The sequence below is a fragment of the Pseudoduganella albidiflava genome, assembly GCF_004322755.1.
In the GTDB taxonomy this organism is placed as follows: domain Bacteria; phylum Pseudomonadota; class Gammaproteobacteria; order Burkholderiales; family Burkholderiaceae_D; genus Rugamonas; species Rugamonas albidiflava.
Genome location: NZ_CP036401.1, coordinates 515079 through 571474, shown reverse-complemented (window position 1 = coordinate 571474; position 56396 = coordinate 515079). Strand labels below are relative to the sequence as shown.

55 protein-coding genes (2 of these 55 cut by a window edge) are annotated in these 56396 nt (G+C 65.9%); 21 read left to right on the top strand and 34 right to left on the bottom strand.

Going from position 1 to position 56396, the window contains the following annotated elements; genetic code table 11:
• Nucleotides 1-688, bottom strand: partial view of a LysR family transcriptional regulator gene (locus tag EYF70_RS02475; RefSeq protein WP_131143982.1) — the 5' portion only. The gene continues 245 nt to the left of window position 1, outside the view; 688 of the gene's 933 nt are visible here — the first part of the coding sequence; it begins with the start codon at nt 686-688; its stop codon lies off the left edge, out of view.
• A 138-nt stretch (nt 689-826) separates the two neighbouring features.
• Between EYF70_RS02475 and EYF70_RS02470 the strand changes: the two genes are divergently transcribed.
• The 3 genes from EYF70_RS02470 to EYF70_RS02460 all read left to right on the top strand — a co-directional run bounded on the left by EYF70_RS02470 (nt 827) and on the right by EYF70_RS02460 (nt 2661).
• On the top strand, nt 827-1564 hold the full coding sequence (locus EYF70_RS02470) for an SDR family NAD(P)-dependent oxidoreductase (protein ID WP_131143981.1): 738 nt from the start codon (nt 827-829) through the stop codon (nt 1562-1564).
• Nucleotides 1565-1574: 10 nt separating this feature from the next.
• Nucleotides 1575-1778, top strand: a complete 204-nt coding sequence (locus tag EYF70_RS02465) for a 2-hydroxymuconate tautomerase family protein (RefSeq protein ID WP_131143980.1) — start codon at nt 1575-1577, stop codon at nt 1776-1778.
• Between the two features lie 310 nt (nt 1779-2088).
• Nucleotides 2089-2661, top strand: coding sequence for a PEP-CTERM sorting domain-containing protein (locus tag EYF70_RS02460; RefSeq protein ID WP_131143979.1), 573 nt, complete (start codon nt 2089-2091; stop codon nt 2659-2661).
• Between the two features lie 109 nt (nt 2662-2770).
• Here EYF70_RS02460 and EYF70_RS02455 read toward each other — a convergent pair whose 3' ends face one another.
• Entirely contained in the window at nt 2771-3316 is a 546-nt protein-coding gene (locus EYF70_RS02455; protein ID WP_131143978.1) for a DUF1697 domain-containing protein, read from the bottom strand.
• A 115-nt stretch (nt 3317-3431) separates the two neighbouring features.
• On the opposite strand from EYF70_RS02455, the gene EYF70_RS02450 reads away from it, so the two are divergent.
• Together EYF70_RS02450 and EYF70_RS02445 are read left to right on the top strand one after the other, a co-directional pair.
• Nucleotides 3432-3719, top strand: a complete 288-nt coding sequence (locus EYF70_RS02450; protein WP_229420672.1) for a hypothetical protein — start codon at nt 3432-3434, stop codon at nt 3717-3719.
• A complete protein-coding gene (locus tag EYF70_RS02445) occupies nt 3716-4558 on the top strand; it encodes an HDOD domain-containing protein (RefSeq protein WP_131143977.1) in 843 nt (280 codons plus the stop codon). The genes EYF70_RS02450 and EYF70_RS02445 overlap by 4 nt, the downstream gene beginning before the upstream one ends.
• Before the next feature lie 226 nt (nt 4559-4784).
• Here the strand turns inward: EYF70_RS02445 and EYF70_RS02440 are convergent, their stop codons facing one another.
• Nucleotides 4785-5147 (bottom strand): hypothetical protein, encoded by a 363-nt coding sequence (locus EYF70_RS02440; protein WP_130187622.1) that lies wholly within the window; start codon nt 5145-5147, stop codon nt 4785-4787.
• Between the two features lie 467 nt (nt 5148-5614).
• Here EYF70_RS02440 and miaB point away from each other — a divergent pair, with 467 nt between their 5' ends.
• The 3 genes from miaB to ybeY are packed head-to-tail and all read left to right on the top strand — an operon-like array spanning nt 5615 to nt 8486.
• Nucleotides 5615-6946 (top strand): tRNA (N6-isopentenyl adenosine(37)-C2)-methylthiotransferase MiaB, encoded by a 1332-nt coding sequence (miaB, locus tag EYF70_RS02435; protein ID WP_131143976.1) that lies wholly within the window; start codon nt 5615-5617, stop codon nt 6944-6946.
• Nucleotides 6947-6976: 30 nt separating this feature from the next.
• Complete coding sequence (locus tag EYF70_RS02430) at nt 6977-8032, top strand: PhoH family protein (RefSeq protein ID WP_131143975.1); 1056 nt, start codon at nt 6977-6979, stop codon at nt 8030-8032.
• Nucleotides 8016-8486: an rRNA maturation RNase YbeY gene (gene ybeY / locus EYF70_RS02425; RefSeq protein ID WP_131143974.1), complete on the top strand. Its 471-nt coding sequence runs from the start codon at nt 8016-8018 to the stop codon at nt 8484-8486. Before EYF70_RS02430 ends, ybeY begins: the two co-directional genes overlap by 17 nt.
• A gap of 236 nt (nt 8487-8722) precedes the next feature.
• Here the strand turns inward: ybeY and EYF70_RS02420 are convergent, their stop codons facing one another.
• Entirely contained in the window at nt 8723-9736 is a 1014-nt protein-coding gene (locus tag EYF70_RS02420; RefSeq protein WP_131143973.1) for a transporter, read from the bottom strand.
• Between the two features lie 145 nt (nt 9737-9881).
• Here EYF70_RS02420 and EYF70_RS02415 point away from each other — a divergent pair, with 145 nt between their 5' ends.
• The 7 genes from EYF70_RS02415 to EYF70_RS02385 all read left to right on the top strand — a co-directional run bounded on the left by EYF70_RS02415 (nt 9882) and on the right by EYF70_RS02385 (nt 17903).
• The gene (locus EYF70_RS02415; protein ID WP_371861749.1) at nt 9882-10820 is read left to right on the top strand and encodes a CorC family transporter; all 939 of its coding nucleotides are present in this window, start codon (nt 9882-9884) and stop codon (nt 10818-10820) included.
• On the top strand, nt 10820-12373 hold the full coding sequence (lnt, locus tag EYF70_RS02410) for an apolipoprotein N-acyltransferase (RefSeq protein WP_131143971.1): 1554 nt from the start codon (nt 10820-10822) through the stop codon (nt 12371-12373). The genes EYF70_RS02415 and lnt overlap by 1 nt, the downstream gene beginning before the upstream one ends.
• A 105-nt stretch (nt 12374-12478) precedes the next feature.
• A complete protein-coding gene (glyQ, locus tag EYF70_RS02405) occupies nt 12479-13378 on the top strand; it encodes a glycine--tRNA ligase subunit alpha (protein ID WP_131143970.1) in 900 nt (299 codons plus the stop codon).
• Nucleotides 13379-13388: 10 nt separating this feature from the next.
• Nucleotides 13389-15491: a glycine--tRNA ligase subunit beta gene (gene glyS / locus EYF70_RS02400; protein ID WP_131143969.1), complete on the top strand. Its 2103-nt coding sequence runs from the start codon at nt 13389-13391 to the stop codon at nt 15489-15491.
• A 10-nt stretch (nt 15492-15501) separates the two neighbouring features.
• Entirely contained in the window at nt 15502-16056 is a 555-nt protein-coding gene (gene gmhB / locus EYF70_RS02395; protein ID WP_131143968.1) for a D-glycero-beta-D-manno-heptose 1,7-bisphosphate 7-phosphatase, read from the top strand.
• A gap of 36 nt (nt 16057-16092) precedes the next feature.
• Nucleotides 16093-16833: a lysophospholipid acyltransferase family protein gene (locus EYF70_RS02390; protein ID WP_131143967.1), complete on the top strand. Its 741-nt coding sequence runs from the start codon at nt 16093-16095 to the stop codon at nt 16831-16833.
• 182 nt (nt 16834-17015) lie between these two features.
• On the top strand, nt 17016-17903 hold the full coding sequence (locus EYF70_RS02385; protein ID WP_229420670.1) for a M48 family metallopeptidase: 888 nt from the start codon (nt 17016-17018) through the stop codon (nt 17901-17903).
• Between the two features lie 13 nt (nt 17904-17916).
• Here EYF70_RS02385 and waaA read toward each other — a convergent pair whose 3' ends face one another.
• The 9 genes from waaA to rfbB form a co-directional block, all read right to left on the bottom strand.
• Nucleotides 17917-19200: a lipid IV(A) 3-deoxy-D-manno-octulosonic acid transferase gene (gene waaA, locus EYF70_RS02380; protein WP_131148852.1), complete on the bottom strand. Its 1284-nt coding sequence runs from the start codon at nt 19198-19200 to the stop codon at nt 17917-17919.
• Between the two features lie 13 nt (nt 19201-19213).
• Nucleotides 19214-20188, bottom strand: coding sequence for a lipopolysaccharide heptosyltransferase I (gene waaC, locus EYF70_RS02375; RefSeq protein ID WP_131143966.1), 975 nt, complete (start codon nt 20186-20188; stop codon nt 19214-19216).
• Nucleotides 20189-20204: 16 nt separating this feature from the next.
• The gene (locus EYF70_RS02370; RefSeq protein WP_131143965.1) at nt 20205-21587 is read right to left on the bottom strand and encodes a phosphomannomutase/phosphoglucomutase; all 1383 of its coding nucleotides are present in this window, start codon (nt 21585-21587) and stop codon (nt 20205-20207) included.
• A 338-nt stretch (nt 21588-21925) separates the two neighbouring features.
• Entirely contained in the window at nt 21926-22234 is a 309-nt protein-coding gene (locus EYF70_RS02365) for an H-NS histone family protein (protein WP_131143964.1), read from the bottom strand.
• 67 nt (nt 22235-22301) lie between these two features.
• The gene (locus tag EYF70_RS02360) at nt 22302-23399 is read right to left on the bottom strand and encodes a glycosyltransferase family 4 protein (RefSeq protein WP_131143963.1); all 1098 of its coding nucleotides are present in this window, start codon (nt 23397-23399) and stop codon (nt 22302-22304) included.
• Between the two features lie 238 nt (nt 23400-23637).
• A complete protein-coding gene (rfbD, locus tag EYF70_RS02355) occupies nt 23638-24495 on the bottom strand; it encodes a dTDP-4-dehydrorhamnose reductase (protein ID WP_131143962.1) in 858 nt (285 codons plus the stop codon).
• A 37-nt stretch (nt 24496-24532) separates the two neighbouring features.
• On the bottom strand, nt 24533-25078 hold the full coding sequence (gene rfbC / locus EYF70_RS02350; protein ID WP_131143961.1) for a dTDP-4-dehydrorhamnose 3,5-epimerase: 546 nt from the start codon (nt 25076-25078) through the stop codon (nt 24533-24535).
• Nucleotides 25075-26031, bottom strand: coding sequence for a glucose-1-phosphate thymidylyltransferase RfbA (gene rfbA, locus EYF70_RS02345; protein ID WP_131143960.1), 957 nt, complete (start codon nt 26029-26031; stop codon nt 25075-25077). The genes rfbC and rfbA overlap by 4 nt, the downstream gene beginning before the upstream one ends.
• On the bottom strand, nt 26028-27113 hold the full coding sequence (gene rfbB / locus EYF70_RS02340) for a dTDP-glucose 4,6-dehydratase (protein WP_131143959.1): 1086 nt from the start codon (nt 27111-27113) through the stop codon (nt 26028-26030). Before rfbB ends, rfbA begins: the two co-directional genes overlap by 4 nt.
• A 162-nt stretch (nt 27114-27275) precedes the next feature.
• Here rfbB and EYF70_RS02335 point away from each other — a divergent pair, with 162 nt between their 5' ends.
• Nucleotides 27276-28136 carry a symmetrical bis(5'-nucleosyl)-tetraphosphatase gene (locus tag EYF70_RS02335; RefSeq protein WP_131143958.1) on the top strand — a complete coding sequence of 287 codons (861 nt, stop codon included), beginning with the start codon at nt 27276-27278 and terminating at the stop codon, nt 28134-28136.
• A 48-nt stretch (nt 28137-28184) separates the two neighbouring features.
• On the opposite strand, the gene EYF70_RS02330 is transcribed toward EYF70_RS02335, so the two are convergent.
• The 6 genes from EYF70_RS02330 to EYF70_RS02305 are packed head-to-tail and all read right to left on the bottom strand — an operon-like array spanning nt 28185 to nt 32887.
• Entirely contained in the window at nt 28185-29006 is an 822-nt protein-coding gene (locus EYF70_RS02330; RefSeq protein ID WP_131143957.1) for a lysophospholipid acyltransferase family protein, read from the bottom strand.
• Between the two features lie 4 nt (nt 29007-29010).
• Entirely contained in the window at nt 29011-30303 is a 1293-nt protein-coding gene (locus EYF70_RS02325; protein ID WP_131143956.1) for a dihydroorotase, read from the bottom strand.
• An 8-nt stretch (nt 30304-30311) separates the two neighbouring features.
• Nucleotides 30312-31277, bottom strand: a complete 966-nt coding sequence (locus tag EYF70_RS02320) for an aspartate carbamoyltransferase catalytic subunit (protein WP_131143955.1) — start codon at nt 31275-31277, stop codon at nt 30312-30314.
• Nucleotides 31278-31286: 9 nt separating this feature from the next.
• Complete coding sequence (gene pyrR / locus EYF70_RS02315) at nt 31287-31808, bottom strand: bifunctional pyr operon transcriptional regulator/uracil phosphoribosyltransferase PyrR (RefSeq protein ID WP_131143954.1); 522 nt, start codon at nt 31806-31808, stop codon at nt 31287-31289.
• Between the two features lies 1 nt (nt 31809).
• A complete protein-coding gene (ruvX, locus tag EYF70_RS02310; protein ID WP_131143953.1) occupies nt 31810-32229 on the bottom strand; it encodes a Holliday junction resolvase RuvX in 420 nt (139 codons plus the stop codon).
• The gene (locus EYF70_RS02305) at nt 32222-32887 is read right to left on the bottom strand and encodes a YqgE/AlgH family protein (protein ID WP_131143952.1); all 666 of its coding nucleotides are present in this window, start codon (nt 32885-32887) and stop codon (nt 32222-32224) included. The genes ruvX and EYF70_RS02305 overlap by 8 nt, the downstream gene beginning before the upstream one ends.
• A 180-nt stretch (nt 32888-33067) precedes the next feature.
• Here EYF70_RS02305 and EYF70_RS02300 point away from each other — a divergent pair, with 180 nt between their 5' ends.
• Nucleotides 33068-34504 (top strand): cryptochrome/photolyase family protein, encoded by a 1437-nt coding sequence (locus EYF70_RS02300; protein WP_131143951.1) that lies wholly within the window; start codon nt 33068-33070, stop codon nt 34502-34504.
• A gap of 171 nt (nt 34505-34675) precedes the next feature.
• Entirely contained in the window at nt 34676-34879 is a 204-nt protein-coding gene (locus tag EYF70_RS02295) for a hypothetical protein (protein WP_131143950.1), read from the top strand.
• 68 nt (nt 34880-34947) lie between these two features.
• Here the strand turns inward: EYF70_RS02295 and EYF70_RS02290 are convergent, their stop codons facing one another.
• The 7 genes from EYF70_RS02290 to EYF70_RS02260 all read right to left on the bottom strand — a co-directional run bounded on the left by EYF70_RS02290 (nt 34948) and on the right by EYF70_RS02260 (nt 45542).
• Complete coding sequence (locus EYF70_RS02290) at nt 34948-35376, bottom strand: hypothetical protein (RefSeq protein ID WP_131143949.1); 429 nt, start codon at nt 35374-35376, stop codon at nt 34948-34950.
• Between the two features lie 210 nt (nt 35377-35586).
• Nucleotides 35587-41262, bottom strand: coding sequence for a hybrid sensor histidine kinase/response regulator (locus EYF70_RS02285; RefSeq protein WP_229420669.1), 5676 nt, complete (start codon nt 41260-41262; stop codon nt 35587-35589).
• Between the two features lie 15 nt (nt 41263-41277).
• A complete protein-coding gene (locus EYF70_RS02280) occupies nt 41278-43569 on the bottom strand; it encodes a methyl-accepting chemotaxis protein (RefSeq protein ID WP_131143948.1) in 2292 nt (763 codons plus the stop codon).
• Between the two features lie 20 nt (nt 43570-43589).
• The gene (locus EYF70_RS02275; protein WP_131143947.1) at nt 43590-44189 is read right to left on the bottom strand and encodes a chemotaxis protein CheW; all 600 of its coding nucleotides are present in this window, start codon (nt 44187-44189) and stop codon (nt 43590-43592) included.
• Nucleotides 44189-44554 carry a response regulator transcription factor gene (locus EYF70_RS02270; protein ID WP_131143946.1) on the bottom strand — a complete coding sequence of 122 codons (366 nt, stop codon included), beginning with the start codon at nt 44552-44554 and terminating at the stop codon, nt 44189-44191. Before EYF70_RS02270 ends, EYF70_RS02275 begins: the two co-directional genes overlap by 1 nt.
• 11 nt (nt 44555-44565) lie before the next feature.
• A complete protein-coding gene (locus EYF70_RS02265) occupies nt 44566-44964 on the bottom strand; it encodes a response regulator (RefSeq protein WP_131143945.1) in 399 nt (132 codons plus the stop codon).
• A 425-nt stretch (nt 44965-45389) separates the two neighbouring features.
• Nucleotides 45390-45542, bottom strand: a complete 153-nt coding sequence (locus EYF70_RS02260; RefSeq protein WP_131148850.1) for a rubredoxin — start codon at nt 45540-45542, stop codon at nt 45390-45392.
• A 143-nt stretch (nt 45543-45685) separates the two neighbouring features.
• Between EYF70_RS02260 and thiD the strand changes: the two genes are divergently transcribed.
• From thiD to EYF70_RS02245, 3 genes are all read left to right on the top strand, one after another.
• Nucleotides 45686-46534, top strand: coding sequence for a bifunctional hydroxymethylpyrimidine kinase/phosphomethylpyrimidine kinase (gene thiD, locus EYF70_RS02255; RefSeq protein WP_131143944.1), 849 nt, complete (start codon nt 45686-45688; stop codon nt 46532-46534).
• Nucleotides 46531-47817: a glutamate-1-semialdehyde 2,1-aminomutase gene (gene hemL / locus EYF70_RS02250; protein WP_131143943.1), complete on the top strand. Its 1287-nt coding sequence runs from the start codon at nt 46531-46533 to the stop codon at nt 47815-47817. The genes thiD and hemL overlap by 4 nt, the downstream gene beginning before the upstream one ends.
• Nucleotides 47818-48087: 270 nt before the next feature.
• A complete protein-coding gene (locus EYF70_RS02245; RefSeq protein WP_131143942.1) occupies nt 48088-48549 on the top strand; it encodes a heme-copper oxidase family protein in 462 nt (153 codons plus the stop codon).
• Nucleotides 48550-48714: 165 nt separating this feature from the next.
• Here the strand turns inward: EYF70_RS02245 and corA are convergent, their stop codons facing one another.
• The 8 genes from corA to mpl form a co-directional block, all read right to left on the bottom strand.
• A complete protein-coding gene (gene corA / locus EYF70_RS02240; protein ID WP_131143941.1) occupies nt 48715-49680 on the bottom strand; it encodes a magnesium/cobalt transporter CorA in 966 nt (321 codons plus the stop codon).
• 171 nt (nt 49681-49851) lie between these two features.
• Entirely contained in the window at nt 49852-50565 is a 714-nt protein-coding gene (gene mtgA / locus EYF70_RS02235) for a monofunctional biosynthetic peptidoglycan transglycosylase (protein ID WP_131143940.1), read from the bottom strand.
• Nucleotides 50566-50668: 103 nt separating this feature from the next.
• Nucleotides 50669-51529, bottom strand: a complete 861-nt coding sequence (gene aroE / locus EYF70_RS02230) for a shikimate dehydrogenase (protein WP_131148849.1) — start codon at nt 51527-51529, stop codon at nt 50669-50671.
• 76 nt (nt 51530-51605) lie between these two features.
• Nucleotides 51606-52487: a TonB family protein gene (locus tag EYF70_RS02225; RefSeq protein ID WP_131143939.1), complete on the bottom strand. Its 882-nt coding sequence runs from the start codon at nt 52485-52487 to the stop codon at nt 51606-51608.
• A 152-nt stretch (nt 52488-52639) separates the two neighbouring features.
• On the bottom strand, nt 52640-54721 hold the full coding sequence (locus EYF70_RS02220; RefSeq protein ID WP_131143938.1) for a ribonuclease catalytic domain-containing protein: 2082 nt from the start codon (nt 54719-54721) through the stop codon (nt 52640-52642).
• A gap of 3 nt (nt 54722-54724) precedes the next feature.
• The gene (locus EYF70_RS02215; RefSeq protein WP_131143937.1) at nt 54725-55327 is read right to left on the bottom strand and encodes a chorismate--pyruvate lyase family protein; all 603 of its coding nucleotides are present in this window, start codon (nt 55325-55327) and stop codon (nt 54725-54727) included.
• A complete protein-coding gene (locus tag EYF70_RS02210; protein WP_131148848.1) occupies nt 55324-55938 on the bottom strand; it encodes a YqiA/YcfP family alpha/beta fold hydrolase in 615 nt (204 codons plus the stop codon). The genes EYF70_RS02215 and EYF70_RS02210 overlap by 4 nt, the downstream gene beginning before the upstream one ends.
• A 5-nt stretch (nt 55939-55943) precedes the next feature.
• A protein-coding gene (mpl, locus tag EYF70_RS02205) for a UDP-N-acetylmuramate:L-alanyl-gamma-D-glutamyl-meso-diaminopimelate ligase (protein ID WP_131143936.1) crosses the window boundary here: on the bottom strand, nt 55944-56396 show its final stretch. Its footprint extends 939 nt past the window's final position; the window shows 453 of its 1392 coding nt (coding positions 940-1392); its start codon lies off the right edge, out of view; it ends in the stop codon at nt 55944-55946.

Below are 56396 nucleotides of genomic sequence, written 5' to 3'. Positions count from 1 at the left end.
GCACATCGTCCGAGCAGGTATATGGGCCGGTCGTGACCACTTCCCGCACCATGCCGCCGTCATGGAACAGCCACGGGATCTTCCTGCCCGTGCTGGGCAGCTCGAACTGCATGCACGGGTGGCGCGACAGGTCGCCCAGCGCCTGTGGCACGCCGGCGGCACGCAAGTAACCGGGGGACGCCACCAGCACCAGTTCCGCATCTTCCAGCTTGCGCGCCACCAGGTTCGAGTCGACAGGCTGGCGGCCACGGATTGCCAGGTCGTAGCCCTCTTCGGCGAAATCGATGTTGCGGTTGCTGATGTGGACTTCGATCTCGACGCCGGGATAGCGGGCGCGGAAAGCGGGCAGCACGGGCAGCAGCCGGTGATGCGCGTAGGGCGTTGGCGCGCTGATGCGCAGCTGGCCCGACGGTGCCGCCTGGTCGCCCGTGATCTCGCGCTCGGCGTCCACCAGCTGGGCCAGCGCCTGCCGGCACTGCTCGAAGTAGGCGCGGCCGCTGTCGGTCAGGCGGATGCGCCGCGTGGTGCGTACAAACAGCCGCACGCCAAGGCGATCTTCCAGCCGCGCCACCGAACGGCTGACCGCCGCCGGGGTCACGCCGGCCGCCTGCGCCGCCGGCGTAAAACCCTCGTATTCCGCTGCCAGCACGAACAACTCGATGCTGGCCAACTGGTTTTGCCGTTGCATGGATCCCCTCCATCCTTTTTGCTCAGTTACCCAATTGATTACATGATGTATCAAGTCATTTACCCGACAGCCGGTTTATCGACTGTTTGCGCAAAAGTATAGTGGACTCACCCAAACCACTCATGAAAAGGAAACACCATGGATACCAAGACCGTCATCGTGACCGGCGCTTCTTCCGGCCTGGGCTATGCGATCGCCGAGGCGTACCTGGCGCGCGGCCATAATGTCGTCGGCAATGCGCGCACGGCCGAGCGCCTGCAGGCGGCAGCCGCGAAGCTGGGCAATCCACGCAACTTCGTCGGCGTGCCAGGCGACATCGGCCTGCCAGCTACCGCGAAGGCCCTGTTCGCCCAGGCGATCGAACATTTCGGCAAGGCCGACATCCTCGTCAACAATGCCGGCATCTTCATCGCCAAGCGGATCGGCGATTACACCGACGAGGACCTCGACGCCATCATCGCCACCAACCTGAAGGGATTCTTCTATCCGGCCCGCGAGGCGGCACGGCACATGACGGCCAACGGCGGAGGCCATATCGTGACGATTACGGCCAGCCTGGGCACCGCGCCGACCGCGAAGGTGCCGGCATTGCTGCCGGTCCTGATCAAGGGCGGCCTGAACCAGGCAACGCGGGCGCTGGCACTGGAACTGGCTGGCGCGAACGTCAAGGTCAATGCGGTGGCGCCGGGCATCATCGATACCCCGCTGCATGCGGACGATGCAGCAACGCACGACTTCCTGAAAGGGCTGGCGCCGACCGGCACGCTGGGCACCGCGCAAGACGTGGCCGAGGCCGTGCTGTACCTGACGGGAACGCGCTTCACCACCGGCACGGTGCTGGCCGTGGACGGCGGCGCTACCGCCGGCAACTGGTAAGGAGACAGCCATGCCCTACATAAATATCCGCGTGACGGACGAAGGCGTGACGCCGCAGCAGAAGCTGGCGCTGATCGAAGGCGCGACCGACCTGCTCTCGCGCGTGCTGGACAAGGACCCGGCCACCACCTTCGTCATCATCGACGAAGTGCCGACCGACAATTGGGGAGTGGACCGCGACAGCGTGGCGAACCGGCGCCAACGCGGCAAGTAATGAGGTAAGAGCGGATGCGGTAAAAACGGGTCGATGCGCGCCGGCGGGGCCTGGACTACAGCATGAGCTCGTAATAATGCTGGCCATCCTCGGCACGGATGGCCAGCAGGACGCCAGCCAGCACGGCAACAAGGGGGTAGATGTGTCATGGCCTTGCTTATGAGCCGGAAGTACCGCCAGTCTACCGAAACTGGAAACGCCTGTTCATGGGGCAAGGCTGCAACACTAGCAATTCGCTATTAACTTTAATATAACTTTTCGTGCCCGCGTATTGCATACTGGATGCCCCAAACCAGTGTGCGGAGAAAACATGTTGAAAAGGGCTTTTGCCACGTTCATCCTGAGTACGTTCGGCGCCGCCGGCGTCTCGGCCGAAACGTTGACGTTCCAATATACGGGCTTCGAGAATGCCTGGAACGGAGAATTCCTCGCCGATTTCGTGCTGAAAGGCGTCGTGACTGGCTACGATGCCAATCACGATGGCGCCCTGACGAGAAAGGAAGTCCAGCATTTCCGCTTTGGCGATCTGGATCTGGATGGCGAATATTATGGCAGCATCGACATCGGCGCCCCACTCTGCGGCAACAACGGGGAAGGTGCAAGCTGGTGCCTGGAGAGTTTTTCCTACTCCGCGACCGGTGGATTGCAGTTCGAGGCGTACTGGGGCTACTCCGACGAAATGATTGGCTTTAGCACCGGCGTTACGGCTGGCAGCACTTACCAATATCTTGGGTATCTGCCAGGTGAGGAGTACTACCTGAACTGGACACCGGAAACACGGTTCGAACACAGCATGAGCCCCTTGCCAGTGCCGGAGCCAGCGACCTACGCCATGCTCGGCCTTGGCCTGGCCGTACTTGCCGCACGGCGCCGCGCCGGTTAAGCCTTCCGTGCCTCGCCGTTCCGGAAGGGCACGCGGTCTTGCTGAAACTTGCAGTGACGAGCGCTTGCCTGGCTCAGCCGTTGGGCAGGCTGTATTCGAGCTCGGACTGTCAGGTTTCCATTGCCAAAGAATGCAGTTTGGTAATAGTACTCCAGTTGCGGGTGGTCACGGCATCGCCCAGCAGGTTGCCCATCGCTGCGGCGGCACGGCTGGCCAGCACGCCATCCACGCACCAGATATAGGCGGCCCACTGGCCCAGGGCGAATGCTTCCGGCTGCCACTGCTGGTGCGCCAGCGCTTCCAGCTTGCCGCGGTCGGCCGGGTTGCTGAGCACGGCTACCATCAGCCGCGACGGATCGCGTGCCTGGTCCAGCAAGGGATTGGCCGCAACGATGTCGGCCAGCTGCTGTGCGTCGAGCACCGTCACGCGGGCCGGCACGCCGAGCTTCAGCACCAGTGTCTCTTCGATGCGCGCTGCGGACTTCGCCGCGTCGGCCGCCGGGCAGTCGAACACGGCATTGCCGCTGTTGAGCAGGGTGCGCACGCCGGTAAAGCCCAGGTCGCCCAGGACGGTTCGCAGGTCCGCCATCGCGATGCGCTTGGCCCGGCCGACATTGACGCCCCGCAGCAGGGCAACCTGTCGCTGTGTGCTCATGTATCCTCCAATGCCCGCAGTATGCGTCAGCCGCGGCGAAGCGGGCGCCCGGCTTGCAGCCCCGGCCTTACCGCTGCGGCATGGTGGTAAGATCGTCCGCAACGAGGAGGATGCGATGGAGAACCGCGATCTGCCGCTGGCGCAAGCGCGCGCCGGCATGGTGCTGTCGGGCGAACTGCGCGATGCGCGGGGGCAGGTTTTGCTGCCGGCGGGAGCGATGCTGACACCGGCGATGCTGGCCTCGTTTGCGCGCCACGGCATCGACACGGTGCCGGTGCGCGACCCGCACGGCGAGCGCATCGACTACCTGTTCCGCAAGCTCGACGCGGGCAGTGCCGATGTTCCTGCCGGCGCCGCGCTGCGCGCCTGCCTGCACGCTTACCGTTCCGGAGCGAAAGGATGAACCGCCTGGGGTATGACGATGTCGTGCAGAATCTCGACGACCTGCCCTCCCTGCCCGTCATCGTGATGGAACTGCTGAACAGCATCGATGCGGAAGAAGTCGATATCGCCGTGCTGGCAAAAAAGGTGGCGCAAGACCAGGCGCTGACGGCGAAGACGCTGCGCCTGGCCAATTCCCCGCTGTATGGCCTGCAGGTCAAGATCACCACGATCCAGCAGGCGATCACCTATCTCGGCTTCCAGACCGCGCGCAACCTGATCACCGCCGCCGCGCTGACCGGGTGCTTCGCGGAGAACCGCTGTGCCGGTTTTTCCCACCCGGCCTTCTGGCGGCACTCGATCGCCACCGCCGTTTGCGCCAAGGTGCTGGCCCGCCACTTGCGCTTCAACCAGGATTACGCTTTCACGGCCGGCCTGCTGCACGACGTGGGCCGGCTGGTGCTGGTCACCAGTTTCCCCGACCACTACGCCCGGGTGATCGCCTGGCGTAGCGCGCACGACGCGGCATGGCTGGACGCCGAGCGCACGGTGCTGGGCATCGACCATGTCGACGCCGGCCTGGCGCTGGCCGAGCACTGGCATTTTTCCGACACGATGCGCTGCGCCATCGGCCATCACCATGCGCCGGAACTGCCGGGTGCCGGCTTCCTGGCCACCATCATCCACGTGGCCGATGCGATGGCCCATGCGCTGGACCTCGCCGGCGTGGCGGACGAACTGGTGCCACCGGTGTCGGCCGTGGCATGGCAGGCCATCGGGCTGGATGAGAAAGCATGCCTGCAGGTGTTCGCGGAAACGGAAGCGCAGTTCGACGCGATGACCCGGGTGCTGGTGCCATAAATACGGCTGTCATAAATTTACGTGACAATACGAAACGGCGGGCGCGACAAGGCCTGCCGGAAATGGCGGGTGGCGCGGGAACGCAGGGACACGGAAGGCGCTGGTTTAGTGCGAAGAAAGACGCAAAAACAGGCGCAAAAATCAGCCGCAAAGATCAGCCGCAAAGATCAGGCCGGAAGCAGCAGGAGGAAGATTGGCCGGAGCGCAGCGCTCCGGCCGGCATGGCTCAATGCGTGTAATTGCCTTCCGGCTTTTGCTGAGCTTGCTGTGCGGCGGCGGCGGCCTGCTGTGCGGCCTTTTCTTCTGGCTTCGGACGGCCTTGCGCGTCGGACAGGCGATACTTGGTGCGGCGGTCGCCCATCAGGTCGCGCAGGTCGCGGATGCTCATGCCAGTGACTTCATGCATGCGGATCAGCAGCGAAGCACCCACCGGCAGGCGGTGGTGGCGGATCTTGCTGATCACGGGCGGCGCCACTTCCAGCAGGCGCGACAGGGCAGCATCGTTTTTCAGTTGCATCTTGCCCAGCAAAATATCGAGCAGGTGATTCGGGTTGTAGCTTTCTTGGGATGAGAGTGCGTGGTGTGCCATGATGGATCCTCGTCGATATAGTAGATTGAAGATGCTGCTCCGGACATTAGGAAAGACCGCAGATTTCTACCTTGGTTTCAAAAAACATTTCCACATCAGTACCGGAACGGGTACGCCAAAACTTCCAGGCGCAAGGGCCGGCGACCATCGGGTAGAAACTTGCACTTTCTGCAAAATTCTATGCCCAAACAAGCACGCTCCAGCCTAGCGATGCCAAGCGAAGATTTAATAAAAATCAATCATTCGCTAAGAAACTTGACAACATGGCTATTTCAACACACGGAAACAGTAGGCAGCGCACGATAGAACTTGTGGGAAATTGTTACGGGGCCTCAACCTGCCGGTGACAGAGTTGTCAGACCGATATTGATGAGCCCGAAAACCGCATGCCCACTGGCATGTAAAGTTTTTCCGTACTTCATCAACACGCGCAGTTCGCCAACAGGAATTACGGTAAACTGCCGGCCATGCAGAAAAAAGTATTCATCAAGACCTTCGGCTGCCAGATGAACGAGTACGACTCGGACAAGATGGCGGATCTTCTCGGCGCCACGGATGGCCTGGTGCGCACCGACACGCCGGAAGAAGCCGACGTCATCCTCCTCAACACTTGCTCGGTGCGCGAAAAGGCGCAGGAAAAGGTGTTTTCCGACTTGGGCGTGTTCCGCAAGCTGAAGGAAAAGAATCCTGGCCTGGTGATCGGCGTGGGTGGCTGCGTGGCATCGCAGGAAGGCGAAGCCATCGTCAAGCGCGCGCCGCAGGTGGATATCGTGTTCGGTCCGCAAACCCTGCACCGCTTGCCGAAGATGATCGAGCTGCGCCGCCACAGCGGCAAGCCGCAGGTGGACATCGCGTTCCCGGAAATCGAAAAGTTCGACCACCTGCCGCCGGCGCGCGTCGACGGTCCGTTCGCCTATGTGTCCATCATGGAAGGCTGCAGCAAGTACTGCAGCTATTGCGTGGTGCCCTACACGCGCGGCGAGGAAGTGTCGCGCCGTTTCGACGACGTGCTGACGGAAGTGGCCGGGCTGGCCGCGCAGGGTGTCAAGGAAGTGATGCTGCTGGGCCAGAACGTCAACGCCTTCCGCGGCCAGATGGCCGATGGCCAGCAGGCCGACTTCGCGCTGCTGATCGAATACGTGGCCGAAATCCCCGGCATCGAGCGGATCCGCTTCGTCACCAGCCATCCGAAGGAATTCACGCAGCGCCTGGTCGACTGCTATGCGCGGATCCCGCAGCTGGCCGATCACCTGTACCTGCCGGCCCAGCACGGCTCGGACAAGATCCTGGGCGCGATGAAGCGCGGCTATACGGCGCTGGAATACAAGTCGATCATCCGCAAGGTGAAGGCGGTGCGGCCGGACGTGACGATCGCCTCCGACTTCATCGTCGGGTTCCCCGGCGAGACGGAAGACGACTTCGAGGCGATGATGAAGCTGGTGCGCGACGTCGACTTCGACAATTCGTTCAGCTTCATCTTCAGCAAGCGCCCCGGCACCCCGGCCGCCAACCTGGCGGACGATACGCCGCACGAGGTAAAGCTGGCGCGGCTGCAGCGCCTGCAGGCATTAATCGACGACAACACGAAACGGCACAGCGCGGCCATGGTGGGCAAGACGATGCGCGTGCTGGTCGAGGGGCCTTCGAAGCAAGGCGGCAACGAACTGGCCGGCCGCGCCGGCAACGGCCGCACCGTCCTGTTCGATGGTGGCGACACGCCGACCGCCCTGCATGGCAAGATGGTCGATGTAATCATTACGGAAAGCCTGTCCTATTCCCTGCGCGGCGAGCGCACCTGATTCCGCCGCCCCTTCTGCCCTGACCACACATTGAAAACAAAGACTCCCGTACAACCGCACTATTTCGTTCCGGAACCGCTGGACAATACCCGGCTGGCCAACCTGTGCGGTCCCCTCGATGAAAACCTGCGCCAGATCTCGGCGGCGCTCGATGTAACGATCTTCCGGCGCGGCGAGAAATTCATCGTCAGCGGCACCAACGCCGAGCGCGCCGTGCAGATCCTGGAAAAATTCTATGCGGTGGCCGACAAGGCCGTGCCGATCGAGGAAGTGCAGCTGGGTCTCGTCGAACAGCGTACCAGCCAGGCCGCGCCGGATGGCGACGACGAAGAAGAGCCGCCGTTCTACGATCCGGAAATCGCCAGCCCCGCGCTGAAGACCCGCCGCAGCGACCTGCGCGGCCGCACGCCGCACCAGATCCGCTACCTGCGCAACATCCTCGAACACGACATCAGCTTCGGCGTCGGCCCGGCCGGCACCGGCAAGACCTACCTGGCCGTGGCCTGCGCCGTGGACGCGCTGGAACGCGATGCGGTGAAACGCATCATCCTGTGCCGCCCCGCCGTCGAGGCCGGCGAACGGCTGGGCTTCCTGCCGGGCGACATGGCGCAGAAGGTGGACCCGTACCTGCGCCCCCTGTACGACGCGCTGTACGACCTGCTGGGCTTCGACCGCACGCAAAAGATGTTCGAGAAGCAAGTGATCGAGATCGCCCCGCTGGCGTACATGCGCGGCCGCACGCTGAACCACGCCTTTGTGATCCTCGACGAGGCGCAGAACACCACCGTCGAGCAGATGAAGATGTTCCTCACGCGGATCGGCTTCGGCAGCAAGGCCGTGGTTACCGGCGATGTCACGCAGGTCGACTTGCAGAAGCACCAGAAGAGCGGCCTGGTCGATGCCATCCAGGTGCTGCGCGACGTGCGCGGCATCGCCTTCTCGCACTTCTCCAGCGAAGACGTGGTGCGCCATCCGCTGGTGGCGCGCATCGTCGACGCCTACGACAGCGCCCACCAGAGTACCGCCGACATCGCCCCATTGCTGAAACCCGTCAAGACCGCTGCCCGGAATGTCCGAAAAAAATAAGCTGACCCTGTCGGTGCAATACGCCGATCCCCGCCTGCAGGAAACCATCACCCGCCCGCTGCTGCGCAATTGGGTGAAGGCCGCGCTGTTCGCCCCGGCCGAGCTGACGATCCGCTTCGTCGACGCGGCCGAGGGCCAGCAGCTGAACCAGGCCTACCGCGGCAAGGACTACGCCACCAACGTGCTGACGTTCGCCTACAACGAAGGCGAGGACATCGCCGACGACGAACCGACCCGCGCCGACATCATCTTGTGCACCGACGTGCTCGAGCGCGAAGCCGCCGAACAGAAGAAAACCGTCGAGGAGCACACCGCCCACCTGATCGTGCACGGCGTGCTGCATGCGCAGGGCTACGACCACGAGGACGATGACGAGGCCGAGGAAATGGAAAGCCTGGAGACCGAGCTGCTGGAAGGGCTGGGCTACGCCGATCCCTACGCAGCCGAGAAGTAGCGCCCTCCTGCTGTCTCAAAAGCAGTGACAGGCACTAATGCAGCTCGTATAAGCCCACCCCAAGTGCAAATTCCGGGGTCAGACCCGCCGGGTCTGACCCCAGCCCTTCGCTGTTGGGGTGCATGCATGCGCTTTCAATGTCCCGCATGACGCTTAGATAACGCCGTCAGGGACAGGCGCATTTTAACTAGTAACACCCGTTGCAAAACAAATGGTGCCTGTCACCGGTTTTTTCGCTACTCCAGCTCGCGCCGCCGCCGCATCACCACCCAGGCGGCCACGCACGTGAACGCGGCCACGATCCCGGCAATGATCCAGAAGCCGGACGCATCGGTGGCCAGCGGCACGCCCCCCACGTTCATGCCCAGCAAGCCGGCGATGATGTTGATCGGCAATGCCAGCACGGTAACGATCGTCAGCGTGTACAGGCTGCGGTTATTGCCTTCGTTGACGAGCGCGGCGATCTCTTCCTGCAGCAGCTTGATGCGCTCCTGCAAGGTGGCGATGTCGTTCAGCGTGACGGCGAATTCCTCGCTGGCTTCGCGCAATTCCTGCCGGTCTTGCACGGTCACCCATAACGGCGGGCGCTGCAGCAGCCGGAACATGGCCGCCGGCTCCGGCGCCAGCAGCCGCTGCAGCCGCACCAGCACGCGCCGCAGCGCGCCCAGGTCGGCACGCTTGTACTTCAGCTGGCCGGACAGCAAATTGTCCTCGATGCTGTCGACCTTGCCGGTGGCCACGCGCACGATGCGGGTCAGCACGTCGGCCTGGTCGCGCAGCAGGTGGGTCAGCAGCACCACGGAAGAGGCGATCGGTTCGCCGCGCCGCACCGCCTGGCGCAGCCGCTCGACCGCCTGCAGGGGGCTGCGCCGCGCGCTGATCACGAGCTGCCGTTCCACGGACAGGTACAGGCTGGCGATGTCGGAAGGTTCGAAGGAAAAGTCGCGCAGCACATCGTTGACGACGGCCACCAGCGTGTCGTCGGCCTGTTCGATGCGCGTCGAGCGCGACCCCTGGTGCAGGCAATCGTAGAATTCCTCGGACAGGCGCACCTGCTCGCGCAGCCACTTTTCACTGGCCGTGTTGGCGAGGTTGAAGTGCAGCCAGAGGAATTCGCCCGGCTGCCCGGCATTCGCGCGCAGCCATTGCGCCGCTTCGGCCGCCTCGATCGGCACCGCCTGCGCCTCGCGCCCGAACAGGTATCCGCACACCAATCCATTCTGATCCGATCCGTATTCCAGCGCCTGCATGTTTCCTCCCGGCGCCAGCCTACCAGACGATTATGACCGCAGCATAGTGGCCAGTGCGTGGCTGATGACTTTTTGATAAAAAGCGCTCCGCCGGCCCGTTTGGTGTATCCTGTATCCCTTCGAAACAAATGGCTTTATGCCTGCTATGCAAGAGCACTCTAGTAGCGTCAGGAATGACGCGAACCCAAACCGTAGCCTCAAGGGCGACACGAACTACGCCCGTAACGGCAAGAGCGACGCGAAACCCCATCGCTCCCTTCTCGAGCGCCTTACCGCGCTGATCTCCCCGGAGCCGGAAAACCGCTCCGAGCTCCTCGAAGTCCTGCACGAAGCCCACGAACGCAACCTGATCGATGCCGATGCGCTGTCGATGATCGAAGGCGTTTTCCAGGTTTCCGACCTGTCCGCGCGCGACATCATGGTGCCGCGCTCGCAGATGGACGTGATCGACATCACCAAGCCCATCGACGAATGGATGCCGCTCGTGCTGGAAACGGCACACTCGCGCTTCCCGGCCATCGAGGGCGAGCGCGACAAGGTGGTCGGCATCCTGCTGGCGAAAGACCTGCTGCGCTATTACGCCGAAGAATCGTTCGACGTGCGCGACATGCTGCGCCCGGCCATCTTCATCCCCGAATCGAAGCGCCTGAACGTGCTGCTGCGCGACTTCCGCGCCAACCACAACCACATGGCGATCGTCGTCGACGAATACTCCGGCGTGGCCGGCCTGATCACGATCGAGGACGTGCTCGAGCAGATCGTCGGCGATATCGAGGATGAATACGATTTCGACGAAGAGGAAGACAACATCCTCTCCATCCGCGAAGGCCAGCTGGGTCCGCGCTGGCGCGTCAAGGCGCTCACCGAGATCGCCCAGTTCAACGAAGAACTCGATGCCGACCTGCCGGACGACGACGTCGATACCATCGGCGGCTTCGTCGCCAAGCATCTGGCCCGCATGCCGCACAAGGGCGACGTGTTCGACATCGGCAACCTGCGCTTCGAAGTGCTGCGCGCCGATGCACGCCAGATCCACGTGCTGACGGTCGAGAAACTGCCACCCGCCATCGACGAGCAGGATTGATGCGTTTTCGCCGCGCCGCACCCGACGCGCCAGCATCGCCTCCCCGCAGCACGCGCAGCCGCATGATCATCGCCGCCATCGCCGGCGGCGCGAGCGTCCTGTCGTTCGCGCCGGTCGGCTGGTGGCCGCTCCAGCTGCTCGCGCTGGCGACCCTGTTCTACCAGGTCTTGCGGGCCGAATCCGTGAAGGCCTCGGCCTTCATCGGCTGGGCATTCGGCTTCGGCTGGTGCCTGGCCGGCGTGCACTGGCTGACGATCACGCTGCCCCGTTTCGGCTTGCCGCCCGTGCTGGCCTGGATCGCCATCGTGCTGCTGTCCATCTACATGGGCGGGCACGCGGCCCTGGCGATGGGCGCCGCCGCCTGGCTGCGCAAGCGCTGGGCGCTGGCCCTGCCTGCGGCGAACCTGCTCGTGCTGCCCGCCTGCTGGGCCATTTCCGAATGGTCGCGCGGCTGGCTGTTCACCGGTTTTTCCTGGGCTTCCGCCGGCTATGCGCACAACGTGACGCCGCTGGCCGGCTATGCGCCGGTGCTCGGCGTATACGGCATCGGCTGGATTGCGGCCATGAGCGCCGGCGCCCTGCTGCTGTCGATGCACCCGGTCCGCAAAGCCGCGCTGTCGCTGCTCGCCGCGCTGTGGATGGGCGGTTTCGCGCTCCAGTACGTGCAGTGGACGCAACCTACCGGCAAGCCGCTGACGGCGCGCCTGATCCAGGGCAACGTGGCCCTGTCGGACAAGTTCAATCCGAACCATGTCGGCGACACGCTGCGCCACTACCGCGACACTGTCACGGCGGCGCCGGCCGACCTGATCGCGATCCCGGAAACCGGCATTCCCCTGTTCCCGCAACAGCTGCCGACCGGCTACCTGGACAGCTACGGCACCTTCGCCCGCAAGACCGGCAGCGCGATCGTGCTGGGCATGCCCATGGCCGACAGCCCGACGAGCTACTCGAACAGCGTGCTGGGGCTGGCGCCCGCGCTGGGCAAGCCATACCGCTACGACAAGCACCACCTGGTGCCGTTCGGCGAATTCATTCCGCCCGGCTTCCGCTGGTTCACGAACATGATGCAGATCCCGCTCGGCGACCAGGCGCGCGGCAAGGTGCTGCAGCCGGCCTTCCCGGTGAAGGACCAGCGCGTGCTGCCGAACATCTGCTACGAAAACCTGTTCGGCGAAGAAATCGCGGCCCAGCTCAATGAGGAAAGCGCGGGCTCGCACGCCACCGTGCTGCTGAACGTGTCGGAGCTGGCCTGGTACGGCAAATCGGTGGCGATCCCGCAGCACTTGCAGATCTCGCAGATGCGCACGCTGGAAACCGGCCGGCCGATGCTGGCGGCGACCAACACCGGCCCCACGGTCGCCATCGACCCGCACGGCGTGGTGCAGGCCAGCCTGCCCTACCACCAGGCCGGCATCCTGCAGGCCACCGTGCAGGGCATGACGGGCGACACGCCATACATCGTGCTGCAGAACCGCCTCATCCTCGCACTGGCCGCGGCCAGCCTGCTGGCCGCCTGGCTGCTCTCGCGCCGCAGGAAAGCCAGCGGCTGATCACTACTGGTCCGTTGCAAAAACCGCTAAAATGAGCCGTTTTAGCGAACCGCCACACCGCTACCCCTTATGCCTGCGCGCCCCGGCGCGCCACAAAAGAACACGATGCTGACATTCCAACAAATCATCCTGACCCTGCAAACCTACTGGGACAAGCAAGGCTGCGCCCTGCTCCAGCCATACGACATGGAAGTGGGCGCGGGTACTTTCCACACCGGCACCTTCCTGCGCGCCATCGGCCCGGAGCCATGGCGCGCCGCCTACGTGCAGCCGTCGCGCCGCCCGAAAGATGGCCGCTATGGCGAAAACCCGAACCGCCTGCAGCACTACTACCAGTACCAGGTGGTGCTGAAGCCGGCGCCGGAAAACATCCTCGACCTGTACCTAGGTTCGCTGGAAGCACTGGGCCTGGACCTGAAGCAAAACGACGTGCGCTTCGTCGAGGATGACTGGGAAAGCCCGACGCTGGGCGCCTGGGGCCTGGGCTGGGAAGTCTGGCTGAACGGCATGGAAGTCACGCAGTTCACGTATTTCCAGCAGGTCGGCGGCCTCGATTGCAAGCCGGTGCTGGGCGAGATCACCTATGGCATCGAACGCCTGGCGATGTACCTGCAGGGCGTGGAAAACGTCTACGACCTGGTATGGACGGAGTGGGAAGAGAACGGCCAGAAGAAGGTGCTGAAGTATGGCGACGTGTTCCACCAGAACGAAGTGGAACAGTCGACCTACAACTTCGAGCACGCCAACACCGAACTGCTGTTCGCCCAGTTCGCCAACCACGAATCGGAAGCCAAGCGCCTGATCGAGCTGCAGCTGACGCTGCCGGCCTACGAACAGATCATGAAGGCTTCGCACAGCTTCAACATGCTGGACGCGCGCGGCGCGATCTCGGTCACGGAGCGTGCCGCCTACATCGGCCGCGTGCGCACGCTGTCGCGCCTGGTCGCCCAAGCCTACTACGATTCCCGCGAACGCCTCGGCTTCCCGATGGCCGCGCAAGCATAAGAAAACCGTTATGACCCAGACTCTCCTGATCGAACTGCTGACCGAAGAACTGCCGCCCAAGGCCCTGTCGAAACTGGGCGCCGCCTTTGCTTCGGGCATCGTCAATGGCCTGAAGTCGCGCGACTTCCTCGAAGAAGACAGCGTCGCCACCGCGTATGCCACGCCGCGCCGCCTGGCCGTTTCCATCACCCGCGTGCGCGACGTGTCGCCGGACAAATCGATCCGCGAAAAGGTGCTGCCGGTGACGGTGGCCCTCGATAAAGAAGGCAAGCCGACCGCGCCGCTGGCCAAGAAGCTGGCCGCGCTGGGCTTCCCCGACCTGCAGGTCGGCGACCTGGAACGCGCCCAGGACGGCAAGGCCGAATCGTTTTTCTACACGTACACCGCGCCCGGTTCGCAACTGGTCACGGGCCTGCAGGCCGCGCTGGAAGACTCGGTGGCCAAGCTGCCGATCCCGAAGGTGATGAGCTACCAGCGCCCGGACGGCGCCACCGTGCAGTTCGTGCGCCCGGCGCACAGCGTGATCGCGCTGTTCGGCGACACCGTGCTGCCCCTGACGCTGCTGGGCCTGACCGCATCGAACGTCACGCAAGGCCACCGCTTCCTGACGGCGCCGGGCCAGCGCGCGGTCACCGTGCCGCACGCCGACGCGTACGCCGACACGCTGATCGACAAGGCCAGGGTGATCCCCTCGTTCGAAGCGCGTAAAGAGCAGATCCGCAAGGAACTGCTGGCCAAGGCCGGCGACGACCAGGTGCTGATGCCCGAGGCGCTGCTGGAAGAAGTGGCATCGCTGGTCGAATGGCCGGTGGTGTACGAATGCCGCTTCGAGGATGAATTCCTGGCCGTGCCGCAGGAATGCCTGATCCTGACGATGCAGACCAACCAGAAATACTTCGCGCTGACCGACAGCAACGGCAAGCTGCGCTCGCGCTTCCTGATCGTCTCGAACATCGCCACCGATACGCCGCAGGCGATCGTCGGCGGCAACGAGCGCGTGGTGCGCCCGCGCCTGTCCGACGCCAAGTTCTTCTTCGAGCAGGACAAGAAGAAGACGCTGGAATCGCGCCTGCCGCTGCTGAAGAACGTGGTATACCACAACAAGCTGGGCACGCAAGCCGAGCGCAGCGACCGCGTCACCGCCCTCGCCACCGCCATTGCGAAACGCCTCGGTGCCGACGCTGCGCTGGCCGAACGTGGCGCGCGCCTGTCGAAGGCCGACCTGCTGACCGACATGGTCGGCGAGTTCCCCGAGCTGCAAGGCATCATGGGCACCTACTACGCCCGGCATGACGGCGAGAACGAGGAAGTGGCGCTGGCCGCCTCCGAGCATTACCAGCCGCGCTTTGCCGGCGATGCGCTGCCCTCCACGCAGACCGGCACCGCCGTCGCGCTGGCGGACAAGCTTGAAACGCTGGTCGGCATCTGGGCCATCGGCCTGCAGCCGACCGGCGACAAGGACCCGTTCGCGCTGCGCCGCCATGCCCTGGGCGTGCTGCGCATGCTGATCGAGAAGCGCCTGCCGCTGGCGATCTCCGACATCCTGGCCGACGCGGTGGCGCAGTTTGCGTCCGTAGCGGGCTTCAAGGACCCGACGCCCGAGGTGACGGCGTTCTTCATGGACCGCCTGCGCGGTATCCTGCGCGAGCGCGGCTTCACGCCGAACGAGATCGAAGCCGTGGTGGCGCAGAACCCGGACCGCCTGGACGACATCGTGCAGCGCCTGGAAGCGGTGCAGGCCTTCGCCGCGCTGCCGGAAGCGGCCTCGCTGGCCGCCGCCAACAAGCGCATCACCAACATCCTCAAGAAGAACGAGGAAGCGCTGGCGCAGGCCGGCACGGTGAATCCGGCGCTGCTGCAGGACGTGGCCGAGAAGAACCTGGCAGCGGCCGTGACGCGCGTGCAGCCGGAAGTCGACGCGGCCTTCGCGGGCGGCGACTTCACCGGCACTTTGATGACGCTGGCCCAGCTGCGCGACGATGTCGATGCCTTCTTCAACGACGTGATGGTGATGGCCGACGATATCGCGCTGCGCAACAACCGCCTGGCGCTGCTGTCGTCGCTGCACGGCATGATGAACCGCGTGGCGGACATCTCCAAGCTGGCCGCTTGAGGAAGCACGGATGCCGCAGCCGAAACTGATCATCCTGGACCGGGATGGCGTGATCAACCACGATTCGCCGGACTTCATCAAGTCCCCGGACGAGTGGATCCCCATTCCCGGCTCCCTGGAAGCGATCGCCCGCCTGAACCAGGCGAATTACCGCGTGGTGATCGCGTCGAACCAGTCCGGCATCGCGCGGCAGCTGTTCGACATCACCACGCTCAATGCAATCCACGCGAAGATGCACCGGCTGGCGCTGCAGGTGGGTGCCGATATCGATGCCGTATTTTTCTGCCCCCACGCGGCCGCGGACAATTGCGATTGCCGCAAGCCGAAGCCGGGCATGTTCGCCGAGATCTCGAAGCGCTACCAGGTCAGCCTGAAGGGCGTGCCCACGGTGGGCGATTCGCTGCGCGACCTGCAGTCCGGCTTCATCAGCGGCTGCGTGCCGTTCCTGGTGCGCACCGGCAAAGGGGAAAAAACCGAGGCGACCGGCGGCCTGCCGCCCGGCACGCTGACGTTCCCGGACCTGGCGGCCACCGTGCAGCACATCCTGAAGACCCCCACGCCATAAAGGCTGGATCCTTCCTGAAACTATTGGAGTACCGCGTTGCGTAAAGCCGTCCTGTTCCTGCGTTCCCTCGTTTTCGCCGTGGTGATGGCCATCGCCACCGTGATCTGGTCGTTCGTCTGCATGCTGGCGGCGCCGCTGCCTTACAACAAGCGCTACTACGTCACGTCGCGCTGGAACGTGTTCGTCGTGTGGCTGGCGAAAGTCGTTTGCGGCATCCATTACGAGTTCAAGGGCCACGAGAATTTCCCGGACAGCCCGGCCATCGTGCTGTCGAAACACCAGTCGGCCTGGGAGACCATCTTCCTGCTGGCGAACCTGCCACGCCCGCTGGTCTTCGTGTTCAAGAAGGAGATCCTGTACATCCCGTTCTTCGGCTGGGGCATCGCGCTGCTGCGCATGATCCCGATCGACCGCAAGCAGGGCAAGAATGCGTTCCGGATGGTGGTTGCACATGGAAAGCGTCGCCTGAAAGACGGCCAATGGATTATCATGTTCCCGGAAGGCACGCGCATCCCGGTGGGCCAGGCGGGCAAGTACAAAAGCGGCGGCACGCGCCTCGCGATCGAGACCGGCGTACCGGTGATACCGATCGCGGTGAACTCCGGCGAGTGCTGGCCAAAGAATTCGTTTATCAAGTATCCCGGCAAGATCACGGTCTCGGTCGGCAAGCCGATTTCGTCGGAAGGGCAAACTCCCGACGGCATGATGGAACAGGTGGAACAGTGGATAGAATCAGAAATGCGCGTCATTTCGCCCCACGCCTACAGCGCTGGCTAGAAAGCCGTACCCAGGCCAGCGAGAAATCTGACAGCAGCGCAGACAACAGCGCAGACAACAGCGGCGGCAATGGCGGCGCGGGCGCCGCCATTGCCGATCCCGCCCAGGCCGACCTCCAGCTCGATCTATTTTCCGCCGCCGCAGCGGCACCGGCCCAGGTGCCATCACAAGCGCCAGCTCGGGTGCCAGCTGATGTTCTCGCCGACGCGCCGGCGCCGTTCCCTCCCTTGCCTGTCCTGCCCTTCCCCATCCCGGCTCCGGCCACCGTCAACCTGCTGCGCCCACCGGTGCCGCTGCGCCGGCCGGATCAGTCGCCCGTGCTCCCGCCGGCCGATGGCATGGAACGCCGCCAGGTGCTGGTGGGCAGCTTCATCCTCGAATACATGCTGCGGCGTTCCACGCGCCGCTCGATCGGCTTCATGGTCGATGACGACGGCCTGCGCGTGACGGCGCCGAAGCGCTGCACGCTGGCCGACATCGAGAATGCCATCCGCGCCAAGCAGAACTGGATCCTGTCGAAACTCGACGACCGGCGCCAGCGCCGCGCCGCGCGGCTGGAAAAGCCGCCGGTGGAATGGAAAGACGGTGCCAGGCTGCCCTACCTTGGCGGCGAGATCACGCTGCGCCTGCAGCACGCCATGCGCAACCGTACCGAGTTCGATCCGGACACCCGGGAACTGTCGCTGGGCCTGGTACAGGGCGCCACCGAGCTGCTGGTCAGGGAGCGCGTGAAGAACTGGTACAAGCAGCAGGCCGAAGGCCTGTTCGCCCAGCGCCTGGACCTGTATGCGCCGCGCGTGGGCGTGCAATACGCCTCGATGTCGGTCTCGTCGGCCGATGCCCGCTGGGGCTCCTGCACGGTGGGCCGCGTGATCCGGCTGAACTGGAAGCTGATGTTCTTTTCGCTGCCGCTGATCGACTACGTGGTGGCGCACGAGCTGGCGCATATCCATGAGATGAACCACAGCCCGCGTTTCTGGGCACACGTGGGCCGCGTCTATCCGCAATACGAGGAAGCCAAGCAGTTGCTGCGCCGCCGCTCCCAGGAGCTGCCGGTGCTGTTCCCGTAACGACCGGCTTCGCCTAGTCAGCCAGCGGCGGCAGCAGGTCGATGGTACGGGCCGTGGCGCCCCGGTGCCGGTTGGCGAACGCCAGGCCGGCCTGGCCCATGGCCTGGCGCGCGGCGTCGTCGCGCAGCAGCCGGGCCGCCTGCGCCATCAGGTCGGCGGCGTCGAGCACGCGCAGCGCGCCACCCGCGGCCACGGCATCCTCGGTCACCTGTGCGAAATTGAAGGTGTGCTGGCCGATCAGCACCGGCCTGGCCAGCGCCGCCGCCTCGATCAGGTTCTGCCCGCCCAGCGGCGCCAGGCTGCCGCCGATGAAGGCAACGTCGCACGTGGCGTAGTAGGCGAACATCTCCCCCATCGAATCGCCCAGCACCACACGGGTGGCGGCATCGACGCGCGCGCCCGGTTGCGCCAGCGCCGAACGCCGCTGCACGGCCAGCGAACGCTCGCGCACCATCGCCTCGACGGCATCGAAGCGTTGCGGATGGCGCGGCACCAGCAGCAGCAGCGTTCCTTCCGGCAGCGCGGCGGCCTGGAAGGCGTCGAGGATCGCTTCTTCCTCGCCTTCGCGCGTGCTGGCGCACAGCAGCACCGGGCGCCCGGTGCCGAACTGGTGTTTCAGTTGCGTGCCGGTGGCCAGCGCGGCCGGCGGCACCGCCACGTCGAACTTGATGCTGCCGGTGACGGCCACGTTGGCCACGCCCAGCGCGCGCACCCGCTGCGCATCGTCTTCCGTCTGCGCGGCCACCAGCGAGATGCCGCGCGCGGCGTCGCTCATCAGCCGGCCCAGCTTGCGCGCCTTGCGCAGCGAGCGCTCGGACAGGCGCGCATTGGCCAGCACCACCGGCACATTGCGCCGGTTGCAGCCATGGATCAGGTTGGGCCACACTTCCGTTTCCATCAGGATGCAGACGCGCGGCTCGAAATGCGCGATGAAACGCCGCACCAGGGCCGGCAGGTCATACGGCAGGTAGGATTGCACGACGCGCGCGCCGTGCTTGCCGAACAGGCTCTTGCCGGTGGCGCGGCCGGTCGGCGTCATATGCGTGAGAACGATGCGGCCGCGCGGGTAGCGCTTGAGCAGTGCTTCCACCAGCGGTTCCGCGGCGCGTGTCTCGCCCACCGATACCGCGTGCACCCAGATCGTCAGCGGCTCGTCGTTGGCGGCACGCCGGCCGTAGATGCCCAGGCGTTCATTCCAGAATTGCCGGTAGCCGGGTTCGCGGCGCCCGCGCCACCACAGGCGCGCGAGCACCAGCGGCAGCGCCAGCCGCCAGGCCAGGGAATACAGCAGCCGGATCAAGCCATCCCCTTCACAGCAGGCTCTTGGCGGCCGCCGCCACCTCGGCCACGGACGGCGCATTGCCCCGGTCGCCCAGATTGATGATCTTCGGCGACCAGTTGCCTTCGGTTTTCCAGCGCGGCGAATCGCAGTAGATCTCGACCACCGGCCGGCTGAACGCGGCAGCGATGTGGGTCAGGCCCGTATCGACGCCGATGGCCAGCGTGGCGCGGCGCGCCAGCATCACCGCGTCCGCCATCGGCAGCTTCGGCAGCACGCGCGCATTCGGGATGGCGGCGGCCAGCGCTTCCGCCTCGGCCTTTTCCTTGGGCGAACCCCATGGCAGCAGGATCGTCATCGGCGCCAGCTCGCGGCCCAGCGCGATCCAGTTGGCCGGGGCCCACTTCTTCGCATCGCGCGCGGTGCCATGGAAGTACACGGCATACGGTCCGGCGGGCATCCAGTCCGGCCGCGGCTCGTCGTCGGCCACCTCGGGCAGGCCGAAGTCCGCCGGCGTGTCGACGGCATAGCCCAGCGCGGCGCTGGCCACCAGGCGGCCGCGCGCCACGGCGTGCGTGCGCGGATCGAGCGGGATGCTTTTCGTGTGGAAGATGCGGGAGATGCCTTCGTAGCCGGAGCCCTCGCTGCCGTTGGCCAGGCCCACCTTCTGGCCGCCCTTCCGGACCCGGGCGGCGCCCATGATCACGCCGGTCTTCAGCAGGCCCTGCGTGTCGAACACGTAGTCGTATTCGACTTCCCGCACGCGGCGAAAGAATGCTCCGATCTCGCCGCGCACCGCCTTGTCGCGCAGGTTCTTGCGCCAGCGGCGCAGCGCGAACGGAATGACGTGGCGGACTTCGCTGTTCAGCCGGACCAGGCTCACATAGCCCTCTTCCACCACCCAGTCGATGTTAGCGTCCGGGAAGTGGCGGCGGATGTCCGCCACGATGGGCATGTTGTGCAGCACGTCCCCCAGCGAGGAGACGCGCACCAGCAGGATGTTCATCGATGGGAGAGGCGGCTCAGAACGGTAACTGCGCGTCCGGCTTGGCGGTCAGGATCACGTCGCGGAACTGGCCCTGGATGCGCGCCAGCGCTTGCGGGGTCTCCGCTTCGAAGCGCAGCACGATGACCGGCGTGGTGTTCGAGGAACGCGCCAGGCCGAAGCCATCGGCATACTCGACGCGCAAGCCGTCGATGTCGATGATGCGTTCGTTGCCGGGGAATTTCGCGTCCGCCCGCAGCTTGTCCATCAGCGCGAAGTTCTCGCCTTCCTTCAGGTGCAGGTGCAGTTCCGGCGTGCTGTCCGATTGCGGCAGCGCGTTCAGCAGCGCGGAAGGATCGGCTTCCTTCGTCAGGATTTCCAGCATGCGCGCGCCGGCATACAGGCCGTCGTCGAACCCGTACCAGCGTTCCTTGAAGAAGATGTGGCCGCTCATCTCGCCGCCCAGCGGGGCGCCGGTTTCCTTCAGCTTGGCCTTGACCAGCGAGTGGCCGGTCTTGTACATCAGCGGCTTGCCGCCGGCCTTCTCGATATACGGCGCCAGGTGGCGCGTGCACTTCACGTCATACAGGATTTGCTCGCCCGGCACGCGCGACAGCACATCGGCCGCGAACAGCATCATCTGCCGGTCCGGATAAATGATCTGGCCATCCTTGGTGACGAGCCCCAGCCGGTCGCCGTCGCCGTCGAAGGCCAGGCCGATCTCGGCATCGGTCTCGCGCAGGCAGCGGATCAGGTCCTGCAGGTTTTCCGGATGCGCCGGGTCCGGGTGGTGGTTCGGGAAATTGCCGTCCACCTCGCAGAACAGCTCGATCACTTCGCAGCCCATGCCGCGGTACAGGTCGCCCGCGAAGGCGCCGGCCACGCCGTTGCCGCAATCGACGGCGATCTTGATCGGCCGGGCCACTTTCACGTCGCCGATGATGCGTTCCAGGTAGGCGGCGCGGATGTCGTGCGTGCGGTAGCTGCCCGGCTGCGCGGCCGGCCGCAGTTCGCCGGAAGCGATGCGCTCGTGCAGGCCGGTGATCGCGTCGCCGTAGATCGCCTCGCCGGCCAGCACCATCTTGAAGCCGTTGTAGTCGGGCGGATTGTGGCTGCCGGTGACCATGATGCCGGACTTCGTGTCCAGCACGTTGGTACCGAAGTACACCATCGGCGTGGCAACGACACCCAGGTCGATGACATCCACGCCCGCCGCCTGCAAGCCCTCGGCCAGCGCGCCAGCCAGCGCCGGGCCGGACAGGCGCCCGTCGCGGCCGATCACGACCGCGCGCTCCCCCTTCGCCAGCGCGGCCGCGCCGAAGGCATGGCCGATCTGGCGGGCGATGCCCGCATCGAGGGTGTTATCGATGATGCCGCGGATATCGTAGGCTTTGAAGATGGATTTCGAGAGGGAGACCATGAATGTCGGAGCCCGGGCTGAGCGGGCAGCCGGCTTTATGAAATGAAAACAACCGGTATAGTAAGTGCGTTGGCAGCGTCAGGCAAGCCCGGCTTGCTGCCATGCACAACCTGAGTCCTATGCGCGGCAAGGTCGGTCAGTTCAGCCATTACCTTGCTTTTGACTCTGATGTGGTGCCTCGGGGCCTCGAGAAACCGTAATGAGCGACGTCAGACCTGGTTGAGGAACGGAGCTGTACTTCAGTACAGCGAGTACCGCAGACCAGCGGCTGGCGTTGCGCAATAGGTTTATCGAGGTCCCTTCAACAAGCGTTGCGGGATAGGCTTATCGAGGTCTAATCAGATTCGGAGATCATCGATGGATTTACCCGAATCCAGCCAGTCCTTTACCCATTTCGGCTGGCGGCCGCGGCCGGTCCATTGCTGGCCCGCGTCGCCCGGGTTGCGGAAACGCGCGGCAACGGTACCGCCTTTACCACGGGGATTGGCAGCGATCAGATCCTTCAGCGGCAAGCCGACGCGCTGGGCAATCGCAAAAATCTCATCCTTGGCCTTTTGCAGGTCGTGCGATTCGCGTTTTTTCAACTCGCGCTTGACCTGTTCCTGCAGATTGCGCAAATCGGAGGCTGACAAATTCGACAGATCCATCGTCTATTCCTTTGTGAAAAATGATCGGGAAACGTGTTTCTGTGCGAAATATACACCAAGTTTGTATTTACTGGTTCTTTTTGTGGCGAATCATCCAACGCGGCGCTTTAAATCGGACGATCCGGACATATAACCAGACATAACTGATAATGAACAGCAGGCAGAATAGCATCAGCACACCGGTATAGCGCCAGAATACGGTGGCGGGTATTACCGCCATCAGCGAAAACATCCACAGGTAAGGCGATGTCAGCGAATTGCGGCGCATCAGCGCCCGCGCATCCTTGTGGCCCACGGCCCATTGCACCACGCGGCGGAATATCAGGCTGTGCAGGTGAATACCGTCCGGCATGGCCGGTGATTTGCCGCGGATGAACATGCGGCGATACACGGAAAATAATGTTTCAAACGCCGGATAGATCAGCAGCAGCGCGGCGTACCAGGTCGACACTTGTGGATTGCGCATCACCAGCAGCAATGCCAGTTCGCCCAGCATGAAACCGATAAAATAGGCGCCGCCATCGCCGAGGAATATCAGGCCGACCGGATAGTTCCAGATCAGGAAGCCGGCGGTGGCGCCGGCCACCATCAGCGCCGCCACCAGCACGAACATATCGTTGACCTGCAGCGCCACATAGCCGAGCGACAGCAGCATGCATATCGTGACGACGCTGGCCAGGCCATTAAAACCGTCGATGATATTCACGGCATTCGCGATGCCGGCCACCGATAACACCGTCAGCGGCAGGGTCAGCCAGATATAGGGCAGCGGCCACACTGTATCGATCCAGTCGATACGGTCGATGCGGGCATCGAGCAGATAATAGCCGAGCAATGCGGCCACCATGGTCAGCAGCAATCGGCGCGCGGCCGAAACACGCCCCGTGTAATCCTCGACGATGCCGCCGACAAATGCGCAGGCACTGCACGCCATCAGCGACAGCATCCAGGTCGTCAATGCCGGCACGCGCCAGACGGAAATGCAGGCCGACAGCGCGACGGCCAGGAAGATCGACAGCCCGCCGATCCGCGCCACATTGTGCGAGTGTACCTTTTGCACGCCATGGAAATCGGCATCCAGCGCAGGACCGTGCAGCCGCGCCTCCTTGATGACCAATAAGGTCAGCAGGGCTGAAGCGACAAAGCTTACAAGGAAAGAAAACATGTATCGTAAATCGGTCGTGTTCCGGCAATGCCGCACTGCAGCAACGGGCGTTATCTGCATGCCAACCAGCGATTGTACCGGATTAATAAACGGAAACTCGAAAATCAGGTCCAGGCTGCGGCATTTGCCAGGGCGGCGAGAAAGGCGCGGATTTTACCGCCGCGCAATGCATTGCCCCAAATCAATTACCATTGGAAACATCTTGGCAAGGCAGCGCAGCGCGGCGGTGGCGACAGGTTCAGCCCAGGCACAGGCGCAGCGCTTCGCGCCACTCGGGCAATAGCACGAAGCGTTCTTGCAGGCGGCTGGTGTCGAGCGCGGAAAACTGCGGCCGGGGAGCCGGCAGCGGGTACTGGTCGGTGGTAATCGGCACCAGCCGGCACGCGATGCCGGCTTCTTCCAGAATGGCTTGCGTAAACCCGCACCAGGTGGTGCGGCCCTGGCTGGCGAGGTGGTACATCCCGCCGTTCGCGTCCCACCATGGCTGGCCGCCGGCGCGCGCCTGGGCCAGGATCAGCGCCGTGGTATCGGCGATGGTGCGGCTCCACGTAGGCGCGCCATGCTGGTCGTCGACGATGCGCAATTCCTCGCGCTCCTTCGCCAGGCGCAGCACCGTCAGCAGGAAGTTCTTGCCGCGCATGCCGTACACCCAGCTGGTGCGGAAGATCAGGTGCGGCACGCCCGACGCGGCGATGGCCCGTTCACCTTCCAGCTTGCTGGCGCCATATACGTTCAGCGGGCCGACCGGATCGTCTTCGCGCCGTGGCTGCGCTTCGTGGCCGGAAAATACGTAGTCGGTCGAGTAATGCACGAGCGCCGCGCCCAAGGCCTTCGCTTCGGCCGCCATCACAGCCGGCGCCTCGGCATTGATGCGGTAGGCCAGTTCCGTGTCGCTTTCAGCCTTGTCCACCGCCGTGTAAGCGGCCGGGTTGACGATCAGTTGCGGCCGCACGGCGCGGATCACGTCGCGTACCTGGTCCAGGTCGGCCAGGTCCATGCGGGTGCGGTCGACCGCGACCACTTCGCCCAGCCCCTGCAGGCTGCGTTCGAGCTCGTAGCCGACCTGGCCGGTACTCCCGGTGAGAAGTATTTTCATGGGCGGATTTTCATGCGAGGTTTTTCATGCGCTGACTTCATTCGAATACATCCGCTTCGGCCAGCGGCAAGCCTTTCTGGTCCTTCGCCGACAGCAGCGGCATGCCATCGACCGGCCACTCGATGCCGATGGCCGGATCGTTCCACAGCAGCGAGCGCTCGTGCGCCGGCGCATAGTAATCGGTGGTCTTGTAGAGGAACTCGGCGAACTCGCTGGTGACGGCGAAGCCATGCGCGAAGCCCGGCGGAATCCAGAACTGGCGCTTGTTCTCGGCCGACAATTCCAGACCATGCCAGCGGCCGAACGTGGGCGAACTCTTGCGCAGGTCGACCGCCACGTCGAACACGCTGCCGGCCGTCACGCGCACCAGCTTGCCCTGCGCCTGCTGGATCTGGTAGTGCAGGCCGCGCAGCACGCCGCGCGCCGAGCGCGAATGGTTATCCTGCACGAAAGGCAACTGCACGCCGGTCAGCTCGGCGAAGCGCTGGGCATTGAAACTCTCGTAGAAAAAGCCCCGCTCGTCACCGAACACGGCAGGCTCGATGACCAGCAGGCCTTCGATCGGAGTAGGTATCACTTTCATCGCGGGATCACCTTGTCCTGCAGGATCTGCAGCAGATATTGGCCGTAGCCGTTTTTCTTCAGCGGCTCGGCGAGGCGGCGCAGTTGGCCGGCATCGATATAGCCCTTGCGGTAGGCGATTTCTTCCGGACAGGCCACCTTCAGGCCCTGCCGCTTCTCGATCGTGGCGATGAACTGGGAAGCGTCGAGCAGCGAGTCGTGCGTGCCCGTGTCGAGCCACGCCATGCCGCGGCCCATCAGTTCCACGCGCAGGTGGCCCTGGTCCAGGTACGCCTTGTTCACGTCGGTGATCTCCAGCTCGCCGCGGGCCGATGGCTCGATCGCGGCGGCGATGTCGCACACCCGGTTGTCGTAGAAATACAGCCCGGTCACCGCGTAGTTCGACTTCGGCACCGCCGGCTTTTCCTCGATGCTGACGGCCTGCCGGTTGGCGTCGAACTCGACGACACCGTAGCGTTCCGGATCATGCACGTGGTAGGCGAACACGGTCGCCCCGTCCGGCTGGCTGGCGGCGCTGCGCAGCAGCGCGTCGAGATCGTTGCCGTAGTAGATGTTATCGCCCAGGATCAGCGCCGAGGGTGCATCGCCGACGAACTCGCGGCCGATGATGAAGGCCTGCGCCAGGCCGTCCGGCGACGGCTGCACCGCGTAGGACAGCTGCAGGCCCCACTGGCTGCCATCGCCCAGCAGGTCGCGAAAGCGCGGCGTATCCTGCGGCGTCGAAATGATCAGGATCTCGCGCATCCCGGCCAGCATCAGCGTGGTCAGTGGGTGGTAGATCATCGGCTTGTCGTAGATCGGCAGCAGCTGCTTCGACACGCTGGTGGTCACCGGGTACAGCCGGGTGCCGGAACCGCCGGCCAGGATGATGCCCTTGCGCTGCCTGATCGGATCGATCTGCCTGGAATCCGTCTCCCTGGGCGTATCGGCCTGCCTGCTGGTGTCGACGCTCATGGTGCGCTGCTCCCCTGCGTTTCGCGGTTGAAGTAATTGGTCTCGAGCCACTTGGCATAGGCGCCGGACTGCACGTCCGCCACCCAGTCCGGGTGGTCCAGGTACCACTGGACGGTCTTGCGGATCCCGGTCGCGAACGTCTCGGCGGGCTTCCAGCCCAGCTCCCGTTCCAGCTTGCGGGCATCGATCGCGTAGCGGCGGTCGTGGCCCGGGCGGTCCGCCACGTAGGCGATCTGCGCGCGGTAGCTGGTGCCGTCGGCCTTCGGCTTCAGGCTGTCGAGGATGTCGCACAGCGTGTGCACCACATCCAGGTTCGCCATCTCGTTCCAGCCGCCCACGTTGTACACTTCGCCCAGTTTGCCGTCGGCCAGCACGCGGCGGATCGCCGCGCAATGGTCGGACACGTACAGCCAGTCGCGGACCTGCTGGCCATCGCCATACACGGGCAGCGGCTTGCCGGCCTGCGCGTTGGCGATCATCAGGGGGATCAGCTTCTCGGGGAAGTGGTAAGGGCCGTAGTTGTTCGAGCAGTTCGTCGTCAGCGTCGGGAAGCCGTAGGTGTGGTGGTACGAACGCACCAGGTGGTCGGACGCCGCCTTCGACGCCGAGTACGGGCTGTTCGGCGCATAGGCGGTGGTTTCGGAAAACGGCGGATCCTGCGGGCCCAGCGTGCCGTACACCTCGTCGGTGGAAACGTGCAGGAAGCGGAAGGCGGTCTTCTCCGCTTCGGGCAGGCCGCTCCAGTAGGCGCGGGCCGCTTCCAGCAGCGCGAACGTGCCGTTGATGTTGGTCTGGATGAATTCCGCCGGTCCATGGATCGACCGGTCGACGTGGCTCTCGGCCGCGAAGTGCACGATGGCGCGCGGCTGGTGGTCGCGCAGCAGCGCCAGCACCTGCTCGCCGTCGCAGATGTCGCCGCGCACGAACACGTGGCGCGCATCATCTTTCAGGGATGCCAGGTTGCTCAGGTTGCCGGCATACGTCAGCTTGTCAAAGTTGAGCACCGGCTCGTCCGATTGCGCAAGCCAGTCCAGCACGAAGTTCGAGCCGATGAACCCGGCCCCGCCTGTGACGAAAATCATTTAGTATCCCTGTCGAGAAGATTATTTTTTGATAAGGCCGATTGTAATGGCAAAGGGCTCCGCTGCCTAAGAATTACAGCTACCCCATGACAGCTGCTCCATGACAGCTGCTCCATCACAGCAGCCCCATTACAGCGGTCCGGCAATGGAGTGCAAGGCAGTATGAGGACTTATGCGATCGGCGACCTGCAAGGGTGTCACGCCGAAACTGTTGCGCTGGTCGAGCGTATCCTGGAGCGCGAGCGCGGCAATGATCCGCCGGCGATCCTGTTCTGTGGTGACCTGATCAACCGCGGCCCCGATTCGCTGTCGACCCTGCGCTACGTGCAGGCGCTGGCGCAGGGCAGCGGCGGGCGCATCGATGCCGTGCTGGGCAACCATGACCTGCACCTGCTGGCCGTCGCCAACGGCATCCGGCCGGAATCCGGCTCCGACACGCTCGATACCATCCTCGCCGCGCCGGACCGCGAAGCGCTGCTGCACTGGCTGCGCGAACGCCCGCTGGCGCTGTTCACGAAGCATCACCTGCTGGTACACGGCGGCGTGCTGCCGCAATGGAGCGCGGCGCAAACGATCGCGCTGGCCGGCGAAGTGGCGGCGGCGCTGCGCAGCGCGGAGTGGACCGGCTTCCTGGCCGACATGTACGGCAACCAGCCGGACCGCTGGGACGACGACCTGCGCGGCACGGCGCGGCTGCGCTGCATCGTCAACGCGCTGACGCGCATGCGCTTCTGCAGCGCCGAAGGCGAGATGGATTTCAAGCTGAAGGAAAGCGCCACCGTCGATCCCGCCACCGGACTGATGCCGTGGTTCGAGGTGCCGGGCCGGCGCACGCGGGACGTGACCGTGGTATTCGGCCACTGGTCGGCGCTGGGCCTGCGCATCACGCCGGACTACATCGCGCTCGACAGCGGCTGCGTGTGGGGCGGCCAGCTGTCGGCCGTGTGCCTCGACGACCGGGAACTGCTGCAGGTGCCGTGTCCCGAATTCCAGCGTGCCAAGGCCAAGGCTCAAGACCGGTAGCCAGGCAGGGGCAGCCGCACGCCTGATAACCGGAGCCTGTCACGGTTATCAGGTCTGCCAATCGGAACCCGTCAGCGGTTTTTTTGCATCCTCGCCGGAGTCTTCGCCGGCATCGGGCGCGGGTTCCTCGCCTGGCGGGGCGGGAATCTTCAGCGCCTCGCGGATCGCCTGGTAGGAACGCTCGGCCAGGTCGCGCCGGCCCACGCCCTCGCTCTTCATCGAACGCAGGATCGTGACGCGGGCGTGGATGGCCTTGCCGGACAGGATCGCCAGCACGCTCTGCACGAAGGTCATGTCGCCGATGAATTCCACCGAGGGATGCGGCTGGCGCTCGTTGTCGATATAGCGGATCGCGTAGGGCTGCACGCGTGCCCCGGCATCGACCGCCGCCTCGAACAGGTTGGCATGGAACGGCAGCAGCGTGCCTTGCGGCGCCGTGGTCCCTTCCGGGAAGAAGGCCACCCGCTCGCCCCGTTTTAGCGCATTGACCAGCCCTTCGAAGGCGCGGCGCAGGTCGCGCCGGTTGCCGCGCGCGATGAACACGGTGCCGGCCTGCTCGACCAGCCAGCCGGCCAGCGGCCAGGCGCGGATCTCGGCCTTTGCCACGAAGCGGCAGGGATACAGGGCGTTGAGCACGAAGATGTCCAGCCACGACACGTGGTTGGCCACCACCAGTGCCTGGGCACGCGGTGGCGCGCTGCCCGCCGTGATCTGCACATGCACGTTGCAGATGCCCAGCAGGTGGCGCGACCAGCGGCGGATGTGGATCTCGCGCGCCTCGCGGTCGATCCACGGGAAGAACAGCGCGCAGATCGCCATCCCCGACAGCAGATGGAACACGAGCCGCGCGATGCGCAGGGCAAGGATCATCGACTCAGGCGGCTTTCCGTTCGTAGGCGACCTGGCCGGCCACGATCGTGGCCTTCACCTGGCCCGGCATTTCATAGCCGAGGAACGGCGTGTGCTTGCCCTGGCTGGCCAGCGCGGCGCCTTCGACCAGCCAGCGTTCGGCCGGATCGAACAGCACCACGTCGGCCGCGGCGCCCACGCGCAGGTGGCCCGCATCCAGCCCCGCCACGCGCGCCGGGTCGGACGTGACCCGCTGCAAGGCCTTGAACAGGTGGTTGTTGCCGCCCAGCGTTTCGCTCCACTTCAGGGCCAGCGACAGCAGCAGTTCCAGGCCGGTGGCGCCCGGCGACGCCTCGGCGAACGGCAGCAACTTTTCATCGTCGTCGACCGGCGTGTGGTCCGAGCAGATCGCGTCGATGGTGCCATCGGCCAGCGCCGCGCGGATCGCGTCGCGGTCGCGCTGCGAGCGCAGCGGCGGCGTCAGGCGGGCGTTCGGGTCGAAGAAGTTGATGTCGGCATCGGTCAGGTGCACGTGGTGCGCGCCCACGTCGCAGGTGACCGGCAAGCCTTCGGCCTTGGCCGCGCGCACCAGTTCGAGGCCGGCGGCGGACGACAGGCGGCACAGGTGCACCCTGGCGCCGGTGGAGCGCACCAGTTCGAAGATCGTGTGCAGCGCGATGGTTTCCGCCATCACCGGCACGCCGGACAGGCCCATGCGCGAAGCCAGCGGCCCGCTGTGCGCCACGCCACCCTTGCCGATGTAGGCATCCTGCGGGCGCAGCCATACCGTATAGCCGAACGTCTTCGCGTATTGCAGCGCGCGCAGCAGTACATTGGTATCCGTGACCGGCATCTCGGCCTGCGCGAAGCCGATGCAGCCCGCTTCGGTCAGTTCGGCCATTTCCGTCAGCGCCTCGCCTTTCAGGCCCATCGTCAGCGCGCCGAGCGGATGCACGTGGGCGCCGTTGCGGCCGCGCGCGCGGTGCTTCAGCATTTCCACCAGGCCCGGCTCATCGAGCACGGGGTCGGTATCGGGCGGGCACACCAGGCTCGTTACCCCGCCCTGCAGGGCCGCCTGCATTTCCGATTCCAGCGTGGCCTTGTATTCATAGCCCGGTTCGCGCAGGCGCGCCGCCAGGTCGACCAGGCCGGGCGCCACCACCAGGCCGCTCGCATCGAGCGTGCGCGCCGCCGTGAAGCCTGCCGGCGCCGCACCCAGCGCGGCTACCTTGCCATCGACGATGTACAGGTCCTGCACCGCGTCGACGCCGTTGGCCGGGTCGATCACGCGGCCGTTCTTGATATGAAGATTGCTCATCCTGATGCTTATCCTTGAGTCCCTGCGACAATGCTCATCACGGCCATCCGCACCGCGATCCCGAACGTGACCTGCGGCAGGATCACCGCCTGCGGGCCATCCGCCACCGCCGAGTCGATTTCCACGCCGCGGTTCATCGGGCCCGGGTGCATCACGATCGCTTCGGGCGCGGCCAGGGCCAGGCGCTCCGGCGTCAGGCCGTAGCTCTTGAAGTATTCCTGCGCCGACGGCAGCAGCGCACCACTCATCCGTTCATTCTGCAGGCGCAGCATGATGATCACGTCGACATCCTTCAGGCCTTCGTCCATGTTGGTGAAGGTGCGCACGCCCAGCTGTTCCAGGCCGCCCGGCAGCAGCGTGTGCGGGCCGATCGCGCGGATCTCCGGCACGCCCAGCGTGGTCAGCGCGTGGATGTCCGAACGGGCCACGCGGCTGTGCAGGATATCGCCGACGATCGCCACGCGCAGGTTGGTGAAGTCCTTCTTGTAGTGCCGGATGGTGTACATGTCCAGCAGGCCCTGCGTGGGATGCGCGTGGCGGCCATCGCCCGCGTTCACCACGTGCACGTGGTTCTGCTTCGTGTCCTGCAGGTGCTTGGCGATCAGGTACGGCGCGCCGGACTGCGAATGGCGCACCACGAACATGTCGGCATGCATCGCGGCCAGGTTGTCGATGGTATCGAGCAGCGATTCGCCCTTGCTGGCCGACGATGCCGAGATGTTCAGGTTGATCACGTCCGCCGACAGGCGTTTCGAGGCGATCTCGAACGTGGTGCGGGTGCGCGTGGAATTCTCGAAGAACAGGTTGAACACGCTCTTGCCGCGCAACAGCGGCACCTTCTTCACTTCGCGGTCGGACACGCTGACGAAGGAACTGGCGGTATCGAGGATCTGGTTGATGATGGCCTTCGGCAGGCCTTCGGTGGACAGCAGGTGCTGCAGTTCACCGTGTTTGTTCAGTTGCGGATTGAGCATTTTTTGTTGTCACGCATTGTCTTGTTCGATGGTCAGATGGAAGCGCCCGTCGTCCGCCTGCTTCAGGCGCAGCGCCTGGCCCGGTTCGACGCGGGTATGCGCCGCCACGAAATCGGCGGCCACCGGCAACTGGCGCCCGCCCCGGTCCACCAGCGCCGCCAGCAGGATGCGCGCCGGGCGGCCATAGTCGAACAGTTCGTTGATGGCGGCGCGCGTGGTGCGGCCCGTGTACAGCACGTCGTCGACCAGCAGGATGGTGGCGCCGGCCACCTCGAAACCGATGCTGGTCGGCTTCACTTCGGCCGGCAGGCCCTTCTTCGCGTAATCGTCGCGGTAGAAGGAAACGTCGAGCACGCCGCAGCGTTCGCTCATGCCGAGATCGCGGGCGAGGCGCTCGGCGATCCAGGCGCCGCCGGAATGGATGCCGACGATGGCCGGCTCGTGCGCACCGGCGAGGCCGGTCTTCACCTGGTCCAGCAGCGCGGCATACAGCGCCTCGGCATCCAGGGCGGTGGGGTCAGTAATGGACATATTAATAGGGAAGTTGGTCGAAATACTGTTGCAGGATGACGGCGGCGGCGCGGTCGTCGATGACCTCGCCGCGCTTCTGCGACAGCACCGCGGAAGAGTAGCGTTCGTCAACGAGCTCGACGGGAATGTCGAAGCGGCCATGCAACTGGTTGGCGAAGCGGCGGCAGCGCGCCGTCATCTCGTGCTCGGCGCCGTCCGGATGCAGCGGCAGCCCGACGATGAACCGGGTCGGGCCCCACTTGTCGATCAGGGCCTTGATTTCCGCGAAGCGGGATTGATTGTCGATGGACTTGATGACGGCCAGCGGGCTGGCCTGGCCGATCATGGTATTGCCCATCGCCACGCCGATACGCTTGATGCCGAAGTCGAAGCCAAACACGGTTTGCGGCACTGTTACGGGTGCATCTTCCACCTTATGCATGACCCGCTTCGGACGTGAGCATCAACGGATCGATGCCCAGCAGTTTCATGGCGGCCACGTAGCGTTCCTCGATCGGCACTTCGAACAGCACGGCGGGATCGGCGTTCACGGTCAGCCAGCCGTTGCGGCTGATCTCGTCTTCCAGCTGGCCCGGGCTCCAGCCCGAGTAGCCGATCGACACCAGCATGCGTTGCGGGCCGGCCCCCTTGGCGACGGCTTCCAGCACGTCGATCGACGTGGTGAACGCCACCTCGTCCGTGACCGTCAGCGACGACGAATAGCGCGCCCCGGGGGTATGCAGCACGAAACCGCGATCGTCCTGAACGGGGCCGCCGAACATGATCGGCTTGCTCGTCATGTTGCCGCCACCGCCCGTCACTTCCAGGTCGATGCGCTCGAACAGCACGTCCATCGTCATGTCGGTCGGCTTGTTGATGACCACGCCGAGCACGCCGTTCTCGTTGTGCTCGCAGACGTACACGACGGTGCCGCCGAACACGGGATCCTGCATCGACGGCATCGCGATCAGAAAATGGTTCGCCAGGTTCAGCGCGGGCGTCGCGGAAGTGTCCTTCGTTTCCATCTCGTGCAGCGGGGACCCGCTTTCCTGTAACAGCCCGGGCACAGGTAGCGGTTTGCTCACTTTGCTCTTCTTCATAAGCTGCTCTCTTTGCTGGACCGTGGTTTCGGTAATGTTGCTGAATTCTTTAATGACGAGCGGAAACTCGCCGCCACATCGACAGTTTACTATGAATTGCCGGATCGGCCATCCAAACCAGGGTGGCGCTCTGTAAACTGATGGTAAGCAATAATTTGCAACGCACTCTTGAGCCAAAACATGCCCCAAAGCAATTCCACCGCGCCCGGCGCCCTTGTGTGGTTCCGCCGCGACCTGCGCAGCTTCGATCACGCCGCCCTGCACCACGCCCTGCTGGCGGGTACACCCGTCTACTGTGCCTTCATTTTCGACAGCCCGATCCTGGAGGGCTTGCCACGCGATGACCGCCGCGTGGCGTTCATCCATGCGTCGCTGGGCGAACTCGCGGCCGAGCTGGAAGCGCTTGGCGGGCACCTGCTCGTGCGCCATGGCGATGCGCGCGCCGAGATCCCGGCACTGGCCGCCGAGCTCGGCGTGGCCACCGTGTACGCCAACGAGGATTACGATCCGGCCGCCATCGCCCGCGACGAAGCCGTGGCCGAAACGCTGGCGGTGGCTGGATGCGCCTTGAAACTATTCAAGGATCACGTGATCTTCGCCAGGAGCGAAGTGCTGTCGCAGGCCGGCAAGCCGCTCGGCGTGTTTACGCCCTACAAGAACGCCTGGAAAAAACGCCTGGAAGCGCAACCCGACGCGCTGGCCCCCTGGCCGGTCGATCCCCACGCGGCGGCGCTGGCGCCCGGCCGCTCGCAGTTGCCATCGCTGCAAGAGATCGGCTTCGATGGCGCCGACCTGGCCGCGGCCGGCATCACCCCCGGCATGAGGGGCGGTGCCGCGCTGTTCGACGCCTTCCTGCCGAGCCTCGGGGACTACGGCACCGGGCGCGACTATCCGGCGCGCGATGGCACGTCGCGCCTGTCGCTGCACCTGCGCTTCGGCACGGTGTCGATCCGCCACCTGGTGCGCACGGTGCTGCAGCTGTCGGCGCGCGGACAGGCCGGCGAAGGCGGCGCCACGTGGCTGTCCGAACTGGTGTGGCGCGACTTCTACCAGATGATCCTGTACCACCACCCGCATGTGGTGCACGCCTCGTTCAAGCCGGTGTACGACAAGGTCGACTGGGAAACCGGCCCGGCAGCCGAGGAACTGTTCGCCGCCTGGTGCGAAGGCCGCACCGGCTACCCGCTGGTCGACGCGGCGATGGCACAGCTCAACACCACCGGCTTCATGCACAACCGGCTGCGGATGGTGACGGCCAGCTTCCTGTGCAAGGACCTGGGCATCGACTGGCGGCGCGGCGAAGCCTATTTCGCGCTGAAACTGAACGACTACGAACTGGCTTCCAACAATGGCGGCTGGCAGTGGGCAGCCTCGAGCGGCTGCGATGCCCAGCCGTTCTTCCGCATCTTCAATCCCGTCACGCAGTCGGAGCGCTTCGACCAGGAAGGCGACTTCATCCGCCAGTTCGTGCCGCGGCTCGCCAGGCTGTCCGCCAAGGCGATCCATGCGCCGTGGCTGCATGGCGGCGTGGATGGCTATCCGGCACCGATCGTCGACCACGCCGAGGCGCGGCAGCGCACCTTGGAACGCTACGAGGTGGTGAAGGCGCGCGGCTGACCCGCCGGCACGAGAGCCGCTCATCGGCAGCGCCCGCCGGGCCCATGGATATATATGGAAACACGTCAACCAGCGAGCGGCTGCCGCCGTTGTAAGAGGATGACCGTCGGTCTTGATGCGCGGTTTCACCGGAGCACACCATGACCGAAGCACACATGACCGGAGCACCCCATGCTACGCCGTGATGCTGGACTTGCAGCGCTGGTCGACGCTGCGATCATCCTGAGGGAAGTCTTTCACCTCTCCTATGCGGAGGCGCTGTTATCCTCGGGCGATGTCCCGCGTGACGTCATCGAACGGGTCTTGAAAGGCAGCCCTTCGGAACGCCGGATCATGCACTGGCGGGACAGCCACGGTTCGGACCAGATATTCTGACGACCGCGCCGGCGCGCAACAGCACCGCCGAGCCGACGGGACGATCACGCGATCACTCCTTCTTTCAATCACTCGACCACGAGGGCTGGCGAAGGCCTTCTTTTCGCGGAGCCCAGCACGCGGGCCGTGATCCAGATCGGTATGCCGGCATTGCGCAGGTACTCAGCGGCGGCGTCCGTCCCGAGCATGGTCTTGAACACCAGTGCGACCTCGATCCGCTGTGAGGTGAGCAGGTCCCCGCGCTGGTCCGCCGCCAACGGGTCCTGCTCGGCGCCATGGATGGAGGCGCGGCGGGTCGCGTACCGGCGATCCTTCCGGCGCAACCGCCCTTCCTTGCCCTTCAAGATCCTGTCGATGACGGATCCCGGCACGTTTTCGCGGATCAGTATCCAGTACGCGCGATCGGAGCCGAGCACCTTGTTGATGTGGATGGCGGCTTCGACATAGGCGGCATGGACATAATTCTTGCGGCGGCAGTTTTTATATGCGTCATCCATGACCGGATGGCTTCCTTTCGCTTGCGGCTGCTCGGCAATATCACCAGGTCCCTTGAATACCCTCGATACGTCGTCGAAACACGCGATCCGGTCCGTTGGAGCGTCCGGATCAGCTGTGCGGCGCCGCTCCCCCCTGGCATGGATGCAAACGCTCCGAATAGCGTAGCACGTCACACGCAAAATTTCACGCAGTCCCTGCCACCTGGTCCCTCACCGCTCGCCCGATTCCCCCCGCGCCGGCAGCAGGCCGGCGATCGCGCCCAGCAGCACGGTCTGCTGGTACGGCTTGCCGAAATACGCGTTGACGCCCAGCTGCAGGGCCAGGTTACGGTGCTTGTCGGCGCTGCGCGAGGTGATCATGATGATCGGGATCTCATGCGTGGCGGGATCGGCGCGCACCTGGCGCGTCAGGTCGAAGCCATCCATGCGCGGCATTTCGATGTCGACCAGCATCAGGTCCGGCCGGTGCGCGGCGATCTGCTCGAGCGCGTCGACGCCATCCTTGGCCAGCAGCACGGTATAGCCTTCGCGCTCCAGCAGCCGTTGGGTGACCTTGCGCACGGTCAGCGAATCGTCGACCACCATGATGGTGCCGGCCGCCGCGTGCACGGCCGGGATCGGCGCCTGCAAGCCGGGGTGCTGGGCCAGGTGCTGGGCCAGCACGACGGGATTGAGGATCAGCACGATCTCGCCCGAGCCCAGCACGGTGGCGCCGGCAATGCCGGGAACGTGCGCCAGTTGCGGCCCGGTGTTCTTGACCACGACCTCGCGGTTGCCGAGCACTTCGTCGACCCGCAGGGCCAGGCGGTCGGTGCCGGCATGCAGCGCCAGTACGGGCACCGTGCGCTGGGCCAGCGGCTGTGCGCGCGCATCGCCCAGCAGCGCCGGCAGGTAGTGCAGCGCCAGCGGCTGGCCGGCCACGTCGACGCGGCCGGCGGCTTCGTCCAGTGCCGCGGCCTTCACCTGCAGCACCTGCTCCACCAGCGCCGCCGGCACGGCATACGTGCGGCCGCCGGCCGCGACCAGTACGATGTGCGTCACGGCCAGGGTCAGCGGCAGGTGGATCGTGAAACGGGTGCCCCTGCCTGGCTCGGTGTGGGTGTCGATGCGGCCGCCCAGGGCCTGTGCTTCGGAACGCACCACGTCCATGCCCACGCCGCGGCCGGCCAGTTCGGTCAGCGCGTCCGCGGTGGAAAAGCCCGGCTCGAAAATCAGGCTGGCCACCGCGGCGTCGGAAGTCTCCCCCTCGCCCAGCAAGCCGCGCTCGCGCGCCCGGGTGCGGATGCGTTCGAGGTCGAGGCCGGCGCCATCGTCGGAAAACTCCAGCACGATCTCGTTGCCCTGCTGGCTGGCCTGCACCACCACCTCGCCCGTTTCCGCCTTGCCGGCGGCGCCGCGCGCTTCGCGCGTTTCGATACCGTGCACGATCGCGTTGCGCAGCAGGTGTTCGAACGGCCCGGCCATCCGTTCCAGCACGCTGCGGTCCATCTCCACGGCACCGCCGCGGATATCGAGGTTGACGCGCTTGTCCAGTTCCTTGGCGCCCTGCCGCGCCACCCGGTACAGCCGCTCGGCGATACTGGCGAACGGTACCATCCGCACGCGCAGCAGGTCGCGCTGCAGTTCGCGCGTCATGCGCGCCTGCTGCGCCAGGTCGTCGCTGGCGCCGTTCACCGACTGCAGCAGCCCGGCATGGAACGAGGCCACGTCGTCGACGCTCTCGGCCATCATCCGCGTCAACTCCTGCAGGCGCGTATAACGGTCGAATTCGAGCGGGTCGAATTCGCGTTCGCTCGACACCGACAGGCGCGACGCGATGTGCGATTCGGCCTGCATCTCCACTTCGCGCAGTTGCTGACGCAGCTTGCCCAGGTTGTCCTCGAAGTCGCCCAGCGCGGTGCGCAGCGCACCCATTTCGTTTTCAAGGCGCGAGCGGGTGATCGCCACCTCGCCGGCCTGGTTGACCAGGCGGTCGAGGATATCGGCGCGCACGCGCACCAGCGGCGCCTGGGCCGCGCTTGCGGAAGTCTCGGCCGGCGTCGCAGCCGGCACGTCCGCCGCCGCCACGCTGGCCGTTTCCGGCGGATGCTGCAACTGCTCGAACAGCAGCAGCGCGTGGTCGTAATGGGCCAGCAATTCGTCGAACGCCGCCGGCGCCGGATGGCTCATGCCTTCGACATGGGTTTCCATCTCGTGCGCATGCTGCCCGAGGCGCATCGCGCCCGCCATCCGCGCGCTGCCCTTGAGGGTGTGCAGCACGCGCTGCAGCGTGGCCGGGTGGGCGGTATCGGCCGGCGCATGCTGCCAGGCGCGCAGCGCGGCCCCGACCTGGGGCAGCAGGTCCGCGCCTTCCTCGAGAAACACGGGCAGTAGGTCCGGATCGAGTTCGTCGGCCACGGCCGGGATATCCGGCCGCGCTTCGAGCAGCGCCAGCACCTGCACGTCCGGCTCGGCGGCATCCTGTTCCACTGGCTCCGCGGCCTGCCCGGCTGCTTCCGCCGGCTCCACGGCTTCCAGTGGTTCGGCCGGTTCGACGGCTTCCAGTGTTTCCACCGGCTCCACGGCTTCCACCGCTTCCATGTCTTCCGCCTCGGGCGCCGCGGCTTCCGCTACTGCTTCCACGGGCGGTTCCGGCGGCGCGACCGGTACCGGCTGCGGTACCGCCGCCTGCGTGAGCGGCGGCTCGGCGAAGGCGTCGTCGAACGCGGCATCGAACAGGTCGTCGATCGATTCATCCTGCGTGGCCAGCTTCGGCCGCAGCGGCAACGGCGCGCCGCGTTCCGGCACCGGCGGCGGATCGGCAAGCAGCGCGTGGTAGGTGTCGCTGAACAGCAGGTCGAGCCGGGCCACCAGTTCGTCCACCGGCGCCGGTGCCGCCAGCATGCCGTCCAGCCGTGCCGCGACGTCCGGCGCGGCGGCATGGGCACGGGCCAGCTCGTCGCGCAGGCGCTCCAGCGCGGCGATCAGTTCGGGCTGGTCGGGCGGCATGGTGCCGCCGGCAAAGCTGTCCAGCATGTCGCGCACGCGGCCGATGACCAGGTCGAACAGGTCGTGGTGGGCCGGATCGTGCAGCACCGCGGGCGCGGCCTGCAGCGTGGTCTCCAGCGCTACGGCCAGCTCGCGCAGCGCCTTGAAGCCCACCGTGCCGGACGTGCCGGCCAGCGTGTGGGCCAGGTGCAGCGCGTCCGGGTCCAGCTCGCCCTGGCGGCGCCACGTGCCGAAGTCGCGCGCCAGCGCCGCCGCCAGCGCGGTGGCTTCGGCCACGTAGATGTCGAACAGCGCCGCCGGCACGGCCAGGCGGCCAACGAAGCGCATGCCCTGGTCGGCCGGCACGGCTGCCTCGGTTGCCTCGGTTGCCTCGGCTACATTGTCGGGCGCGGCCGCCCCGGCTGCCGTCGCCGGCCCCGCTTCGGTCGCCGGCTCGGCCGCACTGTCAGCAACCGCAATTTCACCTGCCACGTCGTCACTGGCCACGTCGTCGCTGACTGCATCGACGCTGGCTGCATCGTCGCTGGCCACGGTGTCAGTGCGCACATCGTCACCGGCCACGGTGTCGCGGCTCACATGGTCACTGACCGCATCGTCATCGGCCGCCGTGTCGCCGGCGGCATTTTCATCGGTCACGTACGGCTCGGCCGGCGGCGGCTCGACGGCAGGTTCGCCGCGCCCGGCCGCCCGGTCCGGCGACATGAACGGCTGTCCCTCCAGCACCTGCGCGGCCGCCGCGACCAGCGGTGCCGCGCTGCGTGGAGAAATGCCCCGGGCCACCAGCTCGGCGACCCAGGCATTGAGTTCGGCCGCCGTCCATGCCAGCAGGCCGGCCAGCGCCGCATCGGCGGACTTGCCATCGGCCACCCACACGTTCAGCACCTTCTCCAACGCGCCCGCCGCGTCGGCGAACTGGTTCAGCCCCACCATGCGGCCGCTGCCCTTGAGCGTGTGGAAAGAGCGGCGCAGCGATGCCAGGCTTTCCGGCGTGCCGGCATCCGGCCCGGCCAGCACGCCATCCATATGCGCCAGCACCTCCTGCGCCTCGCCGATGAAGATCTCCAGCAGTTCTTCCTCGATGGCCGCGTCGCTCGCGCCGGACACCGCGGCAAGCGTGGCGGATGGCGCGGGCTCGGCCGGTGCCGGCACTTCCTCGTCGAGCACGGGGATCGATTCGGGTCCGGCGATCTTGCGCAGCGGCACCGCGCGGAACGTGCCCTGTGCGGCATCGAAGGAAAAACGCTCGCGTGCCCCGGCGGCATTCTGCGCCAGCATGTCGACGAAGAAGCCGAGCGCGCCCACGTTGTGTGCGATGCGATCAAGCTGCGCCGCCTCGCCGGGGCCCGGGCCGGCGGCAAGTCCGGCGACCTGCCCGCGCACCTGCGCCACGGCGGCCTGCGCGTCCGGCTGGTCGGTGATGGCCAGCGCGCCCTCCAGCTGGTGCAGCACGCCGTCCAGCGCGGCCAGTTGCGGCCGCGCCGCCGGATCGGCGGCAAATTCGTCCAGCCCGCGCTCCACGTCGCGCAGCGCCACCTTCATCTGCTGCGCCAGCGCCACCACCGTGTCATCCTGCCGCAGGCGCTGCGCCAGGCCCTGCTGCCACTGCGCCGGCTCCGGCGGTTGCTGCCCCGCCGCCAGCGCCGCCAGGCGCGTGCCGATGGTGGCCGCGCTGGCCGCGAAATCGTCCGGCAGGTGGCGGACCTGGTCCAGGCCGTGGCTGGCGAACAGCAGCGCCGTGGCCATTTCCAGGCCCAGCGCTTCGTTGCGCCCGACATCGGCCACTGCGGCCAGTTGCCGCATCAGGTTGGCCAGCGGCGTCACGCCCAGCTTGTCGGCGGCGGCCGCCACCAGCGCCGCCGCCTGGCTGAATTCGGACTGGGCGGCAGTGTCGCCCGCTTCCAGCCGCTGCCAGGCGGCGCGGGCGCCTTCCAGTCCTTCGCGCGCGCGGGCCAGCGCTTCCGGATCGATCCGGCAGTAACGCTCGGTCGCGTAATCGGGCGGCACCATGCCGTCGAGCGCGAAGCCGGTGCGCAGTGCGCGCCCCAGCGGCGCCAGGTGCTCCGGTTCCGCCGCGGCGAGGAAGAACAGCGCATCGCGCAATACCGTGTCGGGAGTTTCCGGCGCCCCTTGCGCCAGCCGGCGCATCTGCAGGTTGGCCGCGCCGAACAGCTGCTTGATGTAGACGCCGTACACGCCGCCGGGCACGTGGCCGGCCACCACCAGTTCCGCGAACGCCTGCAACGCCAGCCAGAACACGCGGCCGCGGCCGGCCTGCGCCGCGGCTACCTCGGCGATCACCGCGGCCAGGGGCTGCGCCTGAGCCGGATCGCCGGACTTCAGGTACGGCAGCAGGGCGCGCTCGAACCGTTGCCGCAACGCGGCGTAGTCCACCGGCCCGCCCGCGTCATCTCCGCCATCCGCCGCCGGCAGCGCGGGTTCGCGCGCCAGGTCGGGGAAGAACAGGTCGGCCGGGTGGATGCGCGGCGCGCCCAGCATTTCCTGCACCGCCGCGTAATACGGGAACAGGCGCACCGGCTGCAGCGGCCCGCCGTCCAGCAATTCTTCCAGGTACTCGACGAGCGCGCCATACAGCCGGCCGATCGCCTGCACATGGTCGGCGCTGCACTTCACGCTGCCATCCTTGAAGCGGTCCAGCGCTTCCTCGGCCAGCCGGGTGATCGCCGCCACGCCCTCCACGTCCACCATCTGCAGCGCGCCGTGCGCCTGGTGCAGGTGCGACTTGGCCAGCCGCAGCGCGGTGGCCTGGTCTTCCGGCTCCAGGCCGCCGGCCTCGAACAGCGCCGTGCGCGAGCGGCCCAGCGCCTCGCGGATCTCGCCCATCACCCACGACAGCGGGCCGGGATCGAAGGAGTTGGTCGGAAAATCGGTCTGGCTCATGGTCTCGCTGCTTGTTCAGGTTGTTGGGTTGCCGATGCGGAAACGCGACACGGAATCCTTCAGCTGCTGGGCCAGCGCCGACAGCTGGCGCACCGATTGCGCCGTCTGCTGCGTGCCGGCCTGCGCCTGTTCCGTGGCTTGCAGGATATGGCCGATGTGCCGCGCCACGCCGCTGGCCGATGCGGCCTGCGTGCCGGTGGCGTGCGACATGCCCTCGATCAGCTCGGCAAGCTGCCGCGACACGCGCTCGATGTCGTCCAGTGCGGCGCCGGCCGCGTCGGACAGCCGCGCGCCTTCCACCACGCCATGGGTGGAGCGTTCCATCGCCGCCACGGCATCGTGCGTGTCGGCCTGGATGGTGCGCACCAGCGCGCCGATCTGCTTGGCGCTGTCGGCCGACCGTTCCGCCAGCCGCTGCACTTCCTCGGCCACCACGGAAAAGCCGCGCCCGGCCTCGCCGGCGGAAGCGGCCTGGATCGCCGCGTTCAGCGCCAGCACGTTGGTTTGCCCGGTAATGTCGGAAATCAGTTCCGTGATCTCGCCGATCTGCTGCGACGATTCGCCCAGCCGCTTGATGCGCTTGCTGGTTTCCTGGATCTGCTCGCGGATCCCGTTCATGCCGGCAATCGCATCCTGCACCGCGGCGGCGCCCTGCCGCGCCGCGGCCACCGAGCGGCGCGCCACGTCCGCCGACTCGGCCGCGGACTTCGATACATCCGTGATCTCGGCCGCCATGCGCAGCACGGTCGCGCTGGTATCGCGGATCTCGCGGGCCTGCTGCTGCGACGCGGACAGCAGCGCGGTGGAAATATCCTGCGCCTGGCTCGACGCCGCCGTCACCTGCTCGGCCGTCGCCGTCACGCGGCCCACCAGGCCGCGCAATTCCTCGACCGTGTAGTTGACCGAGTCGGCGATCGCCCCCGTGATGTCCTCGGAAACGGTGGCCTGCACGGTCAGGTCGCCATCGGCCACTTCCTGCAGCTCGTTCATCAGGCGCAGGATCGCGGCCTGGTTTTGCGCATTGGCCGCCCGGGCTTCCTCTTCCTGCCGCTGCGCCTGCAGCCGCTGTTCCTCGGCCTGCTGGCGGCGGCGCTCGGCGCCGCGCGTGCGGTTGTACGAATCCTGCAGCAGCACGCGGCCGATCGCGGCCCCCGTCAGCAGCGTCAGCATGCCGCCCGCCACCATCAGCCAGAAGGTCCAGTTCAGCGACTCCTGCGCGGCGCGATAGCCGTCCAGCAGGCGCGCCAGGCTTTCGCGCAGGCTCTCGTTCTGGCTGAAGATCAGCCGTTCGGCAGTGCGCGCGGCCAGCAGCCTGTCGAGCCGGCCCAGGATCGCGCCCGCCCCGGCCTGGTATTGCTCGAAGCCGGCCCGCAGCGCGGCGAGGCGTTCGCGCACGTCCGGTTCGCGCACGGCGGCAATGCCGGCCACGGCGCCGCCGGCTTCTCCACCATTCAACAGGGCATCGACGATGGCGCGGAACGCGGTGATGTCGCGTCCCAGCTGGAATGCCGTTTCCGAACGGATGCCGCCCGCCGCGGTGAATTCGGCCGTGCCAAGGCTCATCCGCTGGGTCAGCATCGTCAGCCGGCCCAGCGCGGCGATCTCGCGCGCGCCGGCTCCCCGCTGCAGGCGCAGCGCGGCGATTTCATCGGCCTGCGCCAGCAGCTGCGGCGCCAGCGCGTTCAATGCGCGCAGCGATTTCTCGACACCGGCCAGGTCTTCCCGGTGGCGCAGGATGGTATCGGCCGCCTTCGCCGTGGCGGCCCACTTGGCGCGCGCATCGGCGATCGCTGCCTCCAGGTTGCCAGGGGCGGCGGCCACACTGCGGCCCCGGTAGCTGCCGCCACTGCCCAGCAGCGCCAGGTCGCTGTCCAGCTCGCGCCGGCTGTCGCCCAGCTGGCGGAACGCCTCTTCGTGGCCCTGCAAGGCATTCGGCGCGGCCTTGCCGATCCGTTGCGAGTGCATCAGCGCATCGCCGGCCACTTGCGTGGCGGCGGCGCCGGCCGCGCTGTGCCGTGCATTCAGCGCCACCAGGGCGGCGGAAAGCGCCAGCACGACGGCCAGCGTGGTGACGAGAAAACTGAGCTGGCGCTGCGGCGGCAGGTGGCCGATCAGCGGCAGCCGCGCCGGTGCTGGCAGCTCCGCCACGCTGGAAGTGCCGCCGCGGCGCAGCGCATCGCGCAGGCGCAGCGGCCGGTCGGTCGCGGCGCCATCCGCGAACTGCGAGTCGCCGTCGGCGAACCGGGAGTCAGGCGGGGAATCGGCGGGCGGCTCCTGCCGGCGGGGCCGTGAAAACCTGAATCGCATCGTATCCTTTCTCATCGGGGCTAGCGGCCCGCGGGCAGCCCCGCCTGCGGGCTTGCATGCAGGCTCACCTGTAAAAAACGCGGCTCGCGCGCCAGGCCGGCCAGGTCCAGCCGGGTCCATGGCTGGCCATCGCCGTCGACATACCGCTCCGCACACCAGCCGGGTGACGCCGCGTCGCTGCCGTCGGCCCGCATGTCGGCCAGCCGGCGCAGGCCCAGCACGCGGTTGGCCAGCAGCGCGCACGGCAGGCCGAGGCTGGCGGCGAAGGTCAGCAGGCGGGTATCCGGGCCGGCGGCATGCGTGCCATGCTCGGCATGCGTGCCGAGGCCATCGCCCAGGTAGGCCGCCAGGTCGACCACGCCGAGGAGGTTGCCGCGCACATTGGCCAGGCCCAGGTACCACGGCTGCGTCAGCGGCACCGGGGTGATGGACTGGCTGGGCACGATCTCGCCCATCTGTGTCAGGTCCAGCAGGCAGTGGCGCGTGCCAACCAGCACGCCCAGCTCGCGCGCGGCCGCCGTGCCCGTGCCCTGCGCCGCCTGCATCCGCTCCAGCAGCTGCACCTGGTATTGGCGCAGCCGGCTGCGGCGTTCGCCGGTATCCGAAACCGCGTCCTCCATCAGCCCAGCGCTGCGATCTTGGCCAGCAGTTCGGCGGCGCTGACCGGCTTGACGAGATAATCCTTGGCGCCCTGGCGCAAGCCCCAGATGCGGTCGGTTTCCTGGTTCTTCGACGAACAGATGATCACCGGCACATGCTGCAGTTCGGGGTCGCGGGCGATCGAGCGCGTGACCTGGAAGCCGTTCGCGCCCGGCATCACCACGTCCATCAGGATCAGTTCCGGCCGGTCTGCGCGGATGCGCGCCAGCGCCTCTTCGCCGCTCTCGGCGGTGGTGACCGCGTAGCCGTTGCGGGCCAGGATATCGGACAGGTAATAGCGCTCGGTCGGGGAATCGTCGACGATGAGGATCTTGTGGATGGCCATGGGCTGCTTTCTCATGGACGCCCGGGACCGGCATGCTCGCGCACCGCGGCCAGCAGGCTGTCCTTGCTGAAGGGTTTGGTGAGGTAGGCGGCCGAGCCGACCATCGCGCCGCGCGCCCGGTCGAACAGGCCATCCCTGGACGACAGCATCAGCACGGGCGTGGCATGGAATTTCGCGCTCTTCTTGATCAGCGCGCAGGTCTGGTAACCGTCCAGCCGGGGCATCAGGATGTCGCAGAAGATCAGCGCGGGCTGGTGGTCGATGATCTTGGCCAGCGCATCGAAGCCATCCTCGGCCAGCACCACCTGGTACCCCGCCCCGCTCAGGAAGATCTCGGCGGACCGGCGGATCGTGCTGCTGTCATCGATCACCATGATGGTCAAACCGGTCGCTTGCGGCGTTGTCGTCATATATTGTGTCCACCCATTTCCACTACGATAGCACAGCGAAAAATGCGGGGGCGGACGGTAAATCTTTACAGCAACCAATCAATGGTCCCGGGCTCACAGTTGGCCGCAGAACCTCTTACGGGCGCCTCGGGGCCTCTAGAAACCTTGCTGAATGGCGTCGCACCTGTACCTGCACATCCAGTATCAGTAGCGAACCGCCTTTCCTACGCGCGCCTCGGGGCCTCGAGAAACCGTAACAAGCGACGTCAGACCTGTACCTGCGCATCCAGTATCGGTAGCGAACCGCTTTTCCTACGTGCGCCTCGGGGCCTCGAGAAACCGTAATGAGCGACGTCAGACCTGGTTGAGGAACGGAGCTGTACTCCAGTACAGCGAGTACCGGAGACCAGCGGCTGGCGTTGCGCAATAGGTTTGTCGAGGTCCCATCAGAGCATGACCATTTCGAAGTCATCTTTGCGGGCCCCGCACTCCGGACACGTCCAGTTCATCGGCACATCTTCCCAGCGGGTACCCGGTGCAATGCCCTCTTCCGGCAGGCCGGCTTCTTCATCATAGATCCAGCCGCAGATCAGGCACATCCAGCTCTTGAACTCTCCTGCACTATTTTGCCGGGCGTTATTTTCCAGCTTGTTTTCTACCTTATTTTCCACATTATTGCTGCTCACGTTCTGCCACCCTCAATCAAGTAAAATGCCGAATCGGGTATCTTAATCTACTGGCCGTGCAAAACCAAACATCACCCCTCATCCTGACATTCGGCGTGGCCGATCCGATCGGCGCAGTGGGCGTGCATTCCGATATCGGCGTGTTCGCCGCGCTGGGATGCCAGGGCCTGTCGGTCACCACCGCATTACTCATCGGCGACAGCGCCCGCGTGGAAGACCAGCAGCATGTGGAACCGGACTGGGTATCCGACCAGGCCCGCGTCGTGCTGGAAGACGTGCAGGTGGCGGCGTTCAAGATCGGCGCCGTCGACCAGATGGAACACATTTCATCGATCGCCGAAGTGGTCTCCGATTATCCGGATGCGCCGCTGATCCTCGACCCGTTCGGCTCGCAATTGCCACCCCTTTCCGAACAGACCGACCCGGAGGAACTGCTGACGGTGCTGCGCCAGCTGCTGGTGCCGCAGGCCACGCTGCTGATGCTGTCGCAGGTGGAACTGGGGCGCATGGCCGAAACGTGGCGCGACCTGTCCAATGGCGAAACCATGGGCGACGATGCCCAGCACCTGATCGACCTGGGCTGCGAATACGTGCTGGTGACGGGTACCCCGGCCGGCACGTCGCGCGCCGAATCGGGCCTGCGCGCCAACACGCTGTATGGCGATGGCGGCGTGATCCGCCACGACCGCTGGCAGCACCTGCCCGGCCCGTTCGTCGGCGCCGGCTGCGTGCTGTCGGGCGCCATCGCCGCCTACATGGCGCAAGGCCTGGCGCTGCCGCAGGCCGTCGACCTTGCCCAGCAATACACTTTCGGCGCCCTGCGCCACGCCCAGCGCTACGGCATGGGCCGGCTGGTGCCGAACCGCTTCCACGCGGTGACGCAAACGAAAAAGGATACGCAATGACGATCTCGCAAAACGATGTGCTGTTCGAACGCGCGCAGAAGACCACGCCCGGCGGCGTCAATTCGCCGGTGCGCGCCTTCCGCTCCGTGGGCGGCACCCCGCGCTTCATCACCCGTGCCGAAGGCCCGTATTTCTGGGATGCCGACGGCAAGCGCTACATCGACTACATCGGTTCCTGGGGCCCGGCCATCGTCGGCCACGCCCACCCGCAGGTGGTGAAGGCCGTGCAGGAAGCGGCCACGCGCGGCCTGTCGTTCGGCGCGCCGACCCAGGGTGAAGTGGAGATGGCGGAAGAAATCGCCCGCCTGGTGCCGTCGATCGAGCAGGTGCGCCTGGTCTCGTCCGGCACGGAAGCGACGATGAGCGCGCTGCGCCTGGCGCGCGGCGCCACCGGCCGCGACAAGATCATCAAGTTCGAAGGCTGCTACCACGGCCATGCCGATTCGCTGCTGGTGAAGGCCGGCAGCGGCCTGCTCACGTTCGGCAATCCCACCTCCGCCGGCGTGCCGGAAGATTTCGTCAAGCACACGCTGGTGCTGGACTATAACGACGTGCCGGGCATCGAGGAAGCGTTCGCCGAATACGGCGACGAGATCGCCTGCGTGATCGTCGAACCGGTGGCCGGCAACATGAACCTGATCAAGGCATCGCCCGAGTTCCTGCAGGCGCTGCGCGACCTGTGCACCGAACATGGCGCGCTGCTGATCTTCGATGAAGTGATGTGCGGCTTCCGCGTCGGCCTGGCCGGCGCCCAGGGCCTGTACGGCATCACCCCGGACCTGACTGCGCTGGGCAAGGTGATCGGCGGCGGCTTGCCGGTGGCCGCGTTCGGCGGCAGCGCCGAGTTGATGAGCAAGATGTCGCCGGTCGGCGCCGTCTACCAGGCCGGCACGCTGTCCGGCAATCCGATCGCCGTCGCCGCCGGCATGACGACCCTGAAGCTGATCCAGGAAGCCGGTTTCTACGAGCGCCTGACGGCCACCGCGAAACGCCTGGCCGAAGGCTTGACCGACGCCGCGTTCCAGGAAGGCGTGACGTTCTGCGCCGATTACCAGGGCGGCATGTTCGGCCTGTACTTCAGCGCCGAGCCGCCGCGCAACTATGCCGAGATGATGGCCGGCGACCGCGCGAAATTCAACGAGTTCTTCCACGCGATGCTCGATGAAGGCGTGTACTTCGCCCCTGCCGCATTCGAAGCCGGCTTCGTTTCCGCCGCCCACGATGACGCGGTCATCGACGACACCATCGAAGCGGCCCGGCGGGTGTTCGCGCGGCTGAAATAAGCGCCGGTCTCGGCCATGGGAAAAGGACGGGTAACCGTCCTTTTTTACTTTGTGCAATCCCATACGGCACAACATTTCCAGAAACCGGGGTCTGACCCCAATCCCGGGAAATGTTTCCTGAAATCGGGGTCTGACCCCGGTTCCTGGAAATATCCTTGGGATCTGCGCGGCACTCGATCCTGAAGACTTTTAAAACCGACAATCTTCCGACATTTCGATGACATCCGATCTTTAGAATCCGCTGCATTCGAGATCACAGGAGTCGTCGTCATGCAAACACAAGCCACCACCCGGCAGGAACAGGCCGCCCGCGCCGGTATCGTCTGGATCAAGCTCGCCGTGCTGTACCTGCTCATCGGCGTGGCGCTGGGCATTGCCATGGGCGCCAGCCGCGACTTCACGCTGCGCCCCGTGCATGCGCACGTGAACCTGCTGGGCTGGACCACGCTGGCGCTGTCCGGGATCATCTACACGCTGTTCCCGCAAGCCGGCACCACGCGTCTGGCGCGTGTCCACTTCTGGCTGCTGAACCTGGCGTTGCCTGTCATGATGGGCTCGCTGGCCTATGTGCTGTCGACGGGCGACGCGAGTGTCGTGGCGATGCTGGTGATTGCCGAGATCACCGCGGCGATCTCGATCGTGGCATTGGCCGCCAATATCTTCATGAACCTGCAAGTCAGCAAGGACGTGGCAGGGGAATGCCAGCCCGATAAAAAAGCGGCCGCGGCCTGATGCCGTTCGGTTAAGTCCACCCCAAGTGCAAATTCTGGGGTCAGACCCGGCGGGTCTGACCCCAGCCCTTCGCTGTTGGGGTAAATGCATGCGCTTCCAATGTGCTGGATGACGCTTGACTTAACGGCGTTACGGCCGAGGCCGCTTTTTCACCGTGTCACCGTCCTATTTCAGCCAGCCCCGGTGCCGGAAATACAGGAACGGCGCAATCGCGCTGGTGATCATCAGGCCCCAGGCCCAGGGATAGCCCAGCGTCCATTTCAGTTCCGGCATGAAGTCGAAGTTCATGCCGTACACGCTGGCGATCAGGGTCGGCGGCAGGAAGGCCACGCTGGCCACCGAGAAGATCTTGATGATCTTGTTCTGGTTGATGTTGATGAAGCCGACCGTGGCGTCCATCAGGAAGTTGATCTTGTCGAACAGGAACGAGGTGTGGCCGTCGAGCGATTCGATGTCGCGCAGGATCTGCCGGGCTTCCTCGAACTGCTCGGAATTGAGCAGGCGCCCGCGCATCAGGAAGCTGACGGCGCGCCGCGTGTCCATCATGTTGCGGCGGATCCGGCCATTCAAGTCTTCCTCGTGGGCGATGGCGGACAGCGCGTCGGCCGCGTCCTTGTCGGTGAATTCTTCCTGCAGCACGCGGAACGATACTTCTTCCAGGTTCTTGTAGATGCCTTCCAGCGCGTCGGCGGAATATTCGGCGTCGGTGGCGTACAGGTCGAGCAGCACGTCCATGTAGTCGACGATCGAGCCGGGGCGCGAGCGGGCGCGCATGCGCACCAGGCGGAACACCGGCAAGTCGTCGGTGTGCACGGAGAACAGCATCTTGCGCGCCAGGATGAAGGCGACGGTGACGATGCGCGACGGGCCATCGTCTTCTTCCAGCAGGAAGTCGGTGCGCAGGTGGAGGTCGCCGTTTTCCGCCTCGTAGTAGCGGGCCGAGGCTTCGATATCCTTGACTTCGTCTTCGCCCGGCAAGGTCACGCCGTAGATGGCCTTGACCCAGGCACGCTCGTCATCGTCCGGGTCGGTCAGGTCGACCCATACCGGTGCCACTTGTTCAAGGTCTTCGCGCGTTTCGATGGGAACCTGGTTCAGCCGGCCATTTTGTAGAACGAAGACATTGATCATAGGCACTCTCAGCCGACTGGGATTCTGGACACTTGCAGGACGCAAAATTAAAACAGCGCAAGTGTACAGGCAAAGCCCCGGCCGGGACCAGACCGGAGGACCACTTTTTACCCATGGAACCGATAATTGCGGTGTATCGGGCACCGATCGCGGCGCGGGGCTGGGGAAGCGCTACGGCAGCTCGGCCGAATTCATGCGCCGCAGGATGATCTGGGTACGCCGGTTCAGGTAGCGCGTATCGCGGTGCGCGTCGTAATAGCGGGGATTGGGCAGCATCACCGCCAGCCGCGCCGCCTGCGCCGCACCGAGCTTCGCCGCGGGCACCTTGTAATAGTGACGCGCCGCCGCTTCCGCACCATACACGCCGCGGCCGAACTCCACCACGTTCAGGTAGATCTCGAAGATCCGCCGCTTGTCCATCATGGTTTCCAGCATGTACGCGATGATCAGTTCCTGCCCCTTGCGCAGGTAGCTGCGCGAGCCGGACAGGAACAGGTTCTTGGCCAGCTGCTGCGTGATCGTGGAACCGCCGTGCGTGACCTTCTTGCGCTTCTCGTTGCGCTCGTAGGCCTTTTCCAGCGCCTCCCAGTCGACGCCGTCGTGGTCGGAGAAATTGGCATCCTCGGAAGCGATGACGGCCCGCTTCAGGTTGTTCGAGATGCGCTCGTACGGCACCCATTTCTGGACGATCTTCGCATCCGGATTCTTTTCCTGCATGGCCGACAGCTGCTGGCGCATGAATGCCGTCATGCCCGGCTCGTGGTCGCGCCACCACCAGATCTGCGCGGCGAAATACAGCTGCACGGCGATGAACAGGACGACAGGAACGATGAACAGCCACTTGACGAATGCCCAGCGACCGGGGGGCTTGCGCGCTTTTTTCATGTGCATTTCTTATTGTTCAACACGACGCAGGGAGGAGCACCGGCACAGCATCGCCGGCACAGCATCACTGACACCTGAGGCCCGATCGACGCGGGAAGCCGCGTCAACGCAGGCGCGCCAGCAGCTCCGCGGTGTCCGGCCGCACGCCGCGCCAGCCCAGGAAGGCTTCGGCGGCCTGCTCCACCAGCATGCCCAGGCCATCGCGCACGGTCGCGCCATGGCTGGCGGCGAAGCGCATGAAGACGGTCGGTTCCTGCCCGTACATCATATCCAATGCCAGCGAGCCCTGGTGGAATACCGATGGCGCCACCGGCGGCAGGTCGGCCTGCAGGCTGGCCGATGTGGCGTTGATGACGATGTCGAAGCTGCCGGCGATGTCGGCGAAGCCGCACGCGGTGACTACGCCAGCGCCCCCCAGCGAGGCGAATTGCTGCACCAGCGCCTCGGCGGTGGCCACGGTGCGGTTGGCGATCACCAGCGCGGCCGGGCGATGTTCGAGGATCGGCAGCACGGCACCGCGCGCGGCACCGCCCGCGCCCAGCAGCAGCACGCGCTTGCCGGTGATCGGCACGCCCGCGTTGACGGTGATGTCGGCCACCAGGCCGGCGCCGTCGGTGTTGTCGCCGGTGATGCCGTGTTCATCGAACAGCAGCGTGTTGACGGCGCCCGCGGCCTGCGCGCGCACCGTCAGCGCGCTGGCCAGCCGGCACGCCTCGAGCTTGAACGGCACCGTCACGTTGGCGCCCTTGCCGCCTTCGGCGATGAAGGCATGGACCGCCTCGGCAAAACCATCCAGCGGCGCCAGGCGTTTTTCATACGTCAGCCGCTGGCCCGTGGCCGCGGCGAACGCGGCGTGGATGACGGGCGATTTGCTGTGGGCGATCGGATTGCCGAACACGCAGTATTTGTCGACGCCGGAGTTGACGCCGGAGTCAACGCCTGCGTCGCCGCCGATGCGATCCATGGACGTGCCGTCCACGCTGTTATTGTCCACGCTGTTATTGTCCACGCTGTTATTGTCCACGCTGTTATTGTCCACTTTATTTTGCTCCACCGAGTTGGGCTTCGAGTTTTTGTTCGCGGGTGAATTTGAACCGGGTGATGATGACCCACAGGTCGTCGCGGTCGTTCGACAGCATGTTGGGCGGGAACTTGCCGAACGGCGCGGCGCGGCGCACGATGGCGATCGCCGCCTGGTCCAGCGCCGGATTGCCGGAACTGGTCTGCACCGTGATGCCGCCCTCCTTTGTATACAGCGTGCCATCCTGGAAGATCGGGATCGACAGCACCAGCTCGCCATACAGCTTGCGGCCGTTCACCTGCGGGAAGTTCAGCGTGCCCACCTCTTCCACTTTGCGCTGGAAGGTCTTGTAGTACATCGCATAGCCCACCTGCTGGGTGCTGGGCGTGATGTAGGTGCGGCGCGGGCGCTTGTTCTGGTCTTCGATGGTTTGCGCGATCTCGGCCGCCATGCGGGCGATCGCCTTGCTGCTTTCGATCAGCTCGGCGCCGGTGGGCGTGGGATCGGGCTTGCTGTTCTCGGTGACGGGTGCGGCGCGGTACGGCGTGGTCTTCACCTGCGTCAGCAGCTTCTTCTGCACTTCTTCCAGCTGCTCGATGCGGCGGCGCGAGGCTTCGATGCTGTCGCCATCGGCCACCCGGCGCATGTCCGGCAGCGGCGACTTCGAGCGGCCCTGGTCGGCCATGCCGCCGCCATCCAGGTTGGCCTGCGCCAGCGCCTCGGCCTTCAGCGGCCGGTTGGCGTGCTTGGCATTGACGAGGATGACTTCCAGCGTCGGATCGGTGGGCGCCAGCTTGAATTCCTGCGGCGCCACGAAACGCACCGCCAGCAACGCCGCATGTGCGAGCACCGAGACGGCCAGGGCGATCGCGAGGAACCGGTTTTCTTGTAAATACTTCACGCAGAGAAGGAAAAAGCGTCGGCGAAATGCATCATTCTACCCGCTGAAACCACCGGCGTTACCAGTGGCGGCAGTGAAAACCAGTGTCCGGCACCTTTTCGGGGCCATGCCCCGAAAAAATGTCCGACACCAGGCTCCTCCACCGTTCCGGTTTAGCCAGCGGCGGGCGGGACGGCGGCTGCGTCCGCTTCGTCGGCGGCTTCGGCCACTTCCACCTTCTCGTCGGCAGGCTGGTCGGGATCGGCGACCAGCTCCGGCACGGTCTCGCCGACCAGCGCCTTGTCCGCGTCGCCTTCCTCTTCTTCTTCCTCGAAGTCGACGGCGGCCGGCGCGGCTTCCTCGATCTCCAGCAGGCGCGTCTCGATCGTCAGGTCCACTTCATCCCAGCGGATCACGTCCAGCTTGACGGCCGCGCCGCGCGGCGCCGACGGCATGCCCGGCAGGCGGATCACCAGCGGGATGTCGGTCAGGCGCAGCACTTCATCCTTCAGCACCACGGCATCGACCTGGTGCTTGTCTTCCTGGCCGAGCCAGCGCAGGCACCAGTAGCGTTCCATATTGGCCTGGAAGTCGGCATAGGCGGCATAGGCCGCGTCGAACGCCGAGACGATCGCGAACAGGTTGGCATCCTTGTGCTTGAACGGCGCGACCAGCGGGGCCATCACGCCCTTCTCGGCCACGGCCAGGATCTGCCACTGGTTGACCAGGTCCGTGTAGCGGCGCAGCGGCGACGTGCTCCAGGCATACTGGTCGACACCGAGACCTTCGTGCGGCGCGGCATGCGTCAGCATGCGCACCTGCATCTTGGCGTTCCAGCCGCCCACGCCGCGGCCCTGGCTGCGGTAGATGCCGGGCACGCCGTGGTCGTGCATCAGCTTGCCCCAGGTGCTGTTGGCGAAGATCATCATCTCGGCCACGATCTTGTCCAGCGGCGCGCCACGCTTGCGGCGCGTGATCGTGACGACATCGTCCTCGACATAGAAATTGAAGTCGACGCGGTTGTTCTGCTCCGGCTTCAGCCCGAACGCCTCGCGCTTGGCCATGCGGCCCGCTTCCAGGTGCTGCGCCCATGCCCACAGCAAGGTCAGCTCGGCCTTGCGCGGGTAGTCACCCTCGCCAGTGGCCAGCGTCTGTTCATTCACCACGTCATCGAGATCGTTGTGGCGCAGGTTGTTCGCGATGGGCACCATCTCGGCGCGCGTCTCGGTCGAGATCACGGTCCAGTCGGCGGGATCGAGCGTGGCATACAGCGACAGCGCCGGGCACGTCTTGCCCTCGGCCAGCGTATAGGCCTCGACCACGGAATCCGGCAGCATGGTGATCTTGTCGCCCGGCATATAGACAGTGGACAGGCGCGCGCGGGCGATCTTGTCGATAACATCGTCCGGGCGGATGGCCAGGCCCGGCGCGGCGATGTGGATGCCGATGCGCACCTTGCCATCGTCCAGGTGGACGATCGACATGGCATCGTCGATCTCGGTCGTGGTCACGTCGTCGATCGAGAATGCCTCGACCGCGGCGACCGGCAGGCCGGCCGGCGGCGGCGGCACCGCCACGTCCGGGAAGCCATGCCCGCGTGGGAACGATTCGAACAGGAAGCGGGCCATGTGCAGGTCCTTGGCCGAACCGATGCCGCCCACCGCCAGCATCAGGCGCGCCGGCGTGGTGTGCAGCTCGTTGCAGGCCGCTTCCAGCGCCTTGTATTCGATGGTGTTCTTGTCCGGCTTGAACAGCAGCTGCTGCACGATGCCCGCCATGGAGGGCGGCAGCTTGTTCGCCTTCAGCTCGTCCACGTAGCCCTGCTGGACGATGGCCTGCTGCTTCTTCTTCTCGATGCCGGCCAGCGCGGCCTTCAGGGTCTGCTCGGGCGCGGCCTTGTAGCGCCCACGGCCCTTTTTATGAAAATACACGGGCGCCGTGTGCAGCGCCAGGATCAGCCCCGCCGCCTCGGCGGGCAGCGGCGCATGGCCGAAGTACTCGGCGCCCAGTTCGGCGAACCCGAATTCTTCCTGGCCAGCCACCTCCCACAGGAAATCCAGGTCGACATCGGCCGCCACCGCGCGCGCCTGCTCCATCAGCTCCTCGGGCGCGGGCTTGTCATACTGCAGCAGCACATCCTTGGCTTTCACCTTGCTGCGCTTGCCGCTGGCCATCTCCACCTGGTAAGCCTCGCCGGCGGTGGACAGCACTTGTCCGACCTTGAAATCGCCGGATTCTTCAAAAAAGACATTCATTGTTCATCTCGTGTTGGAGGTTTTCGGCACCAGCGCCGCGACCTGGGGGAGGAATACCTCGGTCACCAGCAGCGTGCCCTGGCGCCGCCGGTACAGGCAGCGCCGTGCATACAGCAAAAGTTCGTCGGGGACGGCGATTCCCTGTCCCGCCAGCGCGGCGCGGGCACGGCGCGCCAGCGGATGGCTGCCGCGCAGCCGCGCATATTCGAGCGGGCCGCGCGCCACCATCGGGTCGCCGAACAGGGTGGTGCCCAGCGACCGTTCGCCCAGCGCGGAAAACAGCGGCCAGTCGGCGGCGTCCGCGCTCATCGGCACCACCGTGTGCGCGAACACCACGGGCGTATTATCACACCGCAGCAGCACTTCCCGTTCCCAGCAGCGGCCACGCCCGTTGCCGATGCGGGGCAGGCCCAGCGCGCCGGATTCGTCGGCCAGGCACTGCGCGGGCCGCTGGCGCAGCACCTGCACCCGGAAGGTGCCGGCATGGGCTTTCAGCCGGGCCGTCAGCGAACCGCCCGACGTGAGCCAGCACGCCAGCGCCACCGGCGCGTTCACGGCCAGCACATGCCGGTACCAGTTGGCCCGGCGCAGCGAGCGTTCCCTCATCCAGCCCCGATTCCGCAGAAGGCCAGCACTTCATCGACGTAGTCCGCGAACTCGGCGATGCCGTGGTCGGAACCGTCGATCACGTGCTGCCGGGCACCCGGGTAATGCGCCACCATGTCGCGCCAGTCCAGCACTTCGTCGCCGGTGGCGGCCAGCAGGTAGTAGCGTTCCGGCCGGGTGATGGCGGGCACGGCCAGTTCGCCCAGCTCGGCGATATATTCGCGCTTGAACTCGAACGGCTCGCCAGTGTGGAACATGGTGGTCATGCCCACGTATTTTTCCAGGTCGCGCAGCGGCGTGACGGCGGGATTGAGCAGCGCGGCGCGGCAGCCCAGCTGCTCGGCCATCCACGTGGCGTAATAGCCGCCCAGCGACGAGCCGACGATGGCCAGCTCATTGGCCACCTGATCCCGGGGCAGTCCGGCCACCAGTGCCATGGCCTGCTGCATCGCCAGCTTCGGCGATGCGGGCAACTGCGGCGCCAGGTAGTCGGCGGCGCGGCCCAGCTGCGCCATCCGCTCGCCCAGCAGCCGGCCCTTCATCGACAGCGGCGACGAGCGGAAGCCGTGTAGGTACAGGATCTTGCCCGCGGCACGCTGTCCATCGGCCATCACGTTCAGGCCTTCAGTGCCTGCAGCGCATCGAGCAGCTTGCCGTGCACGCCGCCGAAGCCGCCATTGCTCATGACGACCACGTGGTCGCCCGGCCGCGCCTGGCCGACGATGGCTTTCACCATCAGGTCGATATCCTCGTAGCCCGCGGCCTTCGAACCCATCGGCGCCAGCGTGGTGGCCAGGCTCCAGCCCAGTGCCTTTTCGCTGCCGAAGCCGAACACGAAGTCGGCCTCGCGCAGGCTGGCCGGCAGCGCATCCTTCATCGCGCCCAGCTTCATCGTGTTCGAGCGCGGCTCCAGCACGGCGAGGATGCGCGTATCGGCACCCAGCTTCTGGCGCAGGCCGCCCACGGTGGTGGCGATCGCGGTCGGGTGATGGGCGAAATCGTCGTACACCGTCACCCCGTTCACCACGCCGCGCACTTCCATCCGGCGCTTGACGCTCTCGAACGATTC

Coding starts and splice junctions, on each gene's coding strand:
- rfbA (WP_131143960.1), bottom strand. CDS start 26,031: ATGAGCGTCGACACCAGCAGGCAGGCCGATACGCCCAGGGAGACGGAT.
- EYF70_RS02220 (WP_131143938.1), bottom strand. CDS start 54,721: ATGAATGTCTTTTTTGAAGAATCCGGCGATTTCAAGGTCGGACAAGTG.
- EYF70_RS02245 (WP_131143942.1), top strand. CDS start 48,088: ATGCAAACACAAGCCACCACCCGGCAGGAACAGGCCGCCCGCGCCGGT.
- EYF70_RS02465 (WP_131143980.1), top strand. CDS start 1,575: ATGCCCTACATAAATATCCGCGTGACGGACGAAGGCGTGACGCCGCAG.
- EYF70_RS02260 (WP_131148850.1), bottom strand. CDS start 45,542: ATGTGCCTGATCTGCGGCTGGATCTATGATGAAGAAGCCGGCCTGCCG.
- EYF70_RS02450 (WP_229420672.1), top strand. CDS start 3,432: ATGGAGAACCGCGATCTGCCGCTGGCGCAAGCGCGCGCCGGCATGGTG.
- hemL (WP_131143943.1), top strand. CDS start 46,531: ATGACGATCTCGCAAAACGATGTGCTGTTCGAACGCGCGCAGAAGACC.
- rfbD (WP_131143962.1), bottom strand. CDS start 24,495: ATGAAAATACTTCTCACCGGGAGTACCGGCCAGGTCGGCTACGAGCTC.
- waaC (WP_131143966.1), bottom strand. CDS start 20,188: ATGAACATCCTGCTGGTGCGCGTCTCCTCGCTGGGGGACGTGCTGCAC.
- EYF70_RS02215 (WP_131143937.1), bottom strand. CDS start 55,327: ATGAGGGAACGCTCGCTGCGCCGGGCCAACTGGTACCGGCATGTGCTG.
- EYF70_RS02325 (WP_131143956.1), bottom strand. CDS start 30,303: ATGAGCAATCTTCATATCAAGAACGGCCGCGTGATCGACCCGGCCAAC.
- glyQ (WP_131143970.1), top strand. CDS start 12,479: ATGCTGACATTCCAACAAATCATCCTGACCCTGCAAACCTACTGGGAC.
- EYF70_RS02365 (WP_131143964.1), bottom strand. CDS start 22,234: ATGGATCTGTCGAATTTGTCAGCCTCCGATTTGCGCAATCTGCAGGAA.
- EYF70_RS02360 (WP_131143963.1), bottom strand. CDS start 23,399: ATGTTTTCTTTCCTTGTAAGCTTTGTCGCTTCAGCCCTGCTGACCTTA.
- aroE (WP_131148849.1), bottom strand. CDS start 51,529: ATGGATCGCATCGGCGGCGACGCAGGCGTTGACTCCGGCGTCAACTCC.
- EYF70_RS02275 (WP_131143947.1), bottom strand. CDS start 44,189: ATGGAGGACGCGGTTTCGGATACCGGCGAACGCCGCAGCCGGCTGCGC.
- EYF70_RS02455 (WP_131143978.1), bottom strand. CDS start 3,316: ATGAGCACACAGCGACAGGTTGCCCTGCTGCGGGGCGTCAATGTCGGC.
- rfbC (WP_131143961.1), bottom strand. CDS start 25,078: ATGAAAGTGATACCTACTCCGATCGAAGGCCTGCTGGTCATCGAGCCT.
- EYF70_RS02300 (WP_131143951.1), top strand. CDS start 33,068: ATGCCCCAAAGCAATTCCACCGCGCCCGGCGCCCTTGTGTGGTTCCGC.
- EYF70_RS02280 (WP_131143948.1), bottom strand. CDS start 43,569: ATGCGATTCAGGTTTTCACGGCCCCGCCGGCAGGAGCCGCCCGCCGAT.
- mtgA (WP_131143940.1), bottom strand. CDS start 50,565: ATGAAAAAAGCGCGCAAGCCCCCCGGTCGCTGGGCATTCGTCAAGTGG.
- EYF70_RS02460 (WP_131143979.1), top strand. CDS start 2,089: ATGTTGAAAAGGGCTTTTGCCACGTTCATCCTGAGTACGTTCGGCGCC.
- EYF70_RS02335 (WP_131143958.1), top strand. CDS start 27,276: ATGAGGACTTATGCGATCGGCGACCTGCAAGGGTGTCACGCCGAAACT.
- corA (WP_131143941.1), bottom strand. CDS start 49,680: ATGATCAATGTCTTCGTTCTACAAAATGGCCGGCTGAACCAGGTTCCC.
- EYF70_RS02265 (WP_131143945.1), bottom strand. CDS start 44,964: ATGACGACAACGCCGCAAGCGACCGGTTTGACCATCATGGTGATCGAT.
- EYF70_RS02370 (WP_131143965.1), bottom strand. CDS start 21,587: ATGGTCTCCCTCTCGAAATCCATCTTCAAAGCCTACGATATCCGCGGC.
- rfbB (WP_131143959.1), bottom strand. CDS start 27,113: ATGATTTTCGTCACAGGCGGGGCCGGGTTCATCGGCTCGAACTTCGTG.
- ybeY (WP_131143974.1), top strand. CDS start 8,016: ATGTCCGAAAAAAATAAGCTGACCCTGTCGGTGCAATACGCCGATCCC.
- EYF70_RS02285 (WP_229420669.1), bottom strand. CDS start 41,262: ATGAGCCAGACCGATTTTCCGACCAACTCCTTCGATCCCGGCCCGCTG.
- EYF70_RS02290 (WP_131143949.1), bottom strand. CDS start 35,376: ATGGATGACGCATATAAAAACTGCCGCCGCAAGAATTATGTCCATGCC.
- miaB (WP_131143976.1), top strand. CDS start 5,615: ATGCAGAAAAAAGTATTCATCAAGACCTTCGGCTGCCAGATGAACGAG.
- glyS (WP_131143969.1), top strand. CDS start 13,389: ATGACCCAGACTCTCCTGATCGAACTGCTGACCGAAGAACTGCCGCCC.
- gmhB (WP_131143968.1), top strand. CDS start 15,502: ATGCCGCAGCCGAAACTGATCATCCTGGACCGGGATGGCGTGATCAAC.
- ruvX (WP_131143953.1), bottom strand. CDS start 32,229: ATGCATAAGGTGGAAGATGCACCCGTAACAGTGCCGCAAACCGTGTTT.
- EYF70_RS02440 (WP_130187622.1), bottom strand. CDS start 5,147: ATGGCACACCACGCACTCTCATCCCAAGAAAGCTACAACCCGAATCAC.
- EYF70_RS02330 (WP_131143957.1), bottom strand. CDS start 29,006: ATGATCCTTGCCCTGCGCATCGCGCGGCTCGTGTTCCATCTGCTGTCG.
- EYF70_RS02470 (WP_131143981.1), top strand. CDS start 827: ATGGATACCAAGACCGTCATCGTGACCGGCGCTTCTTCCGGCCTGGGC.
- EYF70_RS02445 (WP_131143977.1), top strand. CDS start 3,716: ATGAACCGCCTGGGGTATGACGATGTCGTGCAGAATCTCGACGACCTG.
- EYF70_RS02420 (WP_131143973.1), bottom strand. CDS start 9,736: ATGCAGGCGCTGGAATACGGATCGGATCAGAATGGATTGGTGTGCGGA.
- pyrR (WP_131143954.1), bottom strand. CDS start 31,808: ATGTCCATTACTGACCCCACCGCCCTGGATGCCGAGGCGCTGTATGCC.
- EYF70_RS02415 (WP_371861749.1), top strand. CDS start 9,882: ATGCAAGAGCACTCTAGTAGCGTCAGGAATGACGCGAACCCAAACCGT.
- lnt (WP_131143971.1), top strand. CDS start 10,820: ATGCGTTTTCGCCGCGCCGCACCCGACGCGCCAGCATCGCCTCCCCGC.
- EYF70_RS02270 (WP_131143946.1), bottom strand. CDS start 44,554: ATGGCCATCCACAAGATCCTCATCGTCGACGATTCCCCGACCGAGCGC.
- EYF70_RS02210 (WP_131148848.1), bottom strand. CDS start 55,938: ATGGCCGATGGACAGCGTGCCGCGGGCAAGATCCTGTACCTACACGGC.
- EYF70_RS02295 (WP_131143950.1), top strand. CDS start 34,676: ATGCTACGCCGTGATGCTGGACTTGCAGCGCTGGTCGACGCTGCGATC.
- EYF70_RS02305 (WP_131143952.1), bottom strand. CDS start 32,887: ATGAAGAAGAGCAAAGTGAGCAAACCGCTACCTGTGCCCGGGCTGTTA.
- EYF70_RS02320 (WP_131143955.1), bottom strand. CDS start 31,277: ATGCTCAATCCGCAACTGAACAAACACGGTGAACTGCAGCACCTGCTG.